Below are 57,173 nucleotides of genomic sequence, written 5' to 3'. Positions count from 1 at the left end.
GAGTGGCCTTTCATGCAACGCAAAGCGATGATCCTTACTGGGATGGTCTGCGCCGTACTGGCGCTATCGGCGTGTGACCGGAAGAAGCAGCCGCAACTGCTGAACGTTAAATCTAATCAAACAGGTGGGCCGGACGAATTCGCAGTCCTCCCCAAAAAGCCGCTGACTTTACCTGATGATTACTCCGCTTTGCCGACGCCTACCAAGAACGGTACAAATCGCACTGATGTGACGCCGCTGGAAGATGCAGTTGTGGCTTTGGGTGGCAATCCTAACGGAGGCATCAGCGATGGTGGCTTGGTTAATCATGCTTCGCGATATGGGGTCTCCCCCGACATTCGCAGCGCTTTGGCGTCCGAAGATGTTGAATTCCGCCGCAAGAACGATGGCCGCCTGTTGGAGCGTCTGTTTAACGTGAACGTCTACTTTAAGGCGTACCGCAAAGAATCCTTGGACCAATACGCGGAGCTAGAGCGTCTTCGTCGCCTAGGTGTGCGCACAAATTCTGCCCCACCAGAGGGTGAGGAATAAACATACGGTCACAAGGCCGTGGCTTAGGTTGAATTATTTTCCTTAGCTGCCATGTTTTCTAGATTAACGTTTTTGAAGGGATGCTTATGCGCCGCCTGATTGCTTGTCTGCTTGCCCCAGTCATGATGACTGCCCCCGCATTGAGTGCAGAGAATGTCACAACATTTACTCTGGAGAATGGCCTAGAGGCTGTGGTTCTCGAGGATCACCGCGCACCGGTTGTGATGCATATGCTGTGGTACAAAGCTGGCGCCGCAGATGAGGACCCGGGCGTGTCCGGCATCGCCCACTTCCTGGAGCACCTGTTGTTCAAGGCTACCGACAAGCTGGAGGCCGGCGAGTTCTCTGCCATCGTGGCGGCCAATGGCGGCTCTGACAATGCGTTCACCTCTTGGGACTACACCGGATATCACCAGCGCATCGCCGCGGATCGTTTGGAACTGATGATGAGCATGGAATCCAACCGCATGCGCAACATCCGCCTAACCGAAGAGGACGTAACGACCGAGCGTAAGGTTATCCTCGAAGAACGCGCGCAGCGCACCGACAGCGACCCGGGCGCATTGTTCAGCGAGCAACGCAACGCCGCGCAGTATCTCAACCATCCTTATGGCCGCCCGATCATTGGTTGGCGCCACGAGATGACAGAGCTCAGCCGCGAAGACGCGCTGGCTTTCTACCAGAAATTCTACGCGCCAAATTCGGCGGTCTTGGTTGTGGCTGGCGATGTTGACCCTGCAGAGGTCGAAGAGTTGGCGAAGAAATACTACGGACCGATTGCCCCGACCGAAGGGTTAGAGGAGCGGCAGCGCCCCGAAGAGCCACCACAACGCGTTGAGCGCCGCTTGGTCTATGAAGATCCACAAGCCGCGCAACCCTATGTGGTTCGCAGCTACCTTGCGCCAGAGCGTGATGCCGGCGATCAGGAAACGGCCGCCGCACTGACGATTTTGGCAGAAATCTTGGGCGGCAGTGGTCAGACGTCCGTTCTGGGTCGTGCGTTGCAGCTAGATAGCAACAAGGCAGTCTATACCTCCGCCTTCTATTCAGGGATGAACTACGACGACACAACCTTCGGTTTGTATATCGTGCCCGCCCCCGGCTTGACCCTGCAAGAAGGCGAGGACGAGTTGGACGCAGTCGTGGCGCAGTTCATGGAAGATGGCGTGGATTCAGCACATTTGGCACGCGTGAAATCGCAAATCCGTGCCTCGCTAATATATGGGCAAGACAATGTGACCTCCCTTGGACGCGAATATGGTGCGGCGCTGACCTCAGGTCTGACCGTTCAGGACGTGCAAGAATGGCCCGCGATTTTGGAGGCCGTGACGGAAGACGACATCATGGACGCCGCACGCTTGGTGTTCGATCGAAAGAAATCGGTGACCGGCTGGTTCCGTAAGCCACAAACGCAAGAGGTGTCCCAATGATCCGTGTAGTACTGGCGACCTGTTTCGCGTTGATCGCGATGCCTGCGGCAGCGATCGACATTAAGGAAGTCACCTCTCCTGGTGGCATAAAAGCCTGGCTGGTTCAGGAGCGCTCGATCCCTTTTGCTGCCTTGGAAATCCGGTTCAAAGGCGGGGCGTCCTTGGACCCTGAGGGCAAACGCGGTGCGGCCTACTTGATGTCCGGCTTGCTGGACGAGGGTGCAGGTGATTTGGACTCGACCGCTTTCGCGTTGGCAACAGAGGAACTGGCGTTGAAATTCGGCTTTGATGCTTCCGCTGATGGGTTCTCGATCTCCGCGCAGTTTTTGACCGAGAACCGCGATGCATCAGTTGAGCTGTTGCGCAAAGCGATAAACGAGCCGCGGTTTGACCAGTCTGCCGTTGATCGTGTTCGCGGGCAGGTGTTGTCGATCATCGCGTCTGATGAAGAAGACCCCAGCGATATCGTGAGCAGAAACTTCGCGGCTTTGGCGCATGGTGATCACCCTTACGGCACGAAGATTGAGGGCACGGCTGAGTCCGTAGCTGCGCTAACCCGTGAAGACCTGATAGCCTCGCATAAGGATTTGTTGACCCGCGATCGTATGTTCGTAGGCGCAGTTGGCGATATCTCAGAGGAAGACTTGGGTGTAATCCTAGACACTTTGTTGGGCAGCTTGCCTGCGACTGGTCCTGAGATGCCCGAAGACGCACCGTTCTTGCTAAAGGGTGGCGAGACCGTGGTTCCATATAACACCCCACAATCTGTCGCGCGGTTTGGCCATGTCGGCATCGCACGTTCCGATCCGGACTTCTTTGCAGCCTTTGTGATGAACCAAGTTCTAGGCTCGGGCGGTTTCGGCTCACGGCTGATGGATGAGGTTCGCGAAAAGCGCGGGCTGACCTATGGCGTCTATTCCTACATCGCGCTGCGCGAGCATGTGAACCTGATGATGGGGCAGGTGTCATCGTCCAATGAGACGGTGGCCGAGGCCATATCAGTGATCCGCGATGAATGGAGCAAGATGGCCGAGAATGGCGTCACCGAGGACGAGCTGTCTAAGGCGAAAACATTCCTAACCGGTGCCTACCCATTGCGCTTTGACGGGAATGCGCGGATTGCGAACATTCTGGCCGCGATGCAGTTTGACGCCTTGCCGATTGACTACATCGACAACCGGAATGCGCAGGTAGAGGCCGTAACCTTGGAGGACATCCAGCGTGTCGCCAAGCGGATGCTGAAGCCAGAAAACCTGCATTTTGTGGTGGTTGGCCAGCCGGTAGGTTTGGATGCGTCAAACTAGGTAAGTTTCGTGGCCGAATCGGGAGTTGGCGTGCTACCACTTGGGGCATGAACGCTCAGACCCCCAACATAGGCGATAGCCAGCCCGCGAAGCGGCCCCAGATCAAGCAACTCGACGAGGTTGCCGTTAACCGTATCGCAGCGGGCGAGGTGGTAGAGCGCCCCGCCTCTGCGGTGAAGGAGCTGATCGAGAATGCACTCGACGCGGGTGCTACCCGTATCGAGCTATGCGTCAAAGACGGTGGCAAAACGCTGATCCGCGTCACTGACGATGGCCACGGCATTCCCGCGCAAGATCTGCCGCTGGCTTTGTCACGTCATGCGACCTCCAAGATTGACGGCACAGACCTTCTGAACATCCACACCTTTGGATTTCGGGGGGAGGCATTGCCCTCCATGGCCGCCGTGGGCCGTATGACAATTACCTCGCGCATCGCGGGCGAGGATGCCGCGAAGATCGTTGTCGATGGCGGTGAGATGGGACCGGTGACGCCCGCCGCCTTGTCCAAGGGCACTGTGATTGAGCTGCGGAACCTGTTTTATGCGACGCCCGCGCGCCTAAAGTTCCTGCGCACCGACCGCGCCGAAATGGGCGCGATTTCTGATGTGGTGAAAAAGCTGGCCATGGCGGAGCCTTACGTCGGCTTCACGGTCCGAGACTTGTCGCGAGACGACAAAGGGCGCGTGACCTTCCGCGCCGACGCTCAGACGGGCGATATGTTTGATGCGCTAAGCGGGCGTTTGCGGTCCATCCTTGGGGCGGAATTCGCCGACAACGCCTTGCCGATTGACGCCGAGCGTGAAGGCATCACCTTGACCGGATATGCCGCTTTGCCGACCTATTCGCGGGGCAACAGCATCTCGCAATTCCTGTTCGTCAATGGCCGTCCTGTGCGCGACAAGCTGTTGGTGGGCGCATTGCGAGGGGCCTATTCGGACTTCCTGAGCCGCGACCGCCACCCTGTTGTGGCGCTGTTCTTGGAGTTGGAGCCAACAAAGGTCGACGTCAACGTCCACCCTGCCAAGGCCGAAGTGCGTTTCCGCGACCCAGGGCTGGCGCGAGGCTTGATCGTGTCGGCGCTGAAAAATGCGCTGGCGGAGGCGGGGCACCGCGCCTCTACCACCGTGGCGAATGCAACCTTGGGGGCCTTCCAGCCGGAGCGTGTGGATCGTCCGGTCTACCAAATGGACAGGCCATCGCAGGGGGCGTTGCGGGCCTCTTATCAGGCGCAGGCACCGGACCCTCAGATGCAAGGTTTTGCGGAGACCCAAGCGGTCTACAGCCGCGTTGATGTGGTCGAGCCTGAGCCCGTGACACCCGCCGATCAGCCGCTTGGCGCGGCGCGCGGGCAGGTGCACGAGAATTACATCATTGCGCAAACCAAGGATGGGATGGTCATCGTCGATCAACACGCGGCTCATGAGCGTTTGGTGTATGAGAAGCTAAAGATCCAAATGGCGGAGAACGGCGTCGCAGCGCAAGCGCTGCTAATCCCCGAGATCATCGAGATGTCAGACGCGGATGCTGCCGTCCTATTGACCCACGCGGAGGCCCTGTCAAAGCTTGGCTTGACGTTGGAACCTTTCGGCACAGGGGCCATCGCAGTGCGTGAGACCCCCGCCATTTTGGGGGAGGTCAACGCCGAAGCCATGGTGCGCGACATCCTCGACGAATTGGATGACCTTGGCGACACGCAACTGGTGGCCGACAAGATCGAAGCCGTGTTAAGCCGCGTGGCGTGTCATGGCTCTATCCGCTCTGGTCGCTGGATGCGCGCTGATGAGATGAATGCCCTTTTGCGCGAGATGGAGGCCACCCCGCACTCGGGCCAATGTAACCACGGCCGCCCCACTTACGTGGAGCTGAAACTGGCCGATATTGAACGGCTATTCGGACGCACATGATACAGTTTGGCGATAGTGTTTTGCAGTGGGATGACCCACTGGTGATTGGTGCTTTGGTCGGCTTGGCCGTGGTTTTGCTGATAGTGATCTTGTTGATCAAAGTTGTGCGATCCGCCGGGCGTGCGGCGAATATGGCGCAGCCGATGATGATGCAGATGGGGCAGTTGAACCAAACCGTGCAGAACCTTGGTAACGGTCAGGCACAGCTTACCGGTGGCTTGGAGAGCCTGTCGAAAAGCCAAAGTATGACAATTCAAACGATGGAAGTGCGGCTGGCCGAAGTACAGCACAAGATGGCGGAACGGTTGCATGAGAACGCGATGAAGTCCGCGCGCTCACTGTCGGACCTGCAAGAACGCATGAACGAAACCCTGCATGGCTCCTCGGAGAAAACCACCAAGTCGTTGACGCAATTGCAAGAGCGGCTGGAAACCATCGACAAGGCGCAAACCAACATCGAAAAACTCTCGGGCGACGTCTTGTCATTGCAAGACATCCTATCGAACAAACAGACCCGTGGGGCGTTTGGGGAAATTCAATTGAATGACATCGTGTCCAAGGCGCTGCCCTCGGATAGCTATGCGTTCCAAGCGACCCTATCTAATGGCAAACGGGCTGATTGCCTGATCGATTTGCCGAACCCTCCGGGTCCGATTGTGATTGATGCGAAGTTCCCGCTGGAAGCCTATGAGGCACTTGTCGCGGCTGAAACCAAAGAGGACAAAGCCCGCGCCTTGACCTCATTGGGACAAGCGGTGCGGGTGCACATCAAGAAGATATCGGATAGCTACTTGATCGAGGGCGAAACCGCGGATGGCGCGTTGATGTTCCTGCCGTCTGAGGCGGTTTATGCCGAATTGCATTCCCGCTTGCCTAACATTGTGCGCGAAGGCTTTGCAGCACGGGTTTGGATCGTGTCACCTACGACCTGCATGGCGACGCTGAACACGATGCGGTCTATCTTAAAGGACTCGCGGATGCGCGAGCAGGCGGGCGAAATCCGCAAGGCGCTGCGCCTTTTGCATCGCGACGTTGAGATCATCGGCGAAAAAGCTGGCAAGTTAGAGACGCATTTGCGCCAAGCCGGTGATGATGTTGCGGGCGTCCTGACTGCCGCGACCCGCGCAGGAAAACGTGCGGATCGGTTGGACAACTTCGACTTCGAAGAACTTGCCCCAGCTGAGACAAATGTTGTCCCTTTAGAACAGCCCAAAGATTAACCTACAGATGCGCGTCAAAGGTCGCTTTTGCACGCCCCCAAACGCCGTTTTCCAAGTCTTTCAACGCCAGAAGGCTGGGCAACAATTGCGCGGCGAAGTCATCCGAGGATTCAGCGGGCAGCATCGAGGGCAGATTGTCGATGGCGGTGACATCCAGCACTGGTGCATCGTGAACTCGTAAGGCTGGCGCATCCCATGTGGTGACGCGATCATAGACCTCGATAGGGGAGAAATCGCTATCAGGGTCGCAAGCGATGTCGCCGATGACGGACAATTCGCGGGGGGCGGTTTTTGCGGTTTCCGGAACGAAGACAGGCGTGCCGGGACGGGCCAGAATGCAGTTCAGGAATATGCTATGCGACAACACTTCGGGGAAAGGTCCACCATGTGCGGTCTCGGCCATGTCCCATTTAGTCACAGGTATTTCCATGGAAGCACAAAGGTCCGTCGCACCGGAGCCGACGCGGCCCAAGGCCCCAATGATCAACGCGGTCGGTCGGGTTTCTCCGACGGGCTTGAGGCGGTCACGCAAGTCGTCTTGCATGGCTTGCGAAGAGGGGTAGACGCCAACGGGCTCTGCGGTGACGCCTTGCTGCTGGGCGATCCACGACAGCAAGCTTACGGCGGCACCCGCGTATCCTGCCCAATAGCCAAAGGCCGCGACGCGGCGACCGTCTTCGCCCACCAAATACTCCAGATCATACAGCGCGCCGCCGCCTGCTTTGAAACGGTCCAACAAGACGCGACCCGATGGCTGGCCCTTGTAGGCGTGGCCAAACATGATGTGGCGGTGCGGCAGGGGCGTGCCGTCTTCTGGCAATTCCTTGAGGCCAAATACGATGGCGTCCTTGGGTGCGCTGGTCCAGCTGCCCTCGGGTGCAATCGCGCAACCTGTTGCGGCATATCCGTCGATAGACAGGGCGCGGGTGGCGCTTTCTTCTACCGTGACGCGCAGACCAGCTTTCATCAATGCTGCGACGCCTTCGGGTGTGACGCCTACGCGTTGCTCGTGGTCTCGGCTCTCGGAACGTACCCAAAGATGTGTCATGTCAGCGTCCTTTTGCGTGCTACGATAAGGCTTACGTCACTCCGCCGATACGCGCCACCCCTACGCTGATGGGAAACAGACTGACGCAAATACGGTGTTTGAGGTCGCGCTTGATGCTCTGAAATGGCGCTCGGGGTGGTTTAACTTGGCGTACGTAGGGAGACAGGCCAATGACTGACACGATCAAATTCATGCTCGACGGCGAGCAGGTAGAGGCCCAACAAGGCGAAAGCATTTGGGACGTGGCCAATGGTCGTGGCCTTGTGATCCCTCACCTGTGCCACAAACCCGCAGTGGGATATCGCCCCGATGGCAATTGCCGCGCCTGCATGGTTGAGATCGAAGGGGAGCGCGTTTTGGCGGCTTCCTGCATTCGTGAGCCGTCCGAAGGCATGGTTGTGACCACCAATTCCAACCGCGCCGAAACTGCCCGTAAGATGGTTGTTGAAATGCTGGTCGCGGACCAGCCGGAGCAAGACGTCGCCCACGACAAATCCTCCCACCTTTGGGATATGGCAGCGATGCAAGGCGTGTCGGAGAGCCGCTTCCCGAAGCTAGAGGAGGGCCGTATTCCGCTGCTGGATGACAGCCATGTCGCGATGTCGGTGAACTTGGATGCTTGCATACAGTGCGGTTTATGCGTGCGGGCGTGTCGTGAGGTACAGGTAAACGATGTGATCGGCATGTCGGGCCGTGGCCATGACGCCTACCCAACTTTCGATTTCGCGGACCCGATGGGGGATAGCTCATGCGTGGCGTGTGGCGAATGCGTGCAGGCCTGCCCGACGGGGGCGTTGATGCCTGCGAATGTGACCGACGAGAACCAAGTCGGGGACAGCAAGGATTTTGACAGCGAAGTGGAAAGCATCTGCCCGTTCTGCGGCGTTGGGTGCCAGATTTCGTTGAAGGTCAAAGACGGCAAAGTGAAATATGTCGACGGCATCAATGGGCCGGCGAACGAGGGACGCCTTTGTGTCAAAGGCCGCTTCGGCTTTGATTACATCCATCACGATCACCGCCTGACCAAGCCATTGATCCGCCGCGACGATGCCCCCGCAAAGGGCTTGAACGTCGATCCTGGCAATTGGCGCGAGGTCTTCCGCGAGGCCACTTGGGACGAAGCATTGGATGCAGCGGCGGGCGGCATGAAAGGCCGTGGTCGCGAAGTGGCAGGCTTCGGCTCGGCCAAATGCACGAACGAGGAGGCGTATCTGTTCCAAAAGATCATTCGCCAAGGCTTCGGGCATAACAACGTGGACCACTGCACGCGGCTTTGCCATGCGTCGTCCGTGGCGGCCTTGATCGAGAACGTAGGCTCTGGTGCGGTTACCGCCACATTCAACGAAATCGAGAACGCGGATGTGGCCATCGTCATTGGCGCGAACCCGACCGAGAACCACCCAGTGGCGGCGACCTACTTTAAGCAATTCGTCAAACGCGGCGGCAAGCTGATCGTGATGGACCCGCGCGGACAGGCGTTGAAACGCCACGCGTCACATATGCTGCAATTCCGCCCCGGGGCTGATGTCTCCATGCTGAATGCGATCATGCATGTGATCGTCGAGGAGCGTCTCTACGACAAGCAATACATCGAGGCCTATACCGAAAACTGGGAGGCCGAGAAGGCGCATCTGGCAGATTTCACCCCCGAAAAGATGAGCGAGATTTGCGGCATCGAACCTGAGATGCTTCGCGACGTGGCGCGTACCTTTGCGGGGGCGAAGGCTGCGATGATTTTCTGGGGCATGGGGGTATCGCAACACATCCACGGCACGGATAACTCGCGCTGCCTGATCAGCCTTGCACTCATGACGGGGCAAATCGGGCGCTCCGGCGCGGGCTTGCATCCGTTGCGGGGGCAGAACAACGTGCAAGGGGCCTCCGACGCGGGGCTTATTCCGATGTTCTTGCCTGACTACCAAAGCGTGATGGACGATGGCGTGCGCTCTGCGTTTACCGACGTTTGGGGGACGGAAGATTTCTCCAGCGAAAAGGGTTTGACGGTTACCGAGATTTTGGATGCCGTGCATGCAGGCGACATCAAGTCGATGTATGTCCTTGGTGAGAACCCTGCGATGTCCGACCCCGACGTGGAACATGCGCGCGATGCCTTGGCGAAACTGGATCACTTGGTGGTGCAGGATATTTTCATCACCGAGACTGCCAATTATGCCGACGTGATTCTTCCCGCATCCGCCTTTGCAGAAAAATCGGGCACCGTGACCAACACCAACCGTCAGGTGCAGATGGGCCGCCCTGCTGTGCCGCCCCCCGGTGAAGCGAAAGAGGATTGGTGGATTGAGGTTGAGTTGGCCAAGCGGTTAGGCCTTGGCTGGGATTATGAGAGCCCCGCAGATGTCTTTGCAGAGATGAAGATGAATATGGGTTCGCTGGACAACATCACATGGGATCGCCTGATGAATGAGAACGTGGTGACCTACCCGTCGCTGTCCCCAACTGATCCGGGGCAAGCGATTGTGTTTGGTGATGGCTTCCCTCGGGCCGAGGGGCGCGCGAAGTTCACGCCTGCTAATGTGATTGCACCGGATGAAGCGCCGGACGCGGACTACCCGATGATCCTAACAACGGGCCGCCAGTTGGAGCATTGGCACACAGGTTCCATGACGCGGCGATCATCTGTGTTGGATGCGGTAGAGCCAGAGGCAAACTGCTCTTTGCATCCCTCAACCCTACGAAAACTGGGGGTGGAACCGGGTGGTATGCTGACGCTGACAACGCGTCGGGGCAGTGTGGACGTCATGGCGCGATCTGACCGTGCGGTGGCGCCTGACATGGTGTTCTTGCCATTTGCCTATGTGGAAGCGGCGGCGAATATCTTGACCAACCCTGCGATCGATCCTTTCGGCAAAATCCCCGAATTTAAATTCGCCGCAGTGCGTGTTGAGAAGGCAGAAGGCGCGGTGACGGCGGAGTGATTGGCTAGTCTAACCTTGCCATTCTACGTCGCTCACAAAGATATAACCGGCACCGTAAATGGTGCGGATCAGCTTGGGCGATTTGGCATCATCGCCCAGCTTTTGGCGCAACCTAGAGACGCGGACATCCAGCGCCCGCGCAGATTCTAGCCGGATATCGGGCGCGTCGAAAATATCCTGACGAGTCAAAAGCCGATTGGGCCTGGTTAGGAAGAAGCGTAACAAGGCCGCTTCGGCCAAGGTTAGCGTCTCTGGTTGGGAGCCATCCTCTGGATGCAACTCAAACAGCTCGAACTTTACCATCCAAGGGCCAAACTTCGCGACAGTGCCGCTGGCCTCGGGCGAGGGTGGGGTGTCTTGCTTCGATGCGGTGATGTCCATCGACAAAACATAAGCGCCCGTCACTGCATTGGAGGAATTGGTGTCCGGTGTGAAGGCTGATCGGATCAGTCGGCCATCATGGGGCGAGGAGAACTCAACCACTTTCGCATTGCCCGCAAAGGCGGAGTGCAGTGCTGGTGCGATTTGCTGGTAAACCGTTGCGCCCAAGATATCGTGGGCCGTGTGTCCGACAAGATCAGAGGCACCATTGGCCGCGGGTAGGGGGAGGCGTTGATTGGAGTAGGTATAGCGTTCTTGTAGATCTAGACGTGCAATATGGGCTGGTGTGGTTTCGGCGGCCAGACGAACCCGCGCTTCCGCGACTTCAAGGTGCTGTTGGGTCTCATGCAGGCGGCTAATCGTGGCCTCCAATGCACGGTTGGTGCGGGCCAATTCTTCGGATCGGTCCAGCAAGCGACCAGACAGTTCATCGGACCGCGTGCGCAGCATTTCTTCTTGGCGTTTGATGTCGGTGATATCGGTATAAACCGTCACCCATCCGCCTTGGCGCAATGGTCCACCTTCAACCGACACCCAGCGGCCACTTGCGCGTTTGCGCTCTATATAGTGTTGCTCAAAGTTCAGCGCCTTTTGCACACGCTCTTCGACAAACGCGCCGACATCGGAAATCTCGCCATATTCTCCGGTTTCGGCCAGAAACCGAATGGTCTCGGAAAAGCTTGCGCCAGGTTCAGCTAAATGTGCCGGCAGTCCAAACATGGCGCGAAACCGTTGGTTGGCGACAGTCAATGTGAGGTCATCGCTGTAGATCGATAAGGCCTGTTGAATAAGGTTCAGCCCAGACCTCAAAAGGACCGATGTGTCACGGGATCTGTGAAAGGTGTCTGCTGATTGGAGCATTGGTAGACCTCGTATGGAAACATTTTGATACATTCCAATTATTATTAGGAAAGATTTGACAGGTCCATAGCTTCCCGCGAACCTGATGATACGGGAATCACGTATCCCGTGAAAAAGCCCTAACCGGCGATAACGGAGGACATTGCGTGACAGCCAAATCGGCCCGAACAGCAGGGGTGCAATCCATCCCGGAACTGCTTGCGCGCAACGTCGCCGCATTTGGTGACAAAGCAGCATATCGTGAAAAAGAGTTTGGCATTTGGCAAAGTTGGACGTGGTCCGAAGTTGCTGAAGAGATCGAGTCTCTGGCATTGGGCTTCCTGACATTGGGCGTGAACGAGGGCGATCACATCGCCATTATCGGCCGAAACCGCCCCTACCTTTACTGGAGCTTTGTCGCCGCGCAGATGGTCGGTGCTGTGCCCGTGCCGTTGTATCAAGACGCCGTTGCGGATGAATTGGCCTATGTGTTGGACCACTGCGGCGCGCGGTTTGTGGTCGCGCAGGACCAAGAACAAATCGACAAGGTTTTTGAGATCCAAGACCAGCTGCCAAACATCGAGCATATGATCTACTTGGATCCGCGTGGCCTTCGCAAATACGATCATAGCGCGCTGACAAGATACCAGACCTTGCAGCAAAAAGGCCGTGAAAGCGGTGACCTTGCCGAGCTAAACCGCCGTCGCGCGTTGCCGGAATACGATGACACTTGCGTCATGCTCTACACGTCGGGAACGACGGGGAAACCCAAAGGGGTGGTCCTGTCCAACCGCAATATTATCGAGACCTCGAAGGCTTCATCCGAATTTGACGTGCTGCGGTCTGATGACGAAATTCTGGCCTATCTGCCCATGGCTTGGGTGGGTGATTTTATCTTCTCAATTGGGCAGGCCTTCTGGACGGGCTTTTGCGTAAACTGCCCCGAGAGCCCTGCCACCATGCACCATGATTTGCGCGAGATTGGGCCGACGTATTATTTCGCCCCTCCACGGGTATTCGAGACACAGTTGACTGACGTCATGATCCGCATGGAAGACGCGGGAGGACTTAAGAAGCGGATGTTCCACCACTTTATGGCGCATGCTAAAAAAATCGGGCCAGACCTGCTGGACGGGAAAGATATCGGGTTTGGGGATAGGCTGAAATACATGTTGGGTGAGTACTTCGTGTATGGCCCGCTGAAGAACACTCTTGGCTTCTCACGCGTGCGCGTGGGCTACACCGCCGGCGAGGCGATTGGGCCGGAAATTTTCGACTTCTACCGCTCGCTTGGGATCAATCTAAAGCAACTTTACGGCCAAACTGAAGCGTCGGTTTTTATCACGCAGCAACCTGACGGAGAGGTGCGATCCGACACGGTTGGCGTGCCTAGTCCTGGGGTGGAGTTGAAGATCGCGGACAATGGCGAGGTGTTCTACCGCTCGCCTGGAGTGTTCATGCGCTATTACAAAAACGACGAAAGCACGGCCTCGACCAAGGACGCAGAAGGTTGGGTCGCGACTGGGGATGCTGGATTTATCGAAGACGGCTCTGGCCACTTGCGCATCATTGATCGGGCGAAGGACGTGGGTAAGATGTCTGATGGGTCATTATTCGCCCCTAAATACGTCGAAAACAAATTGAAGTTTTTCCCGAATGTACTGGAAGCCGTGGTTTTCGGCAGCGGCAAAGACTACTGCACGGCATTCTTAAATATCGACCTGACGGCGGTTGGCAATTGGGCGGAACGCAACAATATTGCATACTCCAGCTACCAAGAATTGGCAGGTCACCCGCAGGTTCTGGCGACGATGCAGGCCCACGTAGAAGAAGTGAATGAGAGCGTGGCCCAAGACCCTATGCTTTCGGGATGTCAGGTGCATCGCTTTGTGGTTTTGCATAAGCAGTTGGATGCGGATGATGGTGAATTGACGCGGACGTTGAAGGTGCGCCGCCGGATCATCGAGGAGAAGTTCGAAGATATTATTGGTGCGCTTTATGATGGCTCACCTGAGATTTCGACCGAAACCGAAGTGACCTACGAAGATGGTCGAAAAGGCTCTATTAAGGCGACTTTGGCAGTTTGTGATGCTGCGGTGTCCACTGTTCAGAAGGTAGCTGCGGAATGACGGTACGACGCTCGATTTCATCTTCGCCACGCCCGCCATCCCATGAGGTAGCACTATGAACGCAATGCTAGGTGGAAATTACACGACTGCGGATGGGCGCAAGATCGGTAACACCATGATGGAAATGAAAAATATTACCCTGCGCTTTGGCGGGGTGGTTGCCATCAAGGATATCTCGTTCGATATTCATGAGGGCGAAATTCGAGCGATCATTGGGCCAAATGGCGCGGGTAAATCCTCGATGCTGAACGTGATTTCTGGCTTTTATAACCCCCAAGAGGGTGAGGTTTGGTTTCACGGCAAAAAACGCGCGCCGATGCGTCCCTATCAGGTGGCGCGGCAAGGGGTTGCTCGGACGTTTCAGAATATTGCTTTGTTTGAGGGCATGAGCGTTTTGGATAACGTGATGACCGGGCGTTTGACGCATATGAAGTCGGGGATGCTGAGCCAGATGATCTGGAAGGGCAAAGCCGAGAAAGAAGAAACAGAGAACCGCGAAGTTGTTGAGAAGATCATCGACTTCTTGGAAATTCAGGCCATTCGCAAAACCCCCGTGGGCCGCTTGCCTTACGGCTTGAAGAAGCGGGTGGAGTTGGCGCGGGCCTTGGCGGCAGAGCCTAAGCTATTGTTATTAGACGAACCTATGGCGGGCATGAACGTCGAGGAGAAAGAGGACATGAGCCGCTTTATCCTGAGCATGAACGATGAGTTCGGCACCACCATCGCCTTGATCGAACATGACATGGGCGTGGTGATGGACCTGTCTGACCGCGTTGTGGTGATGGATTACGGCAAGAAAATCGGCGACGGAACACCGGATGAGGTCCGGAACAACCAAGAGGTGATTGATGCGTATCTGGGGGTGGCACATGACTAATTCGGGTATCGGATATCTGTCGGCATTGCGTCGGCTATGTGTCGGACACATTGTCGGACCACTGGGGATTACGGTTTTGACTGCCACCGGCGCCCATGCAGGGGCGTGGGAAGAGTTTGAGACACGCTGCCTGATGCAGTTTGAAAACCAAGAGCCGGCGATTGTTGATGGGCTTGAGCTGATCGACACGGTTGATGGTGTGACGCGATATTTGATCGAGAAGAACGGTGACGTGGTTTCTTACCTAGGCATTGAAAGTGAGCCGGATGACGGGTTGTCCGCCTGCTACATTCAAGAAAACTCGACACGAAGCGCTGAGGCATTCTCCAAGTGGATTGCCGAAAGGGTGGATCTGGAAAGATATGCTGCGACCGATGACAACGTCTGGAGCAGCCAGCTGTGGATCGAGCCGGTCATAGAATTACATTTGCAAGAAAACGGTGACGCGTTGGTTATCCGCATTGTGGAGACTGAACTTGAGACGTGAGCAACTGAATGGAGGCACTCATGCCTGAGCAATTACTCTTTGCGATGGAAGTCACCCTGAATGGGCTGATGGCAGGTGTGCTTTATGCGCTGGTGGCGCTGGGCTTTGTGCTGATCTTCAAAGCCTCGGGCATTTTTAACTATGCCCAAGGGGTGATGGCACTGTTTGCTGCGCTGACCTTGGTGGGGATCATGGACGGACAGGTGCCCTTTGCCCACATCATCAACGCGATTTTCGGCACTGATTTGCACCACTTTGGCTGGCATGTGCCTGCTTTGGTCGCGATCATTTTGACCGTTGGGGTCATGGTGGTCTTTGCGTGGCTGGTGCAGCGATACATCTTCCGGCATCTGGTCAACCAAGAACCGATCATCTTGTTCATGGCGACCATCGGGCTTGCCTATTTCCTAGAGGGCGTAGGCGATTTGATGTGGGGCTCTGAGATCAAAAAACTGGATGTTGGTTTGCCGCAGGGGATCAACGACTGGATCGACGTCACCACCTTTGAGGCCATGGGCTACGGATTCTTTATTGATAACCTAGATATCTCGGCCACGATTGTGGCGATCATCTTGGTCGCAGCACTGATCTGTTTCTCGCAATACACCAAGCAAGGCCGCGCCTTGCGCGCTGTGGCCGATGACCACCAAGCGGCCTTGTCGGTTGGCATCTCGCTGAACTTCATCTGGGTGCTGGTATGGTCGATTGCGGGCTTCGTCGCCTTGGTCGCGGGGATCATGTGGGGCGCAAAGTCCGGCGTGCAATTCTCGCTGTCACTGATCGCGTTGAAGGCCTTGCCGGTTTTGATGCTGGGTGGGTTTACGTCGATCCCCGGTGCCATCGTGGGTGGCTTGATCATCGGCGTGGGTGAGAAACTGTTCGAGTTTTTGATCGGCCCAATGGTTGGCGGCGCGACAGAGAACTGGTTCGCCTATGTGCTGGCATTGCTGTTCTTGGTGTTCCGCCCGCAAGGATTGTTTGGGGAGAAGATCATTGAACGTGTTTGATACGCAGCTAGGTGACCGCTTTGGGCGTTACCCAAAGACACCCACCCACCCGCAAACCTTCATGGGAGAGTTTTAAATGTTTTACCGTGAAGCAGGGGATTTCAGCACCAGTTACCCCGAAGACAGCCAGACCTTCCCGATCAAGTTTGACCGCTACCGCTACTATGTGGTCTTGGCGTTTGCCTTCTTGGTCGTGCCGTTCATCATTAATGACTACTGGGCCAACGCGGTCTTTGTGCCCTTCTTGATCTACGCGATTGCGGCGATTGGGTTGAATATTTTGATCGGCTATTGCGGGCAGGTCTCGCTTGGGACGGGGGCGTTCATGGCGGTGGGGGCCTATGCGGTCTACAAGCTGATGACAGCGTTCCCCGAAGTGTCGATGTTGATACATGTCCCGTTGGCGGGGCTGATCACGGCGGGTGTCGTGACCATATTTGGCCTGCCGAGCCTGCGCATCAAAGGGTTCTACCTGGCGGTGGCGACACTGGCGGCGCAGTTCTTCCTTGTGTGGTTGTTCAACAAGGTTCCGTGGTTCTACAACTACTCCGCCTCGGGGCAGATTTCGTCGCCGGAACGTGACGTATTCGGGATTATTGTCACCGGACCGAACGCCGAGGCGTGGGCGTCCTACATGATATGCCTGATCTTCGTGACGCTGGCAGCGGTCATTGCGCGCAACCTGACGCGTGGCTCGCTTGGGCGCAAATGGATGGCGATCCGCGACATGGACATTGCGGCCGAGATCATTGGAGTGAATCCGATGATGGCAAAGCTGACGGCCTTCGCGGTGTCGGGCTTCTTTATCGGGGTTGCAGGTGCGTTGTTCTTCAGCGTCTACCTAGGCGCCGCCGAAGTGGGGGAGAGCTTCGGGATTGAGAAGTCGTTCCTTGTTTTGTTCATGGTGATTATCGGCGGATTAGGGTCTATCTTTGGCTCCTTCGCGGGGGCGGCCTTCATGGTGTTGCTGCCGGTTTTCCTGAAGAACGTCTTCGTTGGCTACCTGGGCTGGCCCACCGACTTGGCCGCGCATTTGCAGTTCATCGTGTCAGGCGGGCTGATCATCGTGTTCCTGATCTTGGAGCCGCATGGATTGGCGCAACTGTGGCGACTGGCGAAAGAGAAACTACGGCTGTGGCCGTTCCCTCATTAATCACAACAGAGGCGGGGTGAACCCTGCCCTCATTTTCAACATATCCTTGGGAGGAAAACTTGATGAAACTAACAACCTTAGCAGTGGCGGCCATCATGGCAGCCAGCCCAGTGATGGCGGATCTGGTGTTCCCATCGCTGTCATACCGCACCGGCCCTTACGCCGCGAACGGCATCCCATTTGCGGATGGCTACGAGGACTACTTCACCCTGCTTAACGAGCGTGACGGTGGCATCGGCGGCGTTCCTACCAAAGTGATCGAATGTGAAACCGGTTACAACACCGAGAAGGGCGTTGAGTGCTACGAGGCCACCAAAGGCGAAGGTGCGTTGATTTATCAACCGCTGTCCACGGGCATCACATATCAGCTGATCCCGAAAGTGACCGCTGACGGCATCCCGATGCACACAATGGGCTACGGCCGTACCTCGGCGAAGAACGGCGAAGTGTTCTCTAATGTGTTTAACTACCCAGCCAACTACTGGGATGGTGCGTCGCATGCCGTGAGCCACATCATGAGCCTTGGCGATATCAAGGGCAAAAAGATCGCCCTCGTGTATCACAACTCGGCCTACGGCAAGGAGCCTATCCGCACCTTGGAAGAGCTGTCCAAGAAACACGGGTTTGAGCTGACGTTGATCCCAGTTGACCACCCCGGCCAAGAGCAAAAGTCGCAATGGCTGCAAATTCGCCGTGAGAAGCCTGACAATGTCATCATGTATGGCTGGGGCGTTATGAACCAAGTGGCGATTCAAGAGGCGGCTAACATCCGCTACCCAATGGAGAACTTCATTGGCATCTGGTGGTCTGGTTCCGAGAACGACGTGCTTCCAGCTGGCGACAAAGCCAACGGCTACAAGGCGCTGACGTTCCACAACTTGGGCGATGACTACCCGCTGTATGATGATCTGCGTAAATACGTACTCGATGCTGGCAAAGCTGCCGGTGCGGGCGACCAATTGGGCACTGCGTTGTACAACCGTGGCATGTACGCGGCGATGTTGGCAGCTGAGGCCGCCAAGACCGCTCAAGAGCTGTCAGGTGAGAAAGAAATCACCCCAGCCATGATGCGCGACGGCATGGAAGCCTTGGAAATCACCGAGGCAAAAATGGCGGCGATTGGCCTTCCGGGCTTTGGCCCAGAGTTCAGCGTGTCGTGCCAAAACCACGGCGGCAACGGGCTTGGTGCTGTGGCGCAATGGGACGCGGCTGCGCAAGAGTGGTCATTGATCACAGGGTATGAGGGATCCGACCAAGACGTGATTCAGACCCTAATCAACGACGACAGTGCAGCATTTGCAACGGAAGCCGGCATCGAAGCAGGCTGTAAGTAAACAACGATATTCAGCCGCTGCGCGACTTGTGTGGCGGCTGAATATTTATATAGAACTGACCAATACATCCGCGCGAAGGCATCTATGAATCTTGTCCCTAAATCCATTGTCGTTGCAGCCCTACTTATTGGGCTTGCAGGCTGCGCGTTGGACCGAGGTGCAGGGTTGAGTTGCGAGTTGCCGATTGAGGGCGCGGGGCTGGTGACGCAATCAGCCTTTGATCCGACAGATACGCAACATCGTGCCAGCATGGCGGTGACCGACGAGGCCTTCGCACCCAGCATGGCCGACGCGTTACAGCAATCCGTGCAAGAGCAAGTCCGGCGCGCCCCCGCCCCAGTAAGGCGCAAGGCGCAACCACCGATTGAGATCGATGTTTTGGCACTATCTGCCGGTGGGCAATATGGCTCCTTCGGCGCAGGATTTTTGCGTGGCTGGTCGCAGAACCCGAAAACGCCGCGCCCCGAATTTGACCTTGTCACAGGTGTGAGCGCGGGCGGCATGTTGGCCCCTGTCGCATTCACCGCGAGTTCGAGTGATCAGGCGCTGGACGTGTTTAGGGGGCTTCATGAAGACGGCGTGTACACCCGTCGCGGCGTACTTTCTTTACCATCATCATCGTCATTTTTCAGTGCGGAGCCACTGGAGAGATTGTTGAAGACATTGCTGACTGACGACCTGATTGCAGGGGTTGCGGAGCGTCACCGGACGGGCGCGCGACTTTTAGTGATGGCGACCAACCTTGATACGACCCGCGCACAGGTGTTCGATTTGGGTGAGATCGCAAGCGCGGTGCGACCCATGAGCGAACGTCGCGACTGCATGGCGGAAGTTATGTTGGCCTCTGCTGCGATACCGGGGGCGTTTCCGCCCCGAAATATAGACGGCACATTGTATGTGGATGGCGGGCTGCGCGACCAAGTGTTCCTGCGCGCGATTGAATCCGCCCGTGTGATTGTGGCGCAGCAGACCGGTCGAGACGTCCAAGTGAACGCGACCATCGTCATTAATGGGTCGTTAAGGGCCCCAGCGGAACCCGTGAAAGACAGCCTGTTTGGGTACGCCGAGCGGTCGCTATTTACCCTTGCTGATGAGGTGTTGCGGGATTCGATCAACGAGACCCTGACGTTTGCAGAAGACAACGACGACTGGAACGTGAAAGGCGTTATTGCCGACGTCGCGGTAGAGGAAATCTGCCCGACCAGCGAGGCGGTAGGCACCTTTGATCGCTGCGTGACGACTGCATTGTTTGATGCAGGTTTAGAATTGGGAAAGACCGCACCGGTCGATTTCATGACATCTGAAGAGCTCCGCGCCTTGGCAGACGAGTATTAGGAAAGGCTAGACATGTTGGACAACAGCGAGACCGACACCCTGTTAGAGGTGAACAACATTGAGGTGATTTATAACCACGTCATTTTGGTGTTGAAAGGCGTGTCCTTGAAGGTGGCCAAGGGCGGGATCACGGCCCTGTTGGGCGGCAACGGCGCGGGTAAGTCCACGACGCTGAAGGCGGTGTCGAACCTGCTGCACTCGGAGCGGGGCGAAGTGACCAAAGGGGCGATTGTTTACCGCGGCGACCATATCGCGGGACTGGACCCTGCGGACATGGTGAAGCGCGGGGTCATTCAGGTGATGGAGGGGCGCCACTGCTTTGAGCACCTGACCGTTGAAGAGAACCTGATGACTGGGGCCTACACGCGGTCTGACGGGCGCGGTGCCGTGTCGGCTGATCTGGAGAAGGTGTATCAGTATTTCCCGCGGCTGAAAGAACGGCGGACCTCGCAGGCGGGCTACACCTCGGGCGGGGAGCAGCAGATGGTGGCCATTGGCCGCGCGATGATGGCCAAGCCGGAAACGATTTTGCTGGATGAGCCGTCGATGGGGCTGGCCCCACAGTTGGTGGAAGAGATTTTTGGGATTGTTAAATCGCTGAACGAGCAAGAAGGCGTGTCCTTCCTGCTGGCGGAGCAGAACACCAACGTGGCGCTGCGGTTCGCGCATTATGGCTACATTCTAGAATCGGGCCGCGTGGTGATGGATGGCCCCGCCGCCGAGCTGCGTGAGAACCCCGACGTGAAGGAGTTCTACCTTGGGATGTCGGACGAGGGCCGGAAGTCATTTCGAGACGTGCGCAGCTACCGCCGCCGCAAGCGCTGGTTGTCCTAAATTTTGAGTATTTTGAACCAAATGGAGATGAGCCGTGGGATTCTTTGATGACCTAGAGACCCGTAGCGCTGACGCGCGGGAAGCGGCTCAATTGGCCGCGTTGGATGCGATTGGCGTGAAGCTGGGAAGTGTGGCGGAGTTGTCTGGTTTGCCTGTTCTGCGCAAAGCGGAGTTGTCGGCAAAGCAAAAGGCGCAGCCGCCCTTTGGCGGGATGCATGTGGGCGAGGTGACGCATGTGTTCCAATCCCCCGGGCCGATTTATGAGCCGGGCGGGGTGGGGCATGACTGGTGGCGGTTTGGGCGGTTCTTGAACGCCTGCAGCATTGGCGCGTCTGATATTGTGCACAACTGCTTTGGCTACCACCTGACCCCTGCGGGGATGATGTTTGAGAACGGCGCGCGGGCTGTAGGTGCGCGTGTGCTGCCTGCGGGGACTGGGCAGACCGAATTGCAGGTGCGTGCGGCGAAGGACTTGGGGACGACGGCCTATGCGGGGACGCCAGATTATCTGAACGTGATCTTGGAGAAGGCCGACGAGATGGGCGAGGTCTTGGGTTTTACCAAGGCGGCTGTTGGGGGCGGAGCGTTGTTCCCGTCGTTGCGCCAAGCCTATGCGGATCGCGGCATTTCTTGCCTTCAGTGCTATGCCACCGCCGATTTGGGCAATGTCGCGTTCGAGTCTGAGGCAATGGAAGGCATGATCGTCGACGAAGGCGTGATTGTGGAGATCGTGACACCGGGCACGGGGGAGCCAGTGGCCGTGGGGCAGGTGGGGGAGGTTGTTGTGACCTCGCTTAACCCTGACTACCCACTGATCCGGTTTGCCACCGGCGACATGAGCGCGGTTATGGCAGGGGTGTCGCCTTGCGGGCGCACCAATATGCGGATCAAAGGCTGGATGGGGCGCGCGGATCAGACGACTAAGATCAAGGGCATGTTTGTGCGTCCCGAGCAGGTTGCGGATTTGGTAGCGAAGCATCCAGAGATTGCGCGGGCGCGGGTTATTGCGGGGCGTGAAGGCGAGATGGACACGATGCGTGTCTTGATCGAAGCGAACAGCGAAGCTGTGGATTACAGCGCCTCTGTTGCAAGTGTTTTGAAGCTGAAGGGTGCTGTTGAAGTGGTGTCGGTTGGTAGCCTGCCCAATGATGGTTTGGTGATCGAAGATCAGCGCAGCTACGACTGATTGATCAGAGTGCTTTACGGGCCTTGAGAGCCGCCGAGATGGTGCCGTCGTCGAGGTAGTCCAACTCGCCGCCAATGGGGACGCCTTGGGCCAGAGAGGTCACTTGGACGCCGCGTACTTCCAATTCACCGGCGATGTAATGCGCGGTTGTTTGACCATCGATAGTGGCATTGAGGGCGAGGATGACCTCGCGGATGCCCTCATTGGTGACGCGGTCCATGAGCTTGGGGATGCGCAACTCATCGGGGCCGATCGCGTCGAGCGCCGAGAGCGTGCCGCCCAATACATGGTAGCGGCCTTTGAAGACGCCGGAGCGTTCCATCGCCCAGAGATCGGCCACGTCCTCAACCACACAGATTTCACCATTGGAGCGTTTATCGGCGGTGCAGATATCGCACAGATCGGATGTGCCGATATTGCCGCAGTTGAGGCATTCGCGCGCGGTGGCGGCGACCCCTTGCAAGCTGTCGGCCAGAGGCACCATCAGCAGCGCGCGTTTTTTGATCATATGCAACACTGCGCGACGGGCCGAGCGGGGGCCAAGCCCAGGGAGCTTGGCCATCATCTCGATCAATGCATCGATGTCTTTTGTGCTACTCAAATGATCGCGCCTTTTGCTGCGGTCGGAGCCTCCGGCGGAGGTATTTAGGAAGCAATGATGCCTAGAAGGGGAGCTTCATACCTGCGGGGATGCCCATTTCTTCCGTGAGCTTGCTCATCTCGGAGGCTGCTTTTTCAGTTGCCTTGGTTTGAGCATCCTTGATGGCGGCAAGGATCAGATCTTCGACGACCTCTTTCTCATCTGGGTGGAAGATTGATGGATCGATATCGAGGGCGGTCAACGTGCCTTTGGCGTTTGCCTTGGCTTTGACCAGACCTGCGCCGCTTTCGCCCGTGACTTCGATGTTTTGCAGGTCATCCTGCATCTGGCCCATCTTGTCCTGCATCTCTTTGGCTTTTTTCATCATTCCGGCCATATCGCCGAGGTTGCCAAGTCCTTTGAGCATCTGAGTGTCTCCATTGTGTCGATATAATTTAGGTGTGTATGGCCCGCAGAGCGCTGGGGGCGCAAGCGGGTGTGATTAGTCTTCCTCGAAGGGGTCCCATTCGTCCTCGACCTCGGGGAGGGCCTCGACGGCGGCCTCTTGCACCAGATCGGCTGCGGTGCGGATGTCGATAATCTTAGCGCTGGGGAAGGCCTGCAGAGTGGCCTGCATAAGCGGGTGTTCGGTGGCTTCGGCTTTGAGGGCGTTGGCCTCGGCGTCGCGTTCGGCCGCAAGGGTAGCTGCGCCACCCTCGTTGACCACGGTGACGGCCCAGCGTTGGCCGGTCCATTGCTGCAAACGCGCGCCTAGGCGGGAGGCGAGATCGCGGGGGGCGTCATGGGTGGGGACGAATTCGATACGGCCCGGAGAGTAATGGGCGAGTTGCACGTAGCCTTCGACCTCGACCAGCAGCTTCATGTCGCGGTTGGTGCGGATCAGGGCGACGATTTGGGTGAAGGTCGGGTATTGCGCGAGCGCATTTTCTGCCCGCACATCAAGGGCGGCTGACGTGCCACCACCGGCGGGCACCGATTGCGTGGTTGTTTGTGCGCGCGCCGTTGTCATGCCGCCTTGCGGGGCTGCAGCGCCGCTACCGCCACCTGTTGGCGCGGGGGGCGGCGGCGTGTCTTGCAGCTTGCGGACCAGTTCTTCGGGAGATGGCAGGTCGGCCATATGGGTGAGGCGAATGATCGCCATCTCGGCGGCCATCATTGCGTTGGGTGCTGCGGCGACTTCTTCAAGCGCCTTCAGCAGCAATTGCCACATACGAGACATGGCGCGCATGGGCAAAGCCTCTGCCATAGTGGCGCCGCGTGTGCGCTCGTCAGGGCCGACGGTGGGATCATCTACGGCCTCAGGCGTAATTTTGATGACGCTGACCCAATGGGTGATTTCCGCCAGATCGCGCAGAACGGCCATAGGGTCGGCCCCATCGGCATATTGCGCGCTGAGTTCTTGCAACGCGCCTGCGGCGTCGCCCTTCATGATCAGGTCGAACAGGTCCAGCACACGGCCACGATCCGCAAGGCCAAGCATGGCGCGGACCTGAACGGCGGTGGTTTCCCCTGCGCCGTGGCTGATGGCCTGATCCAGCAGGGATTGCGCGTCACGGGCGGAGCCTTCGGCGGCGCGGGTGATCAGGGCAAGGGCTTCGTCCGAGATTTCACCGCCCTCTGCCGTCGCGATTTTGCGTAGCAGGGCGATTTGATCCTCGGGCTCAATGCGGCGTAGATCGAAGCGTTGGCAGCGCGACAAGACCGTGACCGGCACCTTGCGAATTTCGGTGGTGGCGAAGATGAATTTGACGTGCTCGGGCGGCTCCTCCAGCGTCTTCAACAAGGCGTTGAAGGCGGAGGTCGACAGCATGTGCACCTCATCGATGATGTAGATTTTGTAGCGGGCGGAGGCCGCGCGGTAATGCACACTGTCGATGATTTCGCGGATGTCGCCCACACCAGTACGAGAGGCGGCGTCCATTTCCATGACATCAACGTGGCGGCCTTCGGAGATAGCGACGCAGTTATCACACACGCCGCAAGGCTCAGTTGTGGGGCCGCCGGTGCCATCAACGCCGGTGCAATTCATCCCCTTGGCAATGATCCGCGCGGTGGTGGTTTTACCTGTCCCGCGAATCCCCGTCATGATGAAGGCCTGCGCGATGCGGCCCGCCTCAAAGGCGTTTTTGAGCGTGCGGACCATGGCGTCCTGACCGATCAGATCGGCAAAGGTGGCGGGGCGGTATTTACGCGCCAGAACCTGATAGCCGCTGTTTGTGGTATCGCTCATGTTGTGTCCTTGGATTCGAGTGTTCTGGAAACCTAATTCGCCAACAAGATAAGGTCCACCAAAGACTGTCTCTCAGCGGCTGAGTTAACTGTCGAGAGATAGCGGCTTTTAGCGCTCAAGCTGGGCAAACCACGCCCAAGTGTCTTTGGCGATGGAGGGCCCGATTTTGTAGAACCAATGTGTGTGGTGTGGGATTAAGACCAGCTCTGATGGATGGCCATTTTGGGCCATGCTTTGAGCGGTCTCCCGTGCGGCCACGGGGTAAAAAATTTGATCGCTGGACCCTAGGTAAGCGCGGATGGGAACGCCGCCCTCAATCGGGATGAAGGAGTTTGGCATAGCGTAGCCCCCGTGTGTCGCGGCGGCGCGCCATGGGCCGTTGATGCGGTTGGCAAACACTTGCGACATGATGGCGCCCGCGGAATGGCCGAACAGCAAGATGTTATCGGTGTCTATGCCGTAGTGCTTTTGGGCTTGCGGGATAAGGCTGAGGACGGCTTTTGCGTCATTTACCTTCCATCCCCCGAATTTGGCGTTCAGGCCCAACAGCAACAGCCCCTCTTTGTCAGCGGTTTCTTTCCACATCTCGACCAAGGAGTACCCGTTGCGGCCCGCACCATGGAGCAAAATGACGGCAGGGGCGTTCTCGGTGGCTGAACGGCCTTTGTAAGCGATAAAGCTGCGTGGGCGGATGCCATCTATGAAGTAGTGTTTGCGACCTAAGGATGTATCCGCTGAATACGTGGCGACCCCAGGATGTGGCACCGAAAGCGCCGCGCCATCAATTTCTGTGAAAGGTTGAGGCTGTGGCGGGTCGATCAGTTGGGTTGGTTGTACCTCAACGGACCCGTTGTGAATCGGGACGAAGGCTACAATCAAGGAGGCCGCGAAGAGAGTGAAAAGAACAGCAATAATGATTTTGCGTAGCACTGGGAATGCCCCGAGAATTAAAGTCGTAGATTTGGTCGCGGATTATATAAATAATATCTTGCGACACGGCCAAGGCACATGGCGGTAGGTGAGAGGTTGGACATCGACCCAAGTGGGGCTCGTTGTGGCTGCTTCCTTCCGGATCTGACCAGGTTGGCGAGGCACTTGCCCGCGCCAACCCCTCAAGGCCGATATAGGCACAGATTCTTGAGAACGCAAGGTTTGCCAACTTGGTCCGTGCATGACAAAAGCTTTAGAGCAGTAATGAGGGTATCGAATGAAACTCGCGGAAACGGTTACTTTTGGTAGCTCTGGGTTAGAGAGAGCCGCGCATTTGCGTGGGGACGCTGATGCTTTGGCATCGATGTTAGCCAAACCGGACACTGGCGTGTTACCGATTTGGCGTGGAAAACTCCTGATCGCAGGAGAAGACCGCGACCAGCCGGCCTGGCAATCCCACACCCATCCAATTTTTGAACATGCCGACGAGGCCCCCATCTTTCTAGGGCTGGACGATGGTATTGCCCGCTTTGCCCGCGATATTTCTGGCTGGGAGCCGGAGGGAGATCTGGACACGGTTGGGGCATTTATTGACGCGTCAGAACAGCACTTCCCGGGCTTGCCGGAGGACGTAAAGTTCTCGGAGCTGCGCGGGATGATGACCCATCTCAACGCTAGAAACGCGGAACTGATTGCAACGGCGAAGGCGGTTTTGAGCTGGCATGAAACACACGGGTTTTGTGCGCGATGTGGCGGTGAAAGCCACATCTCGATGGCAGGGTGGCAGCGAAATTGTGCGGTGTGCGGAGCGCATCACTTCCCGCGCACCGATCCCGTGGTTATCATGTTGATTACGCATGGAAACTCGGTGCTGATGGGCCGCTCCCCCGGATGGCCGGAGGGTATGTATTCCTGCTTGGCGGGCTTTGTAGAGCCGGGCGAGACGATTGAAGCAGCCGTGCGTCGTGAGACCTTGGAAGAGGCTGGCGTAGAGGTGGGACAAGTAGAGTATCTGTCCAGCCAGCCGTGGCCTTTTCCCGCGTCCTTAATGTTTGGATGTCATGGGCACGCGACCAGCACCGATATCACAATTGACCCCGAAGAGATCGAAGACGCCATGTGGGTCACGCGAGAAGAGATGATGGAGACGTTTGCGGGCAACAATCCGAAAATGAAACCTGCTCGCAAAGGCGCGATTGCGCATTTCCTATTGCTTAACTGGCTGCAAGATACATTAGACTAACCCTTAACAAATGATGAACGGGCCGACATGAAGTTTTCCACCAAGGAAGATCTGGAAATTCCTATCGATGACGTGTTTCAACTTCTGTCGGACTTCGACGGGTTTGAGCGCGCAATCTTGCGCCATGGCGCGGACGTATCGCGGACGGATAAGTTGACCAGCAATGGTGTCGGGATGTCATGGAAAGCACGCGCCGAAGTTCGCGGCAAGAACCGCCAGTTTGAGGTGAAGCTTGTAGAGTATGACCGCCCGAACCAAATGCTGTTCGACGTGAAAACCAACAACATGGCCGCGACCTTTCTGGTGGAGCTCGTTGCCATGTCGCGCACACGGACCCGCATGCGGATTGAGTTGGACGTGAAGCCGCAAACGCTATCGGCGCGTTTGATCATGCAATCGGCAAAACTTGCAAGAAACACGCTGAACCGTCGCTACAAAACCAGAATTGCCCATTTCGCGAGCGATCTGGAAGAGCGCCACAAAAAGGGTCTGCGCACCACCGGCGCCTAACCCACTTTCCGGAATGTTTAGGCGCGATCCAAGGCCAGTTGCAGCACAGTATCTACATCTCGTGACATGGGGCGGCTATCTGTCAGAACGTCGTTGATTGCGACCCATGCCGCATCCATTGCATCGTCATCGGCCTTTGGCGCACCGGATACATAGGTGCATTGAACTGCCGCGAGTAAGTAGTGGTGCTGCACCGCCCCGTCAGGTCCGCGAATAATCACGTCGACATTTGTGAGATAGGCGTCAGCCGTCGCAACAACGCCGGTTTCTTCTAGCAATTCGCGCGTGGCGGCTTGGAGTGCAGTCTCGCCAAGCTCTACATGTCCGCCGGGAAAGCCCCATTGGCCCGCGTTTGGCGGGTTTCGGCGTTGAACCAGCAGCACATGATCATCGTGGATGACCACCGCAATGGCCCCGAGTTTAGGGCGCGGTTGCATGGATCAGTCCCGCGCGAAGGCTGCGGGGTAGGTGCCTAGGATTTTGATCTCGGAGGTGAAGAACTCCAACTCCTCCATGGCGCGCTGGACGTCCTCATCGTCGGGGTGCCCGGCTATATCGGCGTAAAACTGCGTCGCGGTGAATTCACCGTCAACCATGTAGCTTTCCAACTTGGTCATGTTGATGCCATTGGTCGCGAAGCCGCCCATCGCTTTGTAAAGCGCCGCAGGAATGTTGCGCACGTTGAAGACGAAGGACGTCAGCATGTGGGTCTCGCCGCGACGGGTCATATTGGCCTTGGGCGACATGATCAAGAAGCGCGTGGTGTTGGTGTCATTGTCCTCAATGTCGTGAGCGAGGACATCAAGGCCATGGGTTTTCGCCGCCATTTTGGAGGCCAGCACGCCGATACCAGCTTCGGGGTTAGCGGCAAGGTCTGCCGCCGCACCTGCACTGTCGACCGCAGATTCGCCGCGAATGTCGCGTGCGGTGAGGTATTTGTGGCTTTGCGGGATCAACACGGGATGGGCGCGTACGGTCTTGATAGTGTCAAGCGCGGTTCCTTTGTTGGCCATCAGGCAGATGCGAACGCGCACGAAGGCCTCGTCGATGATGTGCAGGCCTGAGTCTGGCAGCAACCGATGAATGTCAGCAACTCGTCCATATGTGGTGTTTTCCACCGGCAACATGGCCAAATCAGCCGCGCCAGTGCGCACGGCATTGATGACGTCGTCGAAAGAGGTGCAGGGCAATGGCTCCATATTGGGGCGTGCATGAACACAGGCCTCATGGGAATAGGCCCCGAGCTCTCCTTGGAAGGCGATTTTCTTAGACATGATGCATTTTCCACAAAAAGGCATTTAGTCGCGGTGTCTAGCCCTTGCGGAACCATATGGGAAGGCGATAGATACCGCCCAAACGCCAAACGGGTGAGAGATAGACATGTTTGACACGATGACGATGACCAAAGTTCTGGGTGCGGTTTGCGGAACGCTTCTGGTATTTTTGCTGGGTAGCTGGGCTGCCGACATTATTTACCACGGCGGCGAAGGCGGCCATGGCCATGAAGAGCACGTGCAAGGTTACGTCGTTGAGGTCGAAACCGCGAGCGATGAGCCAGCCGAAGAAGTCGTAGAAGTAGACTTCGCGGTGATGATGGGCGACGCGGACGTTGAAAAAGGCGCCAAAGTTTTCTCCAAGTGTAAAGCTTGCCACAAACTGGACGAAGGCGCGAACGGCACAGGCCCGTCCTTGTACGGCATCGTGAATAGCGAAATCGCCGCTGTAGATGGCTATGGCTACTCTGATGTGCTGCTGGAGAAGGACGGCGTTTGGTCCCACGACCAACTGCAGGCGTTCCTTGAGAACCCTAAAGCATACGCCCCTGGCACCAAGATGGGCTTCAAGGGCCTGCCGAAAGTCACGGATCGCGCGAACATCATTGCGTATCTTGAGACAATCGGCGGTTAAGCCAAGCTCGACAATTGAATGACTAAGGACCGTCCCTATGGGGCGGTCTTTTTCGTCTCAATTGATCTCATCCGCTCACAATTGCGCAATCGGGCTTGATTGTTGGGGAAAACCAACTTCTGTTGTTTAACAATCTAGTTTCGCAAGAATAACGATCTCAGGAGTATCAATATGACGAACCGCCAGCTTCAAGCCCTTGCGAAAACGCGCACCCAGCCCAATGGCCGGATGAAGTGGATGGGCGCTGGTCTGTTGTTGGTCGCGGCCACATTGACCTCGGTGACCGCCGCGCGCGGGCAAGACGTCACAATTTCACACGGATATTCCAACTTCGGGGAGCTGAAATACGGCCCCGATTTTCCGCATCTAGATTATGTGAACCCGAACGCGCCCAAGGGGGGCGAGGTGTCGACTTGGGCCTTGGGCAACTTTGACAGCTTCAACCAATATGCGCGTGACGGCGTTCCTGCGGCCCTAAACACCATCGGCAGCGAAAGCGTTCTGACGAGCACGGCGGATGACCCTTATGGCGTCTACTGCTTCATGTGTACGACGCTTGAATACCCTGAAGATCTGTCCTTTGTGACGTTCAACCTACGTAAGGACGTTACATTTTCCGATGGCACGCCGATGACGGCAGAGGACATTGCGTTCAGTTTTAACCTGTTCTTGGAGCAGGGCATCTCAGAATACCGCCGAATCGTGGAGGGGTTTATTGACAAGGTTGAAGTCATTAACCCTTACCGGATCAAATTTTCCTTTAACGAGGCCGCATCCAAACGGGACCGCGTGACCTTTGCAGGTGGAACGGTAGCATTCTCGAAAGCTTGGTTTGAAGAGAACGATATTCGGTTGGACAAGAGCTCTGACCGCCCGTTCTTGAGCACGGGAGCCTATGTGCTGGATAGCTTCGACTATAACCGCCAGGTGATCTACGCGCGCAACCCAGAGTACTGGGGCAATGACATCCCTTTCAACAAGGGCCGCAACAATTTTGACCGCATTCGGATCGAATATTTCGCGGACCGCTCCGCCGCATTTGAGGCGTTTAAATCGGGCGAGTACCTGTTGAAATCGGAAACCGACCCAAAAGATTGGGCGACCGGTTACAATTTCCCCGCAGTGCTCAGTGGTGATGTGAAGCAAGAGAGCATTTCAGACGGAGACGTGGGAGAGGCGCTGTCGTTTGTGTTCAATCTTGACCGCGAGAAGTGGCAAGACCCGAAGGTTCGCGAGGCAGTATCCCTGCTGTTTAACTTTGAGTGGTCCAACAAGGCCTTGTTCTTCGGGCTGTACGAGCGTCCAAAGTCCTTTTGGCCAAACAGCGAGTTAGCTGCGCAAGGTGCGCCGACGCCTGAGGAAATCGCATTGTTGCAGCCGCTGGTTGATGAAGGGCTTCTGGCGGAGAGCATTTTGACAGACGAAGTCGCGATGCCCTTTGTGCATGATGACAGTAAAAACCGCCCCTCGCGAAAAGTGTTGCGGCGTGCTTCAAAATTGCTTGATGAGGCCGGTTGGGAGGTTGGTGGCGATGGAGTGCGACGTAAAGACGGAGAGGCGCTGACCTTGAACGTCATCCAATTCAATCCGCTGTATGACCGCATCGTAAACCCATTCATCGACAACTTGAAAGCAATCGGCATTCAGGCCGATCTGGAGCGGGTGGACACTGCCCAATATGTGGAGCGTCGGCGTAAAGGCGACTTTGACCTGGCAAATCAGCGCATAAGCATGAACTCAGAGCCGTCAATTGGGTTAGGGGCGTGGTTCTCGTCCAAGACGGCGGACAGCAGCTCACGCAACCTGATGCGCCTGAGGGACCCTGCAGTTGATGCGCTCATTCCCAAGGTCATTGCTGCCGACACGCTCGATGAATTGCGCACGTCGGTACATGCGATGGATCGGGTGTTGCGGTCCATCGGGTTTGCAATTCCGCAGTGGTACAAGAAGGACAACTGGGTTGCATACTTTGACGTATTCCGGCATCCCGAGGAATTACCGCCGCTTGCCGTAGGTATATACGATTTTTGGTGGTACGATGCAGAGGCCGCGGAGCGGCTGAAGGCCTCTGGCGCCCTTCGTTAAGTCAGGAAAAAGACCTTGGGCGCATACATATTAAGACGACTGCTGTTGGTTATACCAACGCTAATCGGGATTATGATCGTTAACTTCACGTTGACGCAGTTCGTCCCCGGTGGGCCTGTTGAGCAAATCCTTGCCCAGATAGAGGGTGAAGGAGATGTGCTTCAGGGCATATCCGGCGGTCCAAGTGGCGGCGAATTCGAGGCATCGCGATCTGAATCCAAATATGACGGGGCACGGGGGCTTCCGCCTGAATTCATCGCTGAGCTGGAAAAGGAATTCGGCTTCGACAAACCGCCCGTGGAGCGGTTCTTGAACATGATGTGGAACTACCTGCGGTTCGACTTTGGCGAGAGTTACTTCCGCTCCGTCGGCGTGTTGGATTTGGTTTGGGAAAAGATGCCCGTGTCTATCACGCTAGGGCTTTGGTCGACCTTGATCGCCTATGTGATTTCCATCCCTCTGGGCATTCGCAAGGCCATCCGCGACGGATCAAGCTTCGACACGTGGACGTCGGCGCTGATCATTGTGGCCTACGCCATTCCGGGTTTTCTGTTTGCCATCGTGTTACTGGTTCTTTTCGCGGGGGGGTCCTACTTCCAGTGGTTCCCATTGCGTGGCTTGACGTCCAACAACTTCGACCAACTCAGCGCAGTTGGGAAGGTATTGGACTATATGTGGCACATCGCCTTACCCGTCATAGCATCAACCATTGCGGCCTTCGCGACCCTGACCTTGCTGACCAAGAACTCGTTCTTGGATGAAATCAAAAAGCAATATGTCGTCACGGCCAAGGCCAAGGGCCTGTCGGAAGGGCGTGTGCTGTACGGACATGTTTTCCGCAACGCGATGTTGATCGTGATTGCGGGCTTCCCAAGCCTATTCTTGGGCATCTTCTTGTCGGGGTCCCTGATCATCGAGACGATCTTCTCGCTGGATGGATTGGGCCGCTTGGCGTTCGAGGCGACGGTAGCGCGGGACTATCCGGTGGTTTTTGGAACGCTCTATTTCTTTGGGTTGATCGGGTTGATCGTCGGCATTTTGTCGGACCTGATGTACATCTTCGTAGACCCGCGCATTGACTTTGAAAGCCGCGAGACATGAAGCTATCCCCGCTCAACGAACGCCGCTGGAGCAACTTCAAGCGTAACCGCCGCGCATTTTGGTCCTTGTGGATTTTCGCCGTGTTGTTTGGATTGTCGCTATGTGCTGAACTGATCGCCAACGACAAACCGGTCTTGATCAAGTATCGCGGCGAGTTGTTCACTCCGATCACCAGTTTTTATCCTGAGACGGCCTTTGGCGGGGACTTGAGGACCGAGGCGGTGTACCGCGACATCGAGATTCAGTGTTTGATCAAGACTGGCGGCATCGAAGATTGTTGGGACGACCCAGAAGCCGTGATGGAAGAGGCGGCCACGGGTACGTTCAATGGTGAGGCCGTGGAGCAGGGTTGGATCATCTCGCCCATCATCCCGTTTAGCTACACGACAATTGTGGACCGCCCAGGCACCGCGCCGGCCGCCCCTGACGCGATGAACTGGCTGGGCACCGACAATACATCGCGCGACGTGGCGGCGCGGGTGATCTACGGCTTCCGGCTGTCGATTGTATTTACGTTGGTGGTGACGATGGTGTCGGCCATCGTCGGCATTGCCGCTGGCGCGGTGCAAGGCTTCTTTGGGGGGCGCACGGACCTGATTTTCCAGCGCGTTCTGGAGATATGGGGTGCGACACCGAGCCTCTATGTGATCATCATCATGTTCGCCATTCTGGGGCGAAGTTTCTGGCTACTGGTGTTCTTGTCGATCCTCTTTGGCTGGCCTGCATTGGTTGGCGTTGTGCGCGCGGAGTTCTTACGGGCGCGCAACTTTGAATACGTTCGCGCCGCACGGGCGCTGGGCGTGTCAAACACCACCATCATGTTCCGCCACATGCTGCCCAATGCAATGGTCGCCACGTTGACGTTCTTGCCGTTTATCGTGACGGGGACCATCGGGATGTTGGCATCGCTCGACTTCCTTGGTTTTGGATTGCCGTCCTCCGCCCCATCACTGGGGGAGCTGACCTTGCAAGCCAAACAGAACCTACAAGCGCCATGGCTGGCCTTCACCGCCTTCACGACATTCGCAGTAATGCTGTCGCTGTTGGTGTTCATCTTTGAAGGCGTCCGAGACGCATTTGACCCCAGAAAGACCTTTCAATGAGCGTGTTGCTGGACGTCAAAGACCTGAAAGTAAGCTTCCGCCAAGACGGCGAAGTGACCGAAGCCGTGAAGGGCGTGAGCTTTCATGTGGATCGCGGCGAGACCGTGGCCTTGGTGGGCGAATCCGGCTCTGGCAAGTCGGTGTCGGCCCTGTCGACGGTTCAATTGTTGCCTGACAGCGCAACGGTGACCGGTGGCATTACCTATGACGGGCGCGACTTGTCTGCGGCTTCCGAGCGAGAGTTGCGCCAGGTGCGCGGCAACGACATCAGCTTTATCTTTCAAGAACCGATGACCTCGCTGAACCCGCTTCACACGTTGGAAAAGCAGATCACCGAAAGCCTGAGCCTGCACCAAGGCTTGCGCGGGGCCGCCGCAAAGGCGCGGGTGATTGAGTTGCTGGAGAAGGTTGGCATTCGCGACGCAGAGAAGCGCCTGTCGAGCTACCCGCACCAATTGTCGGGTGGGCAACGCCAACGTGTCATGATCGCGATGGCGCTGGCCAACGGGCCGGAATTGCTGATCGCGGATGAGCCGACAACGGCGTTGGATGTGACCATTCAGGCGCAGATTCTTGACCTTCTGGCGGAGCTGAAAACCCGCGAGAAGATGTCGCTGCTGTTCATCACTCATGACCTTGGCGTGGTCCGCAAGATCGCCGACCGCGTCTGCGTGATGCAACACGGTGAGATTGTTGAGACAGGCCCCACGGCCGAGATTTTCGACAACCCGCAACACCCTTACACCAAGCTGTTATTGGAGGCGGAGGCCACCGGCATTCCTGATCCCGTTCCAGCGGGTGCAACAGAAATGGTATCGACAGAGGATTTGCGGATTTGGTTCCCAATCCAAACGGGCTTGCTGAAACGCACCACGGGGCACGTCAAAGCGGTGAATGCCGCAAGCGTGTCCGTGCGGGCAGGGGAGACGCTTGGTATTGTGGGCGAATCCGGCTCTGGCAAGACCACGTTGGCATTGGCGATTATGCGCCTGATTTCTAGCCAAGGGGCGATCCAGTTTGAGGGGCGCGATATCCAAGGGCTATCGTCCGCTGATCTGCGCCCGCTGCGTGCGGACATGCAGATCGTGTTCCAAGATCCCTACGGGTCGTTGTCGCCGCGTATGACGGTAGAGCAGATCATCGCCGAGGGTTTGGGCGTCCACGGAACCGACGAGGGGCGTGACCGCCGCGAGATGGTGGCCGAAATCATGACCGAAGTCGGGTTGAAGCCCGAGATGATGCACCGCTACCCGCACGAATTTTCGGGTGGGCAACGCCAACGTATCGCCATTGCGCGCGCCATGATCCTGCGCCCGAAAGTGGTGGTTCTGGATGAGCCGACAAGTGCCTTGGACATGACCGTGCAGGTGCAGATTGTAGAGCTATTGCGCGATCTGCAGAAGAAGTACGGGCTGGCCTACCTGTTCATCAGCCACGACCTGAAGGTTGTGCGTGCGATGTCGCATAAGGTGCTGGTGATGAAGCAGGGCGATGTGGTTGAGGCTGGCGAGAGCGAGGCTCTGTTCGCCAACCCGCAAGTCCCCTACACGCAGCAATTGCTCGCTGCGGCCTTGGACCTAAAAGCAGGTTAGCTTTGTTACGCGCCTGGGCCGCGCACTTCGCATTCATGACCGCGTGCGCTTAGGCGTTGGCAGGCCAATGTGGCACTGCTTTGGGAGAGGCCTACGAAGTTTGCCTCCCAACCGCGTGGGCGGTTCACAACCTTGCGCAACGCTTCGTCCAGCGTGCCGATTTCCTGCAATGCAGTCTTGAGCAGCAAACGTTCGGCGGTGTTGCGCGTGGTGTACTTGCCCAAAGAGATTGACCAATGGCGCCCACCTGATGTTGACGCACGGGTGATGATCCGGCGCTGCGCAGGTTTGCGAATGGGTTCCGCCGTATCGATGGCGGCTTGGACAATGTTGTTCGGTCGGCGCACCGGCGTCACTGTCGCACCAGTCAAGGCTTGGTTCTGTGCCGCGCGGGTTGCAACCTCGTCACGCGAGTTGCTGACGTTGTTGTCAACGCTTTCGACAATGGCCAGCAGCAACTCCTCGGTCGGTGCACGATCGGGACGTTGCGCAGGGCGCGGGCTTTCCTTGCGGGCGGTGATGGTTGGCTGAACCTTGATAACCTTAGGCTCAACCGCAGGGATATCACCCAGAACAGGACGTTTAGGTTTACTTAGCTTCGCGCGGGATGGAGCGCGTTTGAAGCCCATGTCCAGCAGTTCGGCTACGCGGGCGTTACGAGCCGCGGAGGATGTGCCGCCAAAGACGGTGGCAATGATGCGCTCGTTGCCACGCTCGGCAGAGGCCACGAGGTTGAAGCCAGCGGCGCGCGTGTAGCCGGTCTTAATGCCGTCGGCACCTTTGTAGTTTTGCAAAAGGCGACGGTTGGTGTTGGAGACCTGTTTGACGCCAGCATGGGTCGTCTGACGGGAGAACAGGTTATAATATTGCGGGTAGTCGTAGATCATGTGGCGACCAAGGGTGGTCATGTCACGCGCAGTGGACAGGTGGCCGCTTTCGGTTAGACCGTGTGCGTTTTTGAACGTGGTGTTCGTCATGCCCAAAGCTTTGGCCATCGCGGTCATGCGACGCGCGAATGCGGCCTCAGAGCCGGAGATCGCTTCGCCCAACGCAGTAGCCGCATCATTGGCGGATTTCACCGATGCGCCACGGATTAGATATCGAAGCGCGATGCGTTGACCCGCCTTCAAACCTAGCTTGGAAGGTTGCTCAGCCGCTGCCTTGCGCGAAATCTTGATCTTGGTTTCCAAGGTGATTTCGCCGCGACGGATCGCGTCAAAGACAACATACAGCGTCATCATCTTCGTCAAGGACGCTGGATGTAGACGCGTATCTGCATTGCGGGAGTGAAGCACTTCGCCAGTGCGCGCATCAAGTACCATAGCGGCGTAGGGAGCAGCGTTAGATGCCCCAGCCCATGCTGATACCACGAGAATAACCAGTCCGAAGCGGACTGCGTTTAAAAGACGTAAAACCACGACGTCTGCCCATTTTTGCCTCGGGAATGACGTTGCATTCCCATTTATATTTTTTCAGCCGATCATCGACCTTTGAACAACGCATAGCATAATGGTTGGAATCCGAAAACAGTTTAGTTTTAGACGGCTTAACAGGTGTCGTTGAAGTGCCTCAACCATATCTAGTGGTGGACGACTTCTGGAGTACAAGATGGTCGAAAGGCGCGGAATTATGCGCTTGGAGGGTGCTGCAGTTCACATTTTTGTTCCTGCAACCGGCTTGAACGCTTCAATTCCATTTCTTTTTGTTGGAGCGATATAAGTTTGCGTTTCTCTTGATCTAAATCAACGGCAACCGGCGTCTTGGTTGTTACGGGGTGAGAGTAATTGCAAAAGTTAAACCGGCTGTCATGGCCGATCCCTGTTCCGATGCAAAAGTTGGTGTAAATCACCGTGCGCGTTTCTGTTTGCACAGCGTAGCCACGATCGATTGTGGCCTTCGTGTCTTCAATTAGGGCCTGCACGATTCGTAGGTCTTTAACCGCGCTTTGCTTGCATGTCTCGAGTGGGGTGGCGCAAGCGGCCAATAACATTAACGAGGGTACCAATAGCTTTTTCATGATGCGATATTACTCCGGCTGCGGCGCTAGGGGACGTGACACTTGTCTTCCTCAAGTGTTAGCACAGCGTAAATTAAATAGGACAATCCCGTGACTGACGATTTCGATATCAAAAAAGCCCAAGCCTCTGCATGGTTCCGCAGCCTGCGCGATGACATCGTTGCCGCATTCGAGGGGCTGGAGGAGACCCACACGAAAGGCCCATTTGCGGATCAACCAGCGGGAGAGTTTGAGGTGACGGAAACCACACGCAACTCGGAGGATGGATCAGATGCTGGCGGTGGCTTGATGAGCGTTATGCGCGGCGGGCGCGTGTTCGAGAAGGTCGGTGTGAACACCTCAACCGTTTACGGCACTTTGGGCGAGCGGGCGCAAAAGGCCATGGCGGCGCGTGGTGTTCCGGGCATGGATGCCGATCCACGGTTTTGGGCCTCGGGGATTAGCCTTGTGGCGCATATGCAAAACCCGCAGACGCCTGCAGTTCACATGAACACGCGAATGTTCTGGACCCCTAATGCGTGGTGGTTTGGCGGTGGCTCGGACTTGAACCCTTGCATCGAGCGGGATGAAGACACAGGTTTCTTCCATGATGTGCTCAAGGAATATTGCGACAAGCATGACGCCGAATACTATCCACGCTTCAAGAAATGGGCGGATGAATATTTCTATATTCCACACCGCCACCGTGCGCGTGGGGTTGGCGGAATATTCTATGACGACCTGAACACAGGCGACTGGGACGCAGACTTTGCGTTCACGCAAGACGTAGGGCGCGCCTTCCTTCCCGCCTTTGTGGGGGTCACCGAGAAGCGGCGCAATGAGCCATGGAGCGACGCCGATAAAGAGGCGCAATTGGTGCATCGCGGTCTCTATGCGGAGTATAACCTCGTCTATGACCGTGGGACCAAATTTGGTCTAGAAACGGGCCACGACGCCAATGCGGTTCTGATGAGCCTGCCACCATTGGCGAAGTGGACGTAGGTTAGGCCTTATCTGACAAGAGGTCGGGTTCGCCGTCCTCTGTGATGGCCTCGGCCGCGATTTCAGCGATCTCGTCCTGCTCATTGCCCAAGTTTCCTTCGGCTTGCGAGGAGGTCGAGGCAGATTCGTCCACACTGGCAGCCTCGCGCGCACTTTCGCCAATCTCTTGGCTGGCGAGTTTCTGCGCTCGTTCTTCGGCCTTCCCATCGAGTTGCAGAACCGGCACGCCCTGCGGGAAGATCACCTCACGCGCGTCATCGGGCATGGAGACGCCATGCTCCGTCAGTGCTTTCTTAACCAAACGCAACAACGCGGATTTTACCTTGAGCATTGAGTAGGAGTGCGCGTCGACCCAGAAGTACGCTTTGACGTTCACAGTGGAGCTGCCGAGGCTGTCGACCAAGATCATCGGGGCGGGTTCTGACAGAACCGCCTCATGTCCGTTGACGACCTCCAGAATGATATCCTGCGCCCGTGCTACGGACACGTCGTATCCCACGCCCACCTCCAGCGTGTTCCGACGATTTGCTGAAGCGGAGTAGTTGACGATCGTGTTCTTAAAGACCGCAGCATTTGGGATCTGGATGTGGTTCCCTTCCGAGCTGAGCAACACGGTGGAGCGTGTGTTCATCGACAATACGGTGCCGCCGATGCCTGTGACCTCAATATATTCGCCGGCACGGAAGGGGCGCCGGATGGACAAGAGCAGGGAGGCGAGGAAATTTTCCGCAATGTCGCGGAAGGCGAAACCAACCACGATGCCTAAAACCCCTGCGCCACCTACGAGGGAGACCGCGATCTGCGTGAGACCCGCGACTTGAAGGACGACGAAAAGCCCAAGCAGGAAGATTGGCAATGCAATCGCGCGGGCAACGATGTCGCGTAAAAATGGCGAGGCGATGCCGCCAAGGAACCAGCGCCGCAATCCTTTTGCAGCCAAAGACGACAACCACCATGTGAAGGGTAAAATGACGATGGCCAGCAAAATGAGGGGCAGGGATGTGATCAGACGGCTGCCCAAACTCTTGATCTCGGCAAGGGCGGGGGCGAAGGACCAATTGGCTTCTTGAATGACTTGGATGCGGTTGACCACTGCGACCACATCTTGGGTCTTGGAGGCTAAGTCGCGCGCCCAAGCTTTATGATCGTCGCTATTGGTGCGCCCGTCGAGGAAAACGATGCCGTCTTTTACCTCGACCCGAGAGAATTTGTACCATCCGGTGGAGCGCATGATCTCCACCACCCGCTGTGCGATTTCCTCGTCGCGCGCGACTGGTTCAACCGAGACGGCTTGTGCGGGGGCGGTTACCTCGTCCTCTGTTGTCGCGGCCTCTTGGGCCAGCGTTGGAAGGGATAGGGCGAATACAGCGCAAAGCGCGAATAGGATACGGGTCAACATGCCCCGACATTATCGGGGCATGAGGTCTAAGTTCCAGTGAAAAGAGAGTGAATTCCCTTATGCGGTCGTTTCACGCACGGTATCGATCATGAGTTGCACATTTGCAGGGTCCGCATCAGGTGTGATGCCGTGGCCGAGGTTGAAGATGTGCGGGCCGCCTTTGAACGCCTTGACGATGGCACGGGTCTCATCGACCAGATCTTGACCGCCGGTGACCATATGGCGCGAGGCAAGGTTGCCTTGGACGCAGCCGTCTACCTGTACGTTCGCAGCGCCCCAATCGGCGGAGACCGAATTGTCCAACGCCACGCAATCCGCGCCAGTTGCCTTGGCGAAACCGATATAATTGTCGCCTGCTTCACGTGGGAAGGCGATGATCGGGGTGTTTGGGTGGCGGGCCTTCAGGGCCGTGATGATCTTTTTGGCGGGCTCTAGGGAGTATTTCTGGAACGCATCGCCTTTCAGTGACCCTGCCCAGCTGTCGAAGAGTTTCACGACCTCGGCGCCTGCCTCGATCTGCATGGAGAGATATTCGATGGTGGAGGCGGTGATCAAGTCAATCAACGCGTCAAATGTTGCGGGGTCTTCAACGCGGAGCTTATGGGCAGGTGCCTGATCTGGCGTGCCTTGGCCCGCGATCATATAGGTGGCGACGGTCCAAGGCGCGCCTGCGAAGCCGATCAATGTGGTTTCTTTGGGCAGCTCGGACGCGAGGTTGCGCACGGTTTGGTACACTGGGGCCAAGTGGTCATGCACGTCGGACGCGCCTTTGAGTTTGGCGAAGTCACTTGCGGTGGTGACCGTGGACAGACGAGGGCCTTCGCCGGTGACAAACCACAGGTCCGCGCCCAAGGCTTGGGGCAGCAGCAAGATATCGGCAAACAGGATCGCCGCATCAAAGCCATAGCGGCGGATGGGCTGCAATGTGACCTCGGTGGCCAATTCAGGATTGTAGCAAAGGGACAGGAAATCACCGGCTTGGGCGCGGGTGGCCTTATATTCCGGTAGGTAGCGGCCAGCCTGACGCATCATCCAGATGGGCGGCGTATCCAGCGTCTCGCCTGCCAATGCACGCATGATTTTCTTTTGCTCGGCCATCGCCACACTCCTTATGTTGCGACCTCTTGTCCGCGCTGAGCCGTGCAAATGTCAAGGCGACAGCTTGTCAGGATATTGTGACCCATTTATGCAGGCGGTTATGGCATTGAACCTACCCACCCCGACCTCACCCTTGCGGATTGGCACCCGTGGATCGCCCCTTGCACTGGCGCAGGCTTATGAGACGCGCGCGCGGCTGATGAAGGCGTTTGATTTGCCCGAGGCGGCGTTTGAAGTTGTGGTGATCAAAACCACGGGTGACGCGATCTTGGACCGCCCTTTGAAAGAGATCGGCGGCAAGGGTTTGTTCACCCGTGAGATTGAGGATGACCTGCTAGAGGGCAAGATCGACATTGCGGTGCATTCGATGAAAGACATGCCGGTGGAGCAGCCTTCGGGTTTGCTGCTGGACACCTACCTGCCGCGCGAAGATGTGCGTGATGCGTTTGTATCGATGACGGCAAAAGGGATTGCGGAGCTGGCGCAAGGAGAGACGGTTGGGACGTCATCCCTACGCCGCCGTGCGCAATTGTTGCACCGCCGCCCCGACCTGAATGTGGTGGAATTCCGTGGCAATGTGCAAACGCGACTGAAGAAACTGGATGCGGGGGTGGCGACATGCACCTTCCTTGCGATGGCGGGCTTGAACCGTTTGGCGATGGACGATGTGCCAGCAACGGGGATTGATACGGACGAGATGCTGCCTGCGGTGGCGCAAGGCGCTATCGGGATTGAGCGGCGCGGCGACGACGCACGTGTGGCGGAGATGCTGGGGGCGATTCACGATGTGCCAACAGGCCAGCGACTGGCATGCGAGCGGGCCTATCTGGCGCAATTGGACGGGTCTTGCGAGACACCGATTGCGGGGCTGGCCGAGTTGGACGGAAGTACGGTGAAATTTCGTGCGGAGATTCTTCGCCCCGATGGGTCGGAAGCATTGAGTGACGCTGAAACGTCTTCAATCGAGGATGCCGCAGAAATGGGGCGCGCTGTAGCGGACCGGTTGACTGCCCGCGCGCCGAAGAACTTCTTTGATTGGCGGAGTTGAGGAGCCAGGAGGTGTTGGGATGCGGGCTTTGAGCCATGTTTGACCGATGCTGCTAAGTGTTTAGTAGTAGCTATCCTGAGCCAAACAGCTTGGACTTAGCTTGCGCTAAAGCAATTGGTTAACCATAGCAGATGGTCGACAGTGGTGACTGTCTAACTTGTGAGTTACGAAAATCCTCATCCTTAGCTACGGTGCGACTTAACCGTTTTTTTAGGAGGTTATCATGCGTTTCATTCTCATTTGCGCCGCATTGGCCAGCTTCCCGCACACCCCCCTTTGGGCGCAAAGTTTCACCTGTTCGATTAAACCCTCAGGTGGCTATAGCGGCGTGACCCCTCGGCGAATGGTGTTAAATTTTGACACAGCTACGCGGCAAGTTGCCATTAGCGACGACGTGGCTGCGAAAGTAGGCCTCAGCGGCCATGCTGGTACACTTAAGCGAGTGGTTGGCGATGAACTGCTGTTCAATTGGAAAATCAAAGGCGTGCCAAACAAGCTCAAGCCTTCGAACGATCGCGCATCACTGGGACGAAAGGTTTTCTACTCTGGGCGATTGAACCAACGCACTGGCGCGATCCGGGTCACGGGTAATTTTGCGACCATCGGGTCAGGGGCCAGTTCCGGTCAAAACATGCGCGGTAGAGGGCAATGTCAGCCCAGTTGACTTTGAAAAGCTGGATCCCACCCCTGAGTGTAAATCCGGCGATCAGTTGAAGCCACACCGCACAGTGGACATTGGGCCTCGATCCCATCAAGTTGTCTCCCCCAACGAAAAAGGCCGCCCCCGAAGGAGCGGCCTTTTGGTTTTTAGCAAAACACCGAAGCGCTCTAGCTTAGCCCTAAGGATTAACCTTGGCGGGCTTTAAAGCGAGGCTGGGTTTTGTTGATCACGTAAACGCGGCCCTTGCGGCGCACGATCCGGCAATCCCGGTGGCGCGACTTCAGGGAGCGAAGTGAGTTCTTAACCTTCATGTCTCTTCTCCTATTCGTCCAGCGCGGCGGGGCGCCTTCAATTAAAATCCGTTCAGATGGTGCGCACTACTGGGATCGAACCAGTGACCACTTCGATGTCAACGAAGTGCTCTACCGCTGAGCTAAGCGCGCATCTGACCTACAAGTTTCGACCGTTTCTCACAGCAAAGGAGCTGCAGCCGAAGCACATTGGTCCGCGCTCTATAGAAGGAGTCGGAATGTGGTTCAAGGGCTTTTGAAGTGCCATGTTTTACCTCTATACTCTTTGCAACAGGAGTAGGCATGAAGAACGACGCCTTTAGATTGACGCTGCCAGAGGTGCAGACCAGTTGCATGGTCTTTGCCAGCCCTCACAGCGGCCGCTTGTATCCACGCGAATTCTTGCGCCGATCTGTCCTTGATGAAGTGCAAATTCGCTCCTCTGAGGATGCTTTTGTTGACCGTTTAGTCGAATCCGCCCCAAATTTCGGTGTTCCGTTCCTAGCGGCGCAGATGCCCCGGGCCTACCTCGATCTGAACCGTGCGCATGACGAAATGGACCCTGCAGTCGTACAAGGTATTCGCAAACCCGCTCACAACCCACGAATTGCTTCGGGCTTGGGCGTGATTCCCCGCGTCGTTGCCAATGGACGGTCGATTTATTCGGGAAAGCTGACTTTGTCGGAAGCGGAGGCTCGCGTAGATAAATATTGGCACCCCTATCACCAACAATTGACCCACCTAATGGCGCAGACAAAGTCTACATTTGGCCGAGCAGTATTGGTGGACTTCCATTCCATGCCACATGAGGCGGTGATGTCTATGACGCGGGCAGGTCCAGCGAGGCCAGAGGTTGTGTTGGGGGACCGTTTCGGCGCGGCAGCTGATGGCGACATCGTCGAGCGGATCGAGACTATTTTCCTGGAAGCGGGTTTGCGGGTTAGCCGAAACACGCCGTTTGCGGGGGCTTATATCACCCAAGCTTACGGGCGGCCCTCGCGCGGGCACCATGCGGTGCAGGTGGAGATTGATCGATCTCTCTATATGAACGAGCAGCATATCCGCCCCAACGGGAACTTTGAGAGTTTCCGCAGGCTGATGACGGATGTGATCGACCAGATTGCGGACATTGGCCGTCAAGAAATACCTCTCGCGGCGGAATAACCTAGCGTAAGGCGCGCCCCTTCTTAATCGCGTCACGGCCAAATTTTTCTCGGATCTTGTCGGTTGCGCGCTCCGCATCGGTGCGTTTGGCGGCATCCGGATCAAGTAAGTCCGGCGTGCGATCCGCGTCGTCTTCGGGTCTGAGGTCGGATATGCCGACACCGATAAGGCGATATGGCCCTTCGTCGACGTTAGCCATCAAGTCGCGCGCGGTGCGGTAGATGCGGTCGGCCAACTGGGTCGGGTCGCTCAGAGATAGGCGCCGAGTGACAAGTTTGAACTTCGCCGTCTTGAGCTTCAAGGTTACCACGCGACCAGAAATTTGCTTCGCTTTTGCGCGGTCGGCAACCTGTTCAGACAAGCGCCAAATATGTCCGTCCAGCAAGTCCGCATTCGCGGTGTCTTCGTTAAAGGTCGTTTCTTTGGAGACACTTTTGATCGGCTCATGTGCCGATATTTTTCGGAAGTCCTGACCGCGGGCAAGATGCCAGAGGCGTTCCCCCATGGAGCCGAAGCGAACATGTAGATCTTGGCGGTCCCAACGTAGCAGATCGGCGAAAGTGCGAATGCCCGCTTTCTCTAGGTTCTCGCGCCCGACGGCCCCAACACCCCAAATCATCGACACAGGGCGATCGCGTAGAAAGTCGTCGGTTTCCGCTTTGCCAATCACCGAGAACCCGCGTGGTTTGTCCAGATCGGACGCGACTTTAGCGAGGAACTTATTGTGACTAAGCCCAATGGAGCCACTGATGCCGATTTCGGCCTCCATCCGGTTGACCAAGCGTGCCAACATGACGGCAGGGGGGGCATGGTGCAGCTTTTCGGTGCCGGTTAGGTCAAGGAACGCTTCATCCAATGATAAAGGCTCAATGGCGGGGGTGAGTTCTTGCATCATTGCGCGGATTTCGCGCGAGATGTCGGAGTAGACGTCCATGCGGGGAGGCAGGATTTCCGCCTCTGGGCACAGCTTCAAGGCTTGAAACATCGGCATGGCGGAGCGCACACCCTTGATGCGGGCGATATAACAGGCGGTGGATACCACCCCGCGTCGCCCGCCACCTATAATCAAGGGCCTGTCGCGCAGGGCAGGATTGTCGCGTTTCTCAACCGAGGCGTAGAAAGCATCACAATCCATGTGGGCGATGGAGAGGTCGAACAATTCGGGATGAGACATGACCCTAGGGGAGCCGCAGTCAGGGCAGCGGGCACCGGTATCATATTGATGAAGACATGTGCGGCAAAGCGACGGCATAGTTACGTGATACGCCAGTGGGGTGCAGGCGGCAACTTCATGCGAAAGGTAAGGTATGGATTTTCACGGGGCGAAGGTCGCGGTTTTCATAGGGGATCAGCTTTTGATCGCCTTGCGTGATGACTTTGCTCATATTCCCTACCCCAACCGCTGGGATTTCGCGGGTGGAGGACGGGAGCCGGATGAAAGCCCAGAGCAATGCGTGTTGCGGGAGCTTTATGAAGAGTTCGGCCTGACTTTGACCGCAGATCAGCTGCTGGGCAAAACCGGATATGAAACGCAGATGCCTAGGGGCACGGCGTACTTCTTTGCAGCGCATCTGCCCTCAGGGTCAGAGCGCGGCATCCGCTTTGGTGATGAGGGGCAGAGATGGGCGTTAACGTCACCCACTGAGTACGTGACAAGAGAGGATGCGATCCCGCACTTGCAGCGTCGTCTTCAGGTGTATCTGGAAAGACTCGGGTAGGGTGTATAGATCGAAGTCGGACGCTTAGCCCTTTAAAATCAGGCTTTTCAACCCCATATACATTCCAGAACAATAAGAGGGATTTTTTGGATGGAAGAAATTATTTTAGGATTTTTGGGGAACAACGCGATCTTTTTGCTGTTGTTTGTGTTTCTGGTTGTCATCGTCATTGCGGGCGTGCGGATCGTTCCGCAAAGCGAAAAACATGTTGTAGAACGCTTTGGTCGCCTGCGCTCGGTGCTTGGGCCTGGCATTAACTTCATCGTGCCGTTTCTGGATCGCGTGGCGCATAAAATCTCCATTTTGGAGCGCCAGCTTCCGACCAACCGTCAAGACGCTATTACATCGGACAACGTGCTGGTGCAGGTGGAAAGCAGTGTCTTCTACCGCATCATCGAGCCGGAGAAGACGGTTTACCGTATCCGCGACATTGATGCGGCGATTACCACAACTGTTGTTGGTATCGTACGCTCTGAGTTGGGTACGCTGGAATTGGACCAAGTTCAGTCGAACCGTGGTCAATTGATCGAACGCATCCAAGGCTCGCTTGAGAAAGTCGTGGACGATTGGGGCATCGAAGTGACCCGCGCCGAGATTTTGGACGTGAACCTAGATGACGCGACCCGTGCGGCGATGATGCAGCAACTGAACGCGGAACGTGCACGTCGTGCGCAAGTGACTGAGGCTGAAGGCTCCAAGAGATCGGTTGAGTTGAATGCGGATGCTGAGCTGTACGCAGCAGAGCAATCCGCCAAGGCCCGCCGGATTGAGGCTGAAGCAGAGGCTTACGCGACCCAAGTTGTCGCCGTAGCAATTAAGGAAAATGGCGTAGAAGCGGCGCAATACCAAGTTGCGCTGAAGCAGGTCGAGGCTTTGTCCGAAGTGGCACAAGGGTCTGGCAAGCAAACCGTCTTGTTGCCGTCCGCTGCGTTGGACGCGTTCGGCGATGCGTTCAAACTTCTTAAAGGGAGGACTTAATGGAACAACTCATTTTGTGGAATCAATACTGGGTCTGGTTTACCTTGGCTTTGGTCTTGGGGGTGCTTGAAGTCTTAATGCCGGGTTATATCTTGCTGGGCTTTGCATTGGCCGCGGGCTTGATTGGCCTCGTATTCGCAGTGGGTGTCGGACCGGCTGAGGCGATGATGAACTCCTTGCCTGTCACCTTGTCGGTGTTTGGCGGAGCGTCCTTACTGGTTTGGTTGGGATTGCGTCACTACTTTGGTCGCCGCGAAGGGCAGGTTAAAGTTTGGGATAAAGACATCAACGACAACTGATTCTTTAGCAACCTGAAGCGAGAATGAAGAACCCGTGCCAGTGGCGCGGGTTTTTACGTTTCAGGACGGGGTTTCTGTCGCTGCTTAGGGATGAATTTACCAAGTCTGAAGGCCTTGTGATCTGTTGATCAGATTCGCACTAATTGTGTGCAATTACGCACCAAACTTCCAATATTATATCCTTTACGTGCATTGAAGCCGGCTTTGATGACGCCTAAATTGGGATCATCAAACGGCAACACGCCGATACACACAAACAGAATAGAGACCACAAAATGAAAACTGTAATCGCAACTCTCATCGCCTTGTCTGCCACTGCTCCAGCATTCGCAGACGTATCAACTGCACAAGCATTCTTTGCTTTGGACAACAATTCCGCCGCCGAGCGCGTTGTTGGTGCGACGTCGCATGGTGACGTAAACGCGTCTTTGTTGTCGGGTGTTTCTGCAAACGAAAGCTCTGCCGAGCAACATGTCGCAATTGGCGGCAACGACGTTAGCCGCAACATTCACGCATTCTTCGCGCTGGGCAACGACTCCGCGGCTGAGCGTTTTGTAAACTAAACTCCCAAAAGTCTATTCCCCCTGAGACTGAAACTGCCCCCCTCTGTGAAGAGGGGGGCATTTTTTTATGGCAGTTCGTTTAGGATTGCTTGAGCGGCGTCGCGCGGGTTCGGAGATTGCCAAATTGGGCGCCCCACCACGATATGGTCGGCGCCGTCTCCGATTGCGCTGGCAGGGGTGGCGACGCGTTTTTGGTCGCCAAGTGCCGCACCCGATGGGCGAACGCCCGGTGTCACGATCAAGCGGCCGGCGGCTTCTGGAAGTGCGCGGATCATTGCGGCCTCTTGTGGGGAAGAAATCACCCCATCGGCTCCAGCTTCAAGCGCCTTTGCTGCACGCTCCAAGGTGATGTCGTGAATGTCGCCTGCCTTGATGCAACCATCGTCCAGATCAGCGCGGTCCAATGAGGTCAGCACGGTAACCCCAAGGATTTTCATGTTTGATCCAGAGGCACCTTCTTTAGCAGCGCGCACAACATGTGGGTCACCATGAACGGTTAGAAAATCATGACCGAACTGAGCAAGACCGCGCACGGCAGCCTCGACGGTTGCGCCGATGTCGAAGAGCTTCATATCAAGGAAGATGCGTTTGTCGTGCTCGTCTTTGAGCTCGTTCGCGAGGGCTAGGCCCCCGCCTGTCAGCATACCAAGGCCGATTTTATAAAAACCAACACTGTCGCCAAGGCGCTGGGACAATTCCATCCCCGCGAGGGCGTTGGGGAGGTCAATTGCAACAATCAAACGGTCATCAGACATGGGCACGGGCCTTTGCAGCTAGGATTTTACCCTAGCTGCCTGTCTGATGTCCGGCCGTCAAGCCGCGCTGGGCAAATCCGTGAGGCCCAAAGCGTCTTTATATTGACGGATCATGTCATTGAGGTGGACCAAACGCCCCGCTTTTTGTGCCGGAGTGCGTGACATCAGCTTGGTCCGCCCTTTGGCGCGATGAGCCTTTGCGCGTCCGACTAGAACTTTGGACACGGCTTCGAATTCGGTGGTGATTGGCAAAGGAGCTGAGATCGGGACCTTGCGAGTCTCGTGCCCCTCATGAAAGACAACTAGCGCTTCGAAGCTTTTCGTAGCCGCGTTGTAGTTCAGGTTCTGCACTTCTGTTTGATAACTGCTCATTGTTACCTCCTTTTCACTACATGTAACGTAGGTGCTCATGGCTTCCGTCGCCAATCAGGAAAGATAACAAGGCGGTGAATCATTGTAATACAGAGTTTTTGGCGTCGTAGACCTTGAGCAAATCATGGTCGGGCCCCATCTAGACTGTAAGGTTTGTCAAAACATGGTGCCGCCTAGCGGGCCATACTCAGGCAAAGGCTTATTGAAAGGAACGTACTCCATGGATTTGGAAAAATTCACTGAACGCGCACGTGGTTTCATCCAAGCTGCGCAAACGATTGCAATGCGTGAGGATCACCAGCGCCTTGCACCGGAACATCTACTAAAGGCGATAATGGACGACGAGCAGGGGCTTGCGTCCAACCTGATCACCGCCGCGGGCGGAGCGCCTGCGCGTGTGAAAGAAGGCATCGAATTAGCTGTTGGTAAAATCCCTAAGGTCACCGGCTCCGGCGGGCAGGTTTACATGGACAGCCAAACCGGAAAAGTTCTGGCTGAGGCCGAGAAACTGGCCAAAAAGGCCGGCGATAGCTTTGTTCCCGTAGAACGCATGCTTTGCGCCTTGGCGATGGTGAAAAGCGGCGCAAAGGACGCTTTGGATGCAGGGGCGGTGTCAGCGCAAAAGCTAAACGCTGCGATTAACGATATTCGCAAGGGTCGCACGGCTGACAGTGCCAACGCCGAAGAGGGCTACGATGCGTTGAAGAAATACGCGCGGGATCTGACGGAAGCGGCGAGCGAGGGCAAAATCGATCCGATCATTGGCCGCGACGAAGAAATCCGCCGCACGATGCAGGTTTTGTCTCGCCGCACCAAAAACAACCCCGTTTTGATTGGGGAACCGGGCGTGGGTAAGACCGCGATAGCCGAAGGCTTGGCCCTGCGCATCGTCAATGGCGATGTGCCTGAAAGCCTGCGCAACAAGCAGCTGATGTCATTGGACATGGGGGCGCTGATTGCGGGCGCTAAATATCGCGGTGAATTTGAGGAACGTTTGAAGGCGATTTTGTCGGAAGTGACGTCTGCGGCTGGTGAGATCATCTTGTTCATTGACGAGATGCATACATTGGTTGGTGCAGGGGCGGGCGAAGGCTCCATGGATGCATCCAACCTGCTGAAACCTGCTTTGGCGCGGGGCGAATTGCACTGCGTCGGTGCAACGACCTTGGACGAATACCGCAAGCACGTGGAAAAAGACGCGGCCCTTGCGCGGCGCTTCCAACCCGTAGTGGTGGCCGAACCAACGGTTGAGGACACGGTGTCGATCCTACGCGGCATCAAAGAAAAGTATGAACTGCATCACGGTGTTCGCATTTCCGACAGCGCCTTGGTCGCGGCCGCCCAGCTTTCGCACCGCTATATCACCGACCGCTTCTTGCCCGATAAAGCCATCGATCTAATGGATGAGGCTGCGTCGCGGTTGCGTATGGAGGTTGATAGCAAACCTGAAGAGCTGGACGCGTTGGATCGACAGACCCTGCAGTTGCAGATTGAAGCAGCCGCGCTGGAGAAAGAAGACGATGCGGCCTCAGTGGACCGGTTGGCTGATCTGCAAAAAGAACTGGCTGAGTTGCAGGAGCGATCCTCCGAGATGACGGCTGCTTGGCAGGCGGAGCGCGACAAGCTGGAAGGGGCGCGGGACCTGAAAGAAAAACTGGACCGCGCGCGGGCCGAGTTGGACATTGCCAAGCGCGATGGCAACCTCGCCAAAGCGGGGGAGTTGTCTTACGGCGTGATCCCCGAGCTGGAGAAAGCGTTGGCTGAAGCGGAAAGCGCTGAGGAAACGCAGATGGTCGAAGAGGCCGTGCGCCCCGAGCAAATCGCCAGCGTGGTTGAGCGTTGGACCGGCATCCCGACCTCCAAGATGTTGGAGGGCGAGCGCGAGAAGCTTCTGCGTATGGAAGACGAACTTGGCCAACGTGTGATTGGGCAACGCAAGGCCGTGCGTGCCGTGTCCAACGCGGTGCGTCGTGCGCGTGCCGGATTGAACGACGAGAACCGCCCCCTTGGCAGCTTCTTGTTCCTTGGGCCAACAGGTGTGGGGAAGACCGAGTTGACGAAAGCCGTGGCTGAGTTTTTGTTCGACGACGACAGCGCGATGGTGCGTATCGACATGTCGGAGTTCATGGAGAAGCACGCGGTGGCGCGTCTGATTGGGGCCCCTCCGGGTTATGTCGGATATGACGAGGGCGGCGTGCTGACCGAAGCTGTGCGGCGCAAGCCCTATCAGGTTGTGTTGTTCGACGAAGTCGAGAAGGCGCACCCTGATGTGTTCAACGTGCTGTTGCAGGTGCTGGATGATGGCGTGCTGACCGATGGCCAAGGCCGAACGGTGGACTTCAAGCAAACGCTGATCATCCTGACCTCCAACTTAGGAGCGCAGGCGTTAAGCCAGCTTCCCGACGGTGCCGATGCGGCTGATGCCAAACGCGATGTAATGGATGCGGTGCGGGCCCACTTCAGGCCCGAGTTCCTTAATCGATTGGACGAGACGGTAATCTTTGACCGCCTTGGCCGCGAGGACATGGACGCGATTGTGGACATACAGCTGATGCGTTTGGAAAAACGCTTGGTTGGTCGCAAGATTGGGCTGTCCTTGGACGAGGATGCCAAGCAGTGGCTGGCGGACGAAGGCTATGACCCAGTGTTTGGCGCACGACCACTCAAGCGCGCAATCCAGCGGGCGTTGCAGGATCCGTTGGCCGAGATGATCTTGGCGGGCGAAGTCTCAGACGGCTCCGAGGTGGAGATAAGCGTAGGTCCTGACGGGTTGTTGGTTGGCGGGCGTGTTAGTGCCTCCAACAGGCCTAAGCCGGACGACGCGGTAGTCCATTAATTAGAGAGGGCGCCTTCGGGCGCCCTTTTCGTGACGTCTCAGTACTTTTGGAGCGCTTAGCTATGTGACCTTGGTGGTAGTGGGCGCTAGCGTTCCAATCCCTGTTTGGCAGGTCGCCGTGGCGGTATTCGTGCTGGCGCGGATAGGCCAGCTTTGGGGGCGCAAGGTTGAGGGCAAGCCGTTGTTGTTCCTGAAAGTTATTCAATGCCTACTGATCGGTTCCGCTTGGTTGTTGAGTTTTATCTACCGCTGCCTGTGGTTTCCGGCTTAAACTTCACAAAGCTGTTATTTGCGCCTCTGAACTGGAGGCACGATGGTGCGCGAAGCAACAAAATTGGGAGCGAATATGATGATGTTTGATTGGGCGGGCTGGATAATTGAGATAATGGCGTTAGCCTTTATTCTCGTCATCGGCGTCGTTGCGCTACTTATAGTCGTCATGTTTGTGATCGACCGAACCCAAACAGGAGACGCAATTCGGCGAAATTATCCTGTACTCGGCCGCTTTCGCCACATTTTCACTGAACTAGGCGAGTTTTTCCGCCAGTATTTTTTCGCGATGGACCGAGAAGAGCTACCGTTCAACCGTGCGCAGCGCGATTGGGTTAAGCGCTCCATTAGCGGAGAAGGCAACACCGTGGCCTTTGGCTCCACTCGTAATGTGGCCGTGGCGGGGACGCCCTTGTTTGTGAATTCGGCTTTCCCACCGCTCGATGATCAATTCGCAAAGTCGGAACCGTTGGTCATCGGTTCCTCGGCGCGTCACCCCTTCGAGGCTCAGTCGTTCTTCAATCTATCTGGGATGTCTTATGGCGCGATCTCCGCGCCAGCGGTTACGGCATTGTCGCGAGGCTCCAAAGAAGCGGGCATTTGGATGAATACGGGCGAGGGCGGGTTGAGCCCTTACCACCTTGAAGGTGGCGCTGACATCGTGTTCCAAATCGGGACTGCAAAGAATGGCGTTCGCCATAAGGACGGCAGACTCAACGATGAGAAGCTGAAAGAGGTGGCCGCACATCCTCAAGTGAAGATGTTCGAGCTGAAGCTTGCGCAGGGCGCGAAGCCAGGCAAAGGCGGTATTCTTCCTGGTGCGAAGGTCACGGCTGAGATCGCCACAATTCGTGGTATCGATGTAGGTCAGGACAGCATCTCGCCTAACCGCCATGTTGATATTTCCAACTTCAACGAATTGCTGGATATGATTGCGCACGTCCGCGAAGTCACGGGTAAACCTGTCGGTATCAAGACTGTCTACGGGTCCGAGGCCCCTCTGCGCGAATTGCTGGAGCTGATCTTGGAACGCGATGTCGCCCCTGATTTTATCACCTTGGATGGTGGCGAAGGAGGCACGGGTGCGGCTCCACTGCCTTTGATGGATTTGATGGGGGTCACTATCAGAGAGGCTCTACCGGAATTGGCGAACCTGCTGCGTGAATACGGTTTGAAGGACCGAATTAGGTTGATCGCATCTGGAAAGCTTATGGTGCCGGGTGATGTTGCGTGGGCATTGGCGGCGGGGGCGGATTTCGTGACCTCTGCTCGTGGCTTCATGTTTAGCTTGGGCTGCATTCAGGCGCTCAAATGTAACAAGAACACCTGCCCAACGGGTATCACGACCCACGACCCGCGCTTCCAAAAAGGTTTGGTGCCTGAGGACAAGTACAAGAAGGTGGCGCGTTACGCTCAAAGCATCGTGAAAGAGGTGGAGCTGATTGCTCACTCCGTTGGTGTGCCTGAGCCACGACAACTGCGTCGCCAACACGTCCGGTTGGTGCAAGACTCTGGGAAGTCGATACCAATGGATGTTTTGTATCCGGTGAAAGACGCAAGCTAAACTACAAGACGCCGCCCCCGCCTATATTCTCTATTGGCGGGGGCCGGCCGGCGACGTCAAAATTGGAATCAGTGGGCTACAGTGTTGGGTGCCTGCGATGTTTGAGCCGGTAAAAGTTGGGATTGAACGTTCAGGCTTCCGCTCAAATTCAAGATGAAACCCAAACCGCAGAGACGCACGAGCACATCACGAAGCTTGCACCTGATCAATCTGAGATCGTGGTTGTTGGGACTTTGAGGTGCAACACCAACTAATTGTATCGCGATGCTCAGATAAACCTAAATTACTTGATTCAAAGAGCTTTATTGCTATGCGCCTCTATTGGCAGTGCGCTAGGCCTAGTCATATTGGTGCGTGCGAAAGTGGATACGGTTCTCTCGCTGCCGATAGTTTAAGCTCTGTCTAGTTCGGATAATCACTATTTGCTGACATTTACCCAACACTTTCGTGAGCAGACCCTATTTGATTTTGTTCTGCCTTTTGCCTAGGCCATAAAGGAACACGAAAAAGCGAGGACGCTACAATATGGCCAACCGGTTCAAATCTAACCTGACATGGGGCGATGTTACGCCTGAAAACGTATTCATGAACCGACGAGCCTTTTTGGCTGGCGCGTCTGCTATGGCAGCGACGGGTATCGCTGGCCCATCTCTTGCGTCGCAGTATTCGATTGAGGACGAACCCAATGCTTGGGACGAAATCACGCAGTACAATAACTTCTATGAATTTGGCACAGGTAAATCCGACCCAGCTGAGTATGCCTCCGCGCTGACCACAGATCCTTGGGAAGTGGAAATCGGTGGTCTCGTCGAAAAACCAGGTACCTACTCGTTCAAGGACATCATGGCAGCTATGACGGTCGAAGAGCGGATCTACCGGTTCCGCTGCGTTGAGGCTTGGTCGATGGTCATTCCATGGAACGGTTTTGAGCTCGCCGATTTGTTGAACATGGCGGGTATACAATCAGGCGCGAAATACGTGGCGTTCGAGACCCTGCATCGCCCAGAAGAGATGTGGGGCCAAAATCGTGGTTTTGTTCCTTGGCCTTACCGCGAGGGTCTGCGCCTGGACGAAGCTATGCACCCGCTGACCATCATGGCGACCGGAATTTACGGTAAGACCATTCCAAACCAAAACGGAGCGCCAATGCGCTTGGTTGTTCCGTGGAAGTATGGCTTTAAGTCGATCAAGTCGATTGTGAAGATCACGTTGACTGATACCCAGCCTGAAACCAGCTGGAACATGATCAACGCACCAGAGTATGGCTTCTACAGCAACGTGAATCCAGAGGTGGATCACCCGCGTTGGTCACAAGCATCGGAGCGGAAGGTCGGTGGCGGACTTTTGGCCAAGCGGATACCGACGTTGATGTTTAACGGATACGAGAAAGAAGTCTCTAGTCTCTACGAAGGCATGGACCTAGCCAAAAACTTCTAATAAGCAACGGTTATGTCTCATCCGCTAACACCTTCAGAACGGGTTAATGCCCTTCTGCGCCCCGTGCCGACATGGCTCATCTATATATTAGGTGCGTTACCTGGCCTCTACATCGTCATCGGCATCTCGCTGGCATTGACCGGCATTTATGATGTGTTCGGAAGCAGGCTTGGTATTGATCCTGCCCGCACGATTGAGCATTGGCTGGGCGAACTGGCGCTGCAGTTCTTTATCGCGACGATGTCGATCTCTATTCTAAGGGATCGGTTCCGCCTAAAGCTGATAAAGTTTCGCAGGCCGCTCGGCTTGCTCACCTTCTTCTACGTCGTGTTGCACCTTGGAGTTTGGATTGGTCTCGATATCCAGATGCGTTGGGGCGAGGCATGGTCCGATATTATGAAGCGGCCCTTTATTACAATTGGCATGGTTAGCTTGGTAATCATGATTCCAATGGCGATCACATCCAACAACGCAATGATCCGGCGCTTGGGACCTAAGACGTGGCAACGCATTCATAAACTAGCCTACCCTGCGATCCTACTTGGCGGCCTGCACTATGTAATGGTGCAGAAGGTTTGGGAAACCGAACCGCTTATCTATCTCGGCGCTATCATTGTGCTGCTTGCCCTTCGGTGGAAGCGCTTGATGTTTTGAGTTGCTAAATTCCGCTTGGCAGCAAAAGATCTTCCAGGAAGAATGCAGATAAACCTGCGCGTCCATGCATGCCGGACTTGCTATAGATCGACGTGGCCTGCTGGCGGGCTGTTCGCTCTGAGATACTGCGATACTCTGCCACCTCTTTCAACGAAAACCCCTTTAGCAATAAGAGTGCGACGTCTTTTTCGGCCGCTGTTAGTTCCCAATGGTCGAATTGAGTGTCGATGATTATACCCAACCCTTCCAGATGCTTTTGCGCGATCTGAGAGAGACGGCGCATGTCTGCCATCTGACGTTTGGCAATCTTTTTGAGGCTGCGCTTTCGGCGGGTTAGAGTAAGGGGCTGAAACAGCCATACATATCCTAAGATCGATGCCGTCATGCCAAAATCGATGACGTCCCAAATAAGTACCGAGTATAGGCCCGCCTCGTTGAAGTCCTCAATAAGGTCATAGGCCGAGAAGGCGCATAGGATGATCAAGGCGATGGTCACAATCGTGCGTTCGCGTGGCAACAGCATGAAAACTCCTTTTGAGGGTATACTGCTCTTAATAGCCATCAGTGTCATAGGTCATTTGCCGGATAGTCTGTTCAGGACTCGTTTATAGGAGGTATGGCGCATGTGCGCCGATCCGGCCTGTGGTTGTTCCTTTGTTAGTTCATGCAAAGGAGTAACAGCGATGAATAGAACAATACTGATCACCACGGTCGTGGTCGTCATAAACCCGCAATTATCCGTAGCCGAAGAAGCGGAAGTTGGTTGGTCTTATCAGATAGTCGTGGGTGTCGAGCGTGAGGCGGCTTACACTGGTTCGGATGTCTACGTTACCGAAGCGGGCGGTTTAGCGAAGGCTACCTATACTGCACAGAACGGAACGGAATGGAGCGTGGGCTTGGATGGCCTCGGCGTGATGTTCCGCCTGCCCAAGGATTATGAAGTAGAGCTTACTCTTGAGTATGAGGAGGGGCGCGACAATTCTGATGACCCGATACTGTCGGGATTCCCCGAAGTGCAGAACACGGTGGAGTTGCAAGGAGTGCTTACCAAGGAGTTCGGCGCCTATTCAGTTGGTGTGGGGGTGCAGACCGATATTCTCAACAGGGGGAAAGGAGCCGTTGCCTTTGTCGGCGTAGGTTACGAAACCCAACTTACAGATCGGTTGGGGTTGTCGCTGGGCGCTGACGTGAGTTTTGCCAACTCAGAACACATGATGACAGAGGTTGGCGTATCTCGTGCAACCGCTACTGCCACGGGTGTCGCGGCTTATACTCCTTCTGGTGGATATAAAGGGGCAACGATTGAAGTTGGGCTGGCATATGCTTTGACGGAACGAAGCACTGTCTACTTACAAGCTAGTGTAGAACGCTACGGGTCCAACATGTCTGATAGCCCTCTTATACAAACGCATGGCAGCCGAACGAATACAGATGTTGGTCTAGGAATTGGCTTCGCATTCTAGCTTTGCTGCGATCTTCGGCCTCCTAGGGACACTAGGGGGCCTGCCTCCTTCCTTTCTATACCGGCTTGCCGACTCGTTTCATCGTTGAGTCGCGTTGTTGTTTCGTGATTCACGGGTTGGATTCCCTAGATTTGGTGGTTTGGCTGTGGATAACCTCTAATTGGGTGCGGTTTGCTTCTGTTTGGGGTTTCTGCGTTGCGGAATGGCTGGTTTGGAAAAGAGAAGATTTAAGCGTTAAGTCTTTGTTTTTATGGGGATTGAGTGCGGTGCAGCAAAAAACTTTGGCTTTCTTGAAAAAAGGTGTTGCGGGCACGGGGCAGTAGGCCTAGAACCCACTTCACCGGCAGCGAGACACGCTACGCCGGGG

At 56.3% G+C, this 57,173-nt stretch carries 53 protein-coding genes, 1 tRNA gene and 1 other RNA gene; 36 read left to right on the top strand and 19 right to left on the bottom strand.

What is annotated here, in order from left to right; all coding sequences use genetic code 11:
- Window positions 1–12: 12 nt before the first annotated feature.
- The 5 genes from ABJN86_RS16250 to rmuC all read left to right on the top strand — a co-directional run bounded on the left by ABJN86_RS16250 (window position 13) and on the right by rmuC (window position 6,389).
- Window positions 13–531, top strand: coding sequence for a DUF3035 domain-containing protein (locus tag ABJN86_RS16250; RefSeq protein ID WP_348367791.1), 519 nt, complete (start codon window positions 13–15; stop codon window positions 529–531).
- Between the two features lie 80 nt (window positions 532–611).
- Entirely contained in the window at window positions 612–1,961 is a 1,350-nt protein-coding gene (locus ABJN86_RS16245) for a pitrilysin family protein (RefSeq protein WP_348367789.1), read from the top strand.
- Window positions 1,958–3,265, top strand: a complete 1,308-nt coding sequence (locus tag ABJN86_RS16240) for a pitrilysin family protein (RefSeq protein WP_348367788.1) — start codon at window positions 1,958–1,960, stop codon at window positions 3,263–3,265. The genes ABJN86_RS16245 and ABJN86_RS16240 overlap by 4 nt, the downstream gene beginning before the upstream one ends.
- 47 nt (window positions 3,266–3,312) lie before the next feature.
- Window positions 3,313–5,169: a DNA mismatch repair endonuclease MutL gene (gene mutL, locus ABJN86_RS16235; RefSeq protein WP_348367787.1), complete on the top strand. Its 1,857-nt coding sequence runs from the start codon at window positions 3,313–3,315 to the stop codon at window positions 5,167–5,169.
- A complete protein-coding gene (rmuC, locus tag ABJN86_RS16230; RefSeq protein ID WP_348367786.1) occupies window positions 5,166–6,389 on the top strand; it encodes a DNA recombination protein RmuC in 1,224 nt (407 codons plus the stop codon). Before mutL ends, rmuC begins: the two co-directional genes overlap by 4 nt.
- A 1-nt stretch (window position 6,390) precedes the next feature.
- On the opposite strand, the gene ABJN86_RS16225 is transcribed toward rmuC, so the two are convergent.
- Window positions 6,391–7,437, bottom strand: a complete 1,047-nt coding sequence (locus ABJN86_RS16225; RefSeq protein WP_348367785.1) for a saccharopine dehydrogenase — start codon at window positions 7,435–7,437, stop codon at window positions 6,391–6,393.
- Between the two features lie 170 nt (window positions 7,438–7,607).
- Here ABJN86_RS16225 and fdhF point away from each other — a divergent pair, with 170 nt between their 5' ends.
- On the top strand, window positions 7,608–10,373 hold the full coding sequence (gene fdhF / locus ABJN86_RS16220; protein ID WP_348367784.1) for a formate dehydrogenase subunit alpha: 2,766 nt from the start codon (window positions 7,608–7,610) through the stop codon (window positions 10,371–10,373).
- Window positions 10,374–10,382: 9 nt separating this feature from the next.
- Here the strand turns inward: fdhF and ABJN86_RS16215 are convergent, their stop codons facing one another.
- On the bottom strand, window positions 10,383–11,615 hold the full coding sequence (locus ABJN86_RS16215; RefSeq protein WP_348367783.1) for a PAS-domain containing protein: 1,233 nt from the start codon (window positions 11,613–11,615) through the stop codon (window positions 10,383–10,385).
- Between the two features lie 146 nt (window positions 11,616–11,761).
- Between ABJN86_RS16215 and ABJN86_RS16210 the strand changes: the two genes are divergently transcribed.
- The 9 genes from ABJN86_RS16210 (at window position 11,762) to ABJN86_RS16170 (ending at window position 21,936) form a co-directional block, all read left to right on the top strand.
- Complete coding sequence (locus tag ABJN86_RS16210; RefSeq protein WP_348367782.1) at window positions 11,762–13,723, top strand: AMP-binding protein; 1,962 nt, start codon at window positions 11,762–11,764, stop codon at window positions 13,721–13,723.
- Window positions 13,724–13,778: 55 nt separating this feature from the next.
- Entirely contained in the window at window positions 13,779–14,600 is an 822-nt protein-coding gene (locus ABJN86_RS16205; protein WP_348367781.1) for an ABC transporter ATP-binding protein, read from the top strand.
- On the top strand, window positions 14,593–15,087 hold the full coding sequence (locus tag ABJN86_RS16200) for a hypothetical protein (RefSeq protein ID WP_348367780.1): 495 nt from the start codon (window positions 14,593–14,595) through the stop codon (window positions 15,085–15,087). The genes ABJN86_RS16205 and ABJN86_RS16200 overlap by 8 nt, the downstream gene beginning before the upstream one ends.
- Before the next feature lie 20 nt (window positions 15,088–15,107).
- On the top strand, window positions 15,108–16,094 hold the full coding sequence (locus ABJN86_RS16195; protein ID WP_348367779.1) for a branched-chain amino acid ABC transporter permease: 987 nt from the start codon (window positions 15,108–15,110) through the stop codon (window positions 16,092–16,094).
- A gap of 76 nt (window positions 16,095–16,170) precedes the next feature.
- Window positions 16,171–17,247: a branched-chain amino acid ABC transporter permease gene (locus ABJN86_RS16190; protein WP_348367778.1), complete on the top strand. Its 1,077-nt coding sequence runs from the start codon at window positions 16,171–16,173 to the stop codon at window positions 17,245–17,247.
- A gap of 62 nt (window positions 17,248–17,309) precedes the next feature.
- On the top strand, window positions 17,310–18,581 hold the full coding sequence (locus ABJN86_RS16185; RefSeq protein WP_348367777.1) for an ABC transporter substrate-binding protein: 1,272 nt from the start codon (window positions 17,310–17,312) through the stop codon (window positions 18,579–18,581).
- 84 nt (window positions 18,582–18,665) lie between these two features.
- Window positions 18,666–19,916, top strand: a complete 1,251-nt coding sequence (locus ABJN86_RS16180; RefSeq protein ID WP_348367776.1) for a patatin-like phospholipase family protein — start codon at window positions 18,666–18,668, stop codon at window positions 19,914–19,916.
- A gap of 12 nt (window positions 19,917–19,928) precedes the next feature.
- A complete protein-coding gene (locus ABJN86_RS16175) occupies window positions 19,929–20,750 on the top strand; it encodes an ABC transporter ATP-binding protein (RefSeq protein ID WP_348367775.1) in 822 nt (273 codons plus the stop codon).
- A gap of 34 nt (window positions 20,751–20,784) precedes the next feature.
- Window positions 20,785–21,936, top strand: coding sequence for a phenylacetate--CoA ligase family protein (locus ABJN86_RS16170; protein WP_348367774.1), 1,152 nt, complete (start codon window positions 20,785–20,787; stop codon window positions 21,934–21,936).
- 4 nt (window positions 21,937–21,940) lie between these two features.
- On the opposite strand, the gene recR is transcribed toward ABJN86_RS16170, so the two are convergent.
- From recR to ffs, 5 genes are all read right to left on the bottom strand, one after another.
- A complete protein-coding gene (recR, locus tag ABJN86_RS16165; protein ID WP_348367773.1) occupies window positions 21,941–22,537 on the bottom strand; it encodes a recombination mediator RecR in 597 nt (198 codons plus the stop codon).
- Window positions 22,538–22,598: 61 nt separating this feature from the next.
- Window positions 22,599–22,943: a YbaB/EbfC family nucleoid-associated protein gene (locus tag ABJN86_RS16160; protein ID WP_348367772.1), complete on the bottom strand. Its 345-nt coding sequence runs from the start codon at window positions 22,941–22,943 to the stop codon at window positions 22,599–22,601.
- Window positions 22,944–23,018: 75 nt separating this feature from the next.
- A complete protein-coding gene (locus tag ABJN86_RS16155) occupies window positions 23,019–24,767 on the bottom strand; it encodes a DNA polymerase III subunit gamma/tau (RefSeq protein WP_348367771.1) in 1,749 nt (582 codons plus the stop codon).
- A gap of 108 nt (window positions 24,768–24,875) precedes the next feature.
- On the bottom strand, window positions 24,876–25,697 hold the full coding sequence (locus ABJN86_RS16150; RefSeq protein ID WP_348367770.1) for a hypothetical protein: 822 nt from the start codon (window positions 25,695–25,697) through the stop codon (window positions 24,876–24,878).
- A gap of 86 nt (window positions 25,698–25,783) precedes the next feature.
- An RNA gene (gene ffs / locus ABJN86_RS16145) (signal recognition particle sRNA small type) lies at window positions 25,784–25,882 on the bottom strand.
- A 92-nt stretch (window positions 25,883–25,974) separates the two neighbouring features.
- Between ffs and nudC the strand changes: the two genes are divergently transcribed.
- A complete protein-coding gene (nudC, locus tag ABJN86_RS16140) occupies window positions 25,975–26,940 on the top strand; it encodes an NAD(+) diphosphatase (protein WP_348367769.1) in 966 nt (321 codons plus the stop codon).
- A 27-nt stretch (window positions 26,941–26,967) separates the two neighbouring features.
- A complete protein-coding gene (locus tag ABJN86_RS16135; RefSeq protein ID WP_348367768.1) occupies window positions 26,968–27,450 on the top strand; it encodes an SRPBCC family protein in 483 nt (160 codons plus the stop codon).
- Window positions 27,451–27,467: 17 nt separating this feature from the next.
- Here the strand turns inward: ABJN86_RS16135 and ABJN86_RS16130 are convergent, their stop codons facing one another.
- A complete protein-coding gene (locus ABJN86_RS16130) occupies window positions 27,468–27,887 on the bottom strand; it encodes an NUDIX hydrolase (protein ID WP_348367767.1) in 420 nt (139 codons plus the stop codon).
- Window positions 27,888–27,890: 3 nt separating this feature from the next.
- Window positions 27,891–28,724, bottom strand: coding sequence for a prephenate dehydratase (locus ABJN86_RS16125; RefSeq protein WP_348367766.1), 834 nt, complete (start codon window positions 28,722–28,724; stop codon window positions 27,891–27,893).
- Window positions 28,725–28,830: 106 nt separating this feature from the next.
- On the opposite strand from ABJN86_RS16125, the gene ABJN86_RS16120 reads away from it, so the two are divergent.
- The 5 genes from ABJN86_RS16120 (at window position 28,831) to ABJN86_RS16100 (ending at window position 35,239) form a co-directional block, all read left to right on the top strand.
- Window positions 28,831–29,358, top strand: a complete 528-nt coding sequence (locus ABJN86_RS16120) for a cytochrome c family protein (RefSeq protein WP_348367765.1) — start codon at window positions 28,831–28,833, stop codon at window positions 29,356–29,358.
- 171 nt (window positions 29,359–29,529) lie between these two features.
- Window positions 29,530–31,443: an extracellular solute-binding protein gene (locus ABJN86_RS16115; protein ID WP_348367764.1), complete on the top strand. Its 1,914-nt coding sequence runs from the start codon at window positions 29,530–29,532 to the stop codon at window positions 31,441–31,443.
- A gap of 15 nt (window positions 31,444–31,458) precedes the next feature.
- The gene (locus ABJN86_RS16110; RefSeq protein WP_348367763.1) at window positions 31,459–32,544 is read left to right on the top strand and encodes a microcin C ABC transporter permease YejB; all 1,086 of its coding nucleotides are present in this window, start codon (window positions 31,459–31,461) and stop codon (window positions 32,542–32,544) included.
- Entirely contained in the window at window positions 32,541–33,647 is a 1,107-nt protein-coding gene (locus ABJN86_RS16105) for an ABC transporter permease (protein WP_348367762.1), read from the top strand. Before ABJN86_RS16110 ends, ABJN86_RS16105 begins: the two co-directional genes overlap by 4 nt.
- Complete coding sequence (locus tag ABJN86_RS16100; RefSeq protein WP_348367761.1) at window positions 33,644–35,239, top strand: ABC transporter ATP-binding protein; 1,596 nt, start codon at window positions 33,644–33,646, stop codon at window positions 35,237–35,239. The genes ABJN86_RS16105 and ABJN86_RS16100 overlap by 4 nt, the downstream gene beginning before the upstream one ends.
- A gap of 5 nt (window positions 35,240–35,244) precedes the next feature.
- On the opposite strand, the gene ABJN86_RS16095 is transcribed toward ABJN86_RS16100, so the two are convergent.
- Together ABJN86_RS16095 and ABJN86_RS16090 are read right to left on the bottom strand one after the other, a co-directional pair.
- Window positions 35,245–36,561, bottom strand: a complete 1,317-nt coding sequence (locus ABJN86_RS16095) for a D-alanyl-D-alanine carboxypeptidase family protein (protein WP_348367840.1) — start codon at window positions 36,559–36,561, stop codon at window positions 35,245–35,247.
- 305 nt (window positions 36,562–36,866) lie between these two features.
- On the bottom strand, window positions 36,867–37,256 hold the full coding sequence (locus ABJN86_RS16090; protein ID WP_348367760.1) for a hypothetical protein: 390 nt from the start codon (window positions 37,254–37,256) through the stop codon (window positions 36,867–36,869).
- A gap of 90 nt (window positions 37,257–37,346) precedes the next feature.
- Between ABJN86_RS16090 and hemF the strand changes: the two genes are divergently transcribed.
- A complete protein-coding gene (gene hemF / locus ABJN86_RS16085) occupies window positions 37,347–38,237 on the top strand; it encodes an oxygen-dependent coproporphyrinogen oxidase (protein WP_348367759.1) in 891 nt (296 codons plus the stop codon).
- A 1-nt stretch (window position 38,238) separates the two neighbouring features.
- On the opposite strand, the gene ABJN86_RS16080 is transcribed toward hemF, so the two are convergent.
- Entirely contained in the window at window positions 38,239–39,636 is a 1,398-nt protein-coding gene (locus ABJN86_RS16080; RefSeq protein WP_348367758.1) for a mechanosensitive ion channel family protein, read from the bottom strand.
- A 57-nt stretch (window positions 39,637–39,693) separates the two neighbouring features.
- Window positions 39,694–40,734, bottom strand: coding sequence for a uroporphyrinogen decarboxylase (gene hemE, locus ABJN86_RS16075; protein ID WP_348367757.1), 1,041 nt, complete (start codon window positions 40,732–40,734; stop codon window positions 39,694–39,696).
- 100 nt (window positions 40,735–40,834) lie between these two features.
- Between hemE and hemC the strand changes: the two genes are divergently transcribed.
- On the top strand, window positions 40,835–41,782 hold the full coding sequence (gene hemC / locus ABJN86_RS16070; protein WP_348367756.1) for a hydroxymethylbilane synthase: 948 nt from the start codon (window positions 40,835–40,837) through the stop codon (window positions 41,780–41,782).
- Between the two features lie 223 nt (window positions 41,783–42,005).
- Window positions 42,006–42,446 carry a hypothetical protein gene (locus ABJN86_RS16065; RefSeq protein ID WP_348367755.1) on the top strand — a complete coding sequence of 147 codons (441 nt, stop codon included), beginning with the start codon at window positions 42,006–42,008 and terminating at the stop codon, window positions 42,444–42,446.
- A 182-nt stretch (window positions 42,447–42,628) separates the two neighbouring features.
- On the opposite strand, the gene ykgO is transcribed toward ABJN86_RS16065, so the two are convergent.
- Together ykgO and ABJN86_RS16055 are read right to left on the bottom strand one after the other, a co-directional pair.
- On the bottom strand, window positions 42,629–42,754 hold the full coding sequence (ykgO, locus tag ABJN86_RS16060) for a type B 50S ribosomal protein L36 (protein ID WP_009828855.1): 126 nt from the start codon (window positions 42,752–42,754) through the stop codon (window positions 42,629–42,631).
- Between the two features lie 57 nt (window positions 42,755–42,811).
- Window positions 42,812–42,886: transfer RNA gene (locus ABJN86_RS16055), tRNA-Val, on the bottom strand.
- 150 nt (window positions 42,887–43,036) lie between these two features.
- Here ABJN86_RS16055 and ABJN86_RS16050 point away from each other — a divergent pair.
- Entirely contained in the window at window positions 43,037–43,897 is an 861-nt protein-coding gene (locus tag ABJN86_RS16050; protein ID WP_348367754.1) for an N-formylglutamate amidohydrolase, read from the top strand.
- 1 nt (window position 43,898) lies between these two features.
- On the opposite strand, the gene ABJN86_RS16045 is transcribed toward ABJN86_RS16050, so the two are convergent.
- Window positions 43,899–45,149, bottom strand: coding sequence for a DNA polymerase IV (locus ABJN86_RS16045; RefSeq protein ID WP_348367753.1), 1,251 nt, complete (start codon window positions 45,147–45,149; stop codon window positions 43,899–43,901).
- A 55-nt stretch (window positions 45,150–45,204) separates the two neighbouring features.
- On the opposite strand from ABJN86_RS16045, the gene ABJN86_RS16040 reads away from it, so the two are divergent.
- The 4 genes from ABJN86_RS16040 (at window position 45,205) to ABJN86_RS16025 (ending at window position 47,455) form a co-directional block, all read left to right on the top strand.
- A complete protein-coding gene (locus tag ABJN86_RS16040; protein ID WP_348367752.1) occupies window positions 45,205–45,615 on the top strand; it encodes an NUDIX hydrolase in 411 nt (136 codons plus the stop codon).
- Between the two features lie 90 nt (window positions 45,616–45,705).
- Window positions 45,706–46,593 carry an SPFH domain-containing protein gene (locus tag ABJN86_RS16035; protein WP_348367751.1) on the top strand — a complete coding sequence of 296 codons (888 nt, stop codon included), beginning with the start codon at window positions 45,706–45,708 and terminating at the stop codon, window positions 46,591–46,593.
- Window positions 46,593–46,892: a hypothetical protein gene (locus ABJN86_RS16030; protein ID WP_348367750.1), complete on the top strand. Its 300-nt coding sequence runs from the start codon at window positions 46,593–46,595 to the stop codon at window positions 46,890–46,892. Before ABJN86_RS16035 ends, ABJN86_RS16030 begins: the two co-directional genes overlap by 1 nt.
- A 275-nt stretch (window positions 46,893–47,167) precedes the next feature.
- Window positions 47,168–47,455 (top strand): hypothetical protein, encoded by a 288-nt coding sequence (locus ABJN86_RS16025; protein WP_348367749.1) that lies wholly within the window; start codon window positions 47,168–47,170, stop codon window positions 47,453–47,455.
- Between the two features lie 65 nt (window positions 47,456–47,520).
- On the opposite strand, the gene pyrF is transcribed toward ABJN86_RS16025, so the two are convergent.
- Window positions 47,521–48,210 (bottom strand): orotidine-5'-phosphate decarboxylase, encoded by a 690-nt coding sequence (gene pyrF / locus ABJN86_RS16020; protein ID WP_348367748.1) that lies wholly within the window; start codon window positions 48,208–48,210, stop codon window positions 47,521–47,523.
- A gap of 57 nt (window positions 48,211–48,267) precedes the next feature.
- Window positions 48,268–48,582 (bottom strand): hypothetical protein, encoded by a 315-nt coding sequence (locus ABJN86_RS16015; RefSeq protein ID WP_348367747.1) that lies wholly within the window; start codon window positions 48,580–48,582, stop codon window positions 48,268–48,270.
- Between the two features lie 220 nt (window positions 48,583–48,802).
- Between ABJN86_RS16015 and clpB the strand changes: the two genes are divergently transcribed.
- From clpB to ABJN86_RS15990, 5 genes are all read left to right on the top strand, one after another.
- Window positions 48,803–51,418: an ATP-dependent chaperone ClpB gene (gene clpB, locus ABJN86_RS16010; protein ID WP_348367746.1), complete on the top strand. Its 2,616-nt coding sequence runs from the start codon at window positions 48,803–48,805 to the stop codon at window positions 51,416–51,418.
- A gap of 64 nt (window positions 51,419–51,482) precedes the next feature.
- A complete protein-coding gene (locus tag ABJN86_RS16005) occupies window positions 51,483–51,689 on the top strand; it encodes a hypothetical protein (protein ID WP_348367745.1) in 207 nt (68 codons plus the stop codon).
- 75 nt (window positions 51,690–51,764) lie between these two features.
- Window positions 51,765–53,252: an FMN-binding glutamate synthase family protein gene (locus ABJN86_RS16000; RefSeq protein ID WP_348367744.1), complete on the top strand. Its 1,488-nt coding sequence runs from the start codon at window positions 51,765–51,767 to the stop codon at window positions 53,250–53,252.
- A gap of 525 nt (window positions 53,253–53,777) precedes the next feature.
- A complete protein-coding gene (gene msrP / locus ABJN86_RS15995) occupies window positions 53,778–54,689 on the top strand; it encodes a protein-methionine-sulfoxide reductase catalytic subunit MsrP (protein ID WP_348367743.1) in 912 nt (303 codons plus the stop codon).
- Window positions 54,690–54,701: 12 nt separating this feature from the next.
- Window positions 54,702–55,343: a protein-methionine-sulfoxide reductase heme-binding subunit MsrQ gene (locus ABJN86_RS15990; RefSeq protein WP_348367742.1), complete on the top strand. Its 642-nt coding sequence runs from the start codon at window positions 54,702–54,704 to the stop codon at window positions 55,341–55,343.
- Window positions 55,344–55,347: 4 nt separating this feature from the next.
- Here the strand turns inward: ABJN86_RS15990 and ABJN86_RS15985 are convergent, their stop codons facing one another.
- A complete protein-coding gene (locus ABJN86_RS15985) occupies window positions 55,348–55,866 on the bottom strand; it encodes a LuxR C-terminal-related transcriptional regulator (RefSeq protein WP_348367741.1) in 519 nt (172 codons plus the stop codon).
- Between the two features lie 160 nt (window positions 55,867–56,026).
- On the opposite strand from ABJN86_RS15985, the gene ABJN86_RS15980 reads away from it, so the two are divergent.
- Window positions 56,027–56,806 (top strand): MipA/OmpV family protein, encoded by a 780-nt coding sequence (locus tag ABJN86_RS15980; RefSeq protein ID WP_348367740.1) that lies wholly within the window; start codon window positions 56,027–56,029, stop codon window positions 56,804–56,806.
- Window positions 56,807–57,173: the final 367 nt, after the last annotated feature.

The organism is Litoreibacter sp., assembly GCF_039974535.1.
GTDB lineage: Bacteria > Pseudomonadota > Alphaproteobacteria > Rhodobacterales > Rhodobacteraceae > Litoreibacter.
The sequence above is the reverse complement of the archived record's forward strand: the minus strand, read 5'-3'. Positions and strand labels throughout refer to the sequence as shown.

Coding starts and splice junctions, on each gene's coding strand:
- ykgO (WP_009828855.1), bottom strand. CDS start 42,754: ATGAAGGTTAAGAACTCACTTCGCTCCCTGAAGTCGCGCCACCGGGAT.
- ABJN86_RS16050 (WP_348367754.1), top strand. CDS start 43,037: ATGAAGAACGACGCCTTTAGATTGACGCTGCCAGAGGTGCAGACCAGT.
- ABJN86_RS16040 (WP_348367752.1), top strand. CDS start 45,205: ATGGATTTTCACGGGGCGAAGGTCGCGGTTTTCATAGGGGATCAGCTT.
- ABJN86_RS16180 (WP_348367776.1), top strand. CDS start 18,666: ATGAATCTTGTCCCTAAATCCATTGTCGTTGCAGCCCTACTTATTGGG.
- hemC (WP_348367756.1), top strand. CDS start 40,835: ATGGCATTGAACCTACCCACCCCGACCTCACCCTTGCGGATTGGCACC.
- ABJN86_RS16045 (WP_348367753.1), bottom strand. CDS start 45,149: ATGCCGTCGCTTTGCCGCACATGTCTTCATCAATATGATACCGGTGCC.
- ABJN86_RS16250 (WP_348367791.1), top strand. CDS start 13: ATGCAACGCAAAGCGATGATCCTTACTGGGATGGTCTGCGCCGTACTG.
- ABJN86_RS16080 (WP_348367758.1), bottom strand. CDS start 39,636: ATGTTGACCCGTATCCTATTCGCGCTTTGCGCTGTATTCGCCCTATCC.
- clpB (WP_348367746.1), top strand. CDS start 48,803: ATGGATTTGGAAAAATTCACTGAACGCGCACGTGGTTTCATCCAAGCT.
- ABJN86_RS16190 (WP_348367778.1), top strand. CDS start 16,171: ATGTTTTACCGTGAAGCAGGGGATTTCAGCACCAGTTACCCCGAAGAC.
- ABJN86_RS16015 (WP_348367747.1), bottom strand. CDS start 48,582: ATGAGCAGTTATCAAACAGAAGTGCAGAACCTGAACTACAACGCGGCT.
- ABJN86_RS16120 (WP_348367765.1), top strand. CDS start 28,831: ATGTTTGACACGATGACGATGACCAAAGTTCTGGGTGCGGTTTGCGGA.
- ABJN86_RS16155 (WP_348367771.1), bottom strand. CDS start 24,767: ATGAGCGATACCACAAACAGCGGCTATCAGGTTCTGGCGCGTAAATAC.
- ABJN86_RS16225 (WP_348367785.1), bottom strand. CDS start 7,437: ATGACACATCTTTGGGTACGTTCCGAGAGCCGAGACCACGAGCAACGC.
- ABJN86_RS16175 (WP_348367775.1), top strand. CDS start 19,929: ATGTTGGACAACAGCGAGACCGACACCCTGTTAGAGGTGAACAACATT.
- ABJN86_RS16195 (WP_348367779.1), top strand. CDS start 15,108: ATGCCTGAGCAATTACTCTTTGCGATGGAAGTCACCCTGAATGGGCTG.
- nudC (WP_348367769.1), top strand. CDS start 25,975: ATGAAACTCGCGGAAACGGTTACTTTTGGTAGCTCTGGGTTAGAGAGA.
- ABJN86_RS16215 (WP_348367783.1), bottom strand. CDS start 11,615: ATGCTCCAATCAGCAGACACCTTTCACAGATCCCGTGACACATCGGTC.
- fdhF (WP_348367784.1), top strand. CDS start 7,608: ATGACTGACACGATCAAATTCATGCTCGACGGCGAGCAGGTAGAGGCC.
- ABJN86_RS15990 (WP_348367742.1), top strand. CDS start 54,702: ATGTCTCATCCGCTAACACCTTCAGAACGGGTTAATGCCCTTCTGCGC.
- msrP (WP_348367743.1), top strand. CDS start 53,778: ATGGCCAACCGGTTCAAATCTAACCTGACATGGGGCGATGTTACGCCT.
- ABJN86_RS16115 (WP_348367764.1), top strand. CDS start 29,530: ATGACGAACCGCCAGCTTCAAGCCCTTGCGAAAACGCGCACCCAGCCC.
- pyrF (WP_348367748.1), bottom strand. CDS start 48,210: ATGTCTGATGACCGTTTGATTGTTGCAATTGACCTCCCCAACGCCCTC.
- ABJN86_RS16065 (WP_348367755.1), top strand. CDS start 42,006: ATGCGTTTCATTCTCATTTGCGCCGCATTGGCCAGCTTCCCGCACACC.
- ABJN86_RS16135 (WP_348367768.1), top strand. CDS start 26,968: ATGAAGTTTTCCACCAAGGAAGATCTGGAAATTCCTATCGATGACGTG.
- ABJN86_RS16025 (WP_348367749.1), top strand. CDS start 47,168: ATGAAAACTGTAATCGCAACTCTCATCGCCTTGTCTGCCACTGCTCCA.
- ABJN86_RS16090 (WP_348367760.1), bottom strand. CDS start 37,256: ATGAAAAAGCTATTGGTACCCTCGTTAATGTTATTGGCCGCTTGCGCC.
- ABJN86_RS15980 (WP_348367740.1), top strand. CDS start 56,027: ATGAATAGAACAATACTGATCACCACGGTCGTGGTCGTCATAAACCCG.
- ABJN86_RS16100 (WP_348367761.1), top strand. CDS start 33,644: ATGAGCGTGTTGCTGGACGTCAAAGACCTGAAAGTAAGCTTCCGCCAA.
- ABJN86_RS16030 (WP_348367750.1), top strand. CDS start 46,593: ATGGAACAACTCATTTTGTGGAATCAATACTGGGTCTGGTTTACCTTG.
- ABJN86_RS15985 (WP_348367741.1), bottom strand. CDS start 55,866: ATGCTGTTGCCACGCGAACGCACGATTGTGACCATCGCCTTGATCATC.
- rmuC (WP_348367786.1), top strand. CDS start 5,166: ATGATACAGTTTGGCGATAGTGTTTTGCAGTGGGATGACCCACTGGTG.
- ABJN86_RS16240 (WP_348367788.1), top strand. CDS start 1,958: ATGATCCGTGTAGTACTGGCGACCTGTTTCGCGTTGATCGCGATGCCT.
- mutL (WP_348367787.1), top strand. CDS start 3,313: ATGAACGCTCAGACCCCCAACATAGGCGATAGCCAGCCCGCGAAGCGG.
- ABJN86_RS16105 (WP_348367762.1), top strand. CDS start 32,541: ATGAAGCTATCCCCGCTCAACGAACGCCGCTGGAGCAACTTCAAGCGT.
- ABJN86_RS16160 (WP_348367772.1), bottom strand. CDS start 22,943: ATGCTCAAAGGACTTGGCAACCTCGGCGATATGGCCGGAATGATGAAA.
- ABJN86_RS16185 (WP_348367777.1), top strand. CDS start 17,310: ATGAAACTAACAACCTTAGCAGTGGCGGCCATCATGGCAGCCAGCCCA.
- ABJN86_RS16205 (WP_348367781.1), top strand. CDS start 13,779: ATGAACGCAATGCTAGGTGGAAATTACACGACTGCGGATGGGCGCAAG.
- ABJN86_RS16095 (WP_348367840.1), bottom strand. CDS start 36,561: ATGGTACTTGATGCGCGCACTGGCGAAGTGCTTCACTCCCGCAATGCA.
- ABJN86_RS16000 (WP_348367744.1), top strand. CDS start 51,765: ATGATGATGTTTGATTGGGCGGGCTGGATAATTGAGATAATGGCGTTA.
- hemE (WP_348367757.1), bottom strand. CDS start 40,734: ATGGCCGAGCAAAAGAAAATCATGCGTGCATTGGCAGGCGAGACGCTG.
- ABJN86_RS16035 (WP_348367751.1), top strand. CDS start 45,706: ATGGAAGAAATTATTTTAGGATTTTTGGGGAACAACGCGATCTTTTTG.
- ABJN86_RS16125 (WP_348367766.1), bottom strand. CDS start 28,724: ATGTCTAAGAAAATCGCCTTCCAAGGAGAGCTCGGGGCCTATTCCCAT.
- ABJN86_RS16245 (WP_348367789.1), top strand. CDS start 612: ATGCTTATGCGCCGCCTGATTGCTTGTCTGCTTGCCCCAGTCATGATG.
- ABJN86_RS16130 (WP_348367767.1), bottom strand. CDS start 27,887: ATGCAACCGCGCCCTAAACTCGGGGCCATTGCGGTGGTCATCCACGAT.
- ABJN86_RS16200 (WP_348367780.1), top strand. CDS start 14,593: ATGACTAATTCGGGTATCGGATATCTGTCGGCATTGCGTCGGCTATGT.